Source organism: Sphingomonas sp. LR59 (assembly GCF_036855945.1).
Taxonomy (GTDB): Bacteria; Pseudomonadota; Alphaproteobacteria; order Sphingomonadales; family Sphingomonadaceae; genus Sphingomonas.
This window is the reverse complement of record NZ_JASPFL010000001.1, coordinates 3,271,385-3,328,323: the sequence shown is the minus strand read 5'-3', so window position 1 is coordinate 3,328,323 and position 56,939 is coordinate 3,271,385. Positions and strand designations below refer to the sequence as shown.

The window sequence follows — 56,939 nt, the reverse complement described above, 5'->3', positions numbered from 1 at the left end:
CCCGAGCAGCTTCGGCAGCACGCGCGTCGCCAGCCCCTGCGGGCTGGTCAGTTCCTGCGCGATCTGCGCCAATTGCTGGTTCTTGACGCGCGCGACCTCGGCATCGGCGAACGCCGGATTCTGCGCGATGTCCGCGAACAGGTCGACCGCGGGTGCGAGGTTCGCACTCGGCACCTGGAGCGACAGGAAGGTCCGGTCGTTCGATGCGCCCGAACCGATATCCGCCCCCAGACGCTCCTTGGCTTCCGCCAGCGCGAGCGAATCGCGCGTCGCGGTGCCCTCGTCCATCATCGACAGCGTCAGCTTCTGCGTGCCAAGCTTGGTGGGCACGTCGGCCGCGACGCCGGCATCAAAGCTCAGCACCGCCTGCGTCACCGGCACCGCGTCGCGCTGCGCGTAGACCAGCTCGATACCGTTGCTCAGACGGGTGCGCTCGACCTTCGGGAAGCTCAGCCCCGCCACCGTACCGACCGCCGGCAAGGCGCCACGCGTGCCCTTTGGCGGCGCTTCGGGCGCGGGCACCACATCGGCCTTGGGCGGCACGACCGCATTGGCATAGGCATCGCGCGCGCCGGGCACGACGGTCAGCGAATAGGCCGGACGCGACAGCCACTTCGCCGCCGCCGCACGGACGCTAGCGGGTGTTTCCGCTGCAAGCTGGAGCAGCTGTTTCTTGTAGAAGCCCGGATCGTTCGAATACAGCGCACCCTCGGCGAGCGTCACCGCCTTGCCGCCGAACCCGCCGACCGATTCAAGCCCCTCCATCTTGCGCGCCGCCGTCGTTGTCGCGACGCGGCTGACCTCGTCGGCGGTCGGGCCGTTCTTGAGGAAGTCCGCGAGGATCTCGTCGATCCGCTTGGTTACCAGCGCGGGGTCGACGCCCTCGCGGACGATCGCCTGGATCTCGAACATGCCGAGCTGGCTGAAGCTGCTGTTCTCGGCGGAAATCCGCGTGACCAGCTTCTCCTTCTTGACCAGCGCGGTATCGAACCGGCTGCTGGCGAGACCGCCGAGGACGCCCGCCGCGACGTCCAGCGCGGTGCCGTCCTTGTCGTTCAGGCCGGGTACCACCCAGTTGCGGCTGATCATCACCGCGGCGACGCGGTCCTTGATCGTCTCGCTGACCGGCGCGGGCAGGGTCGGGATCGGCGCGGGCGGGACGATGCTCTCGGGGCCCTTGGGGATGCCGCCGAAATACTTCTCCGCGAGCGTTTTGGCGGTTGCCGCATCGACGTCGCCGGCGAGCACTAGTACCGCGTTGTTCGGGCCGTAATGATCCTTGAACCAGTCCTTCACGGTCTGCAGCGACGCCGCATCGAGATCCGCCATCGAGCCGATCGTGGTGTGGCCGTAAGGGTGATCCACCGAGAACAGCCCTTCGGTGATCTTGTACTGGGTCAGGCCGTAGGGCTGGTTGTCGCCCTGGCGCTTTTCGTTCTGGACGACGCCGCGCTGCTCGTCGAGCACGCCCTGCGTGATCGCGCCGGTCAGATAACCCATCCGGTCGGATTCGAGGAACAGCGCGCGGTCGAGCGCCGCGGTCGGCACCGTCTCGAAATAATTGGTGCGATCGAAATAGGTGGTGCCGTTGAAGTCGGTGGCGCCGACCTGTTTCAACGGCTCGAAGAAATCGCCGGGTGCGTTCTCGGAGCCGTTGAACATCAGATGCTCGAACAGATGCGCGAAGCCGGTCTTGCCCTTCGGCTCGAACTTCGACCCGACGTTATACCAGACGCTGACCGCCACGACGGGCGCCTTGCGATCGGTATGGACGACAACGCGCAGGCCGTTCTTCAGCGTGAACTGCTGGTACGGAATATCAACCGACTTGACCAAATCGGCGACCGGAGCAGGGCGCGCTGCGGGCGTCTGCTGCTGCTGCGCCTGTGCGGCGGGAACCAGGAAGGCCGCGAGCGATACGCCGGCCAGAACGGTAAATTTCGACATCATGTGCAAGCGCCACCCCGGTTCGTCTGTTACAGGCAACATACGCACGCCGATCCCGACGGCAACAAGGATCGCGAAATCAATCGGTAACGGGCCGATCGGGTAGCTCCGCAGCAACCGCTCCGCTATCCAGCGGCATGAGCCAAGCGCCATCGAGCAGAACACAGCGCCTGAAGCGCGTCCTCACCCGGCGTAGCGGCCTCGCGGTGGGAACAGCCACCACTATCGTGTCGCACTACCCTGTTTCGACTGTCGCGATCGTACCACACAGGCGCGACAGATGATCCGCCCCGAGATTTCGGCGCGTCAGATCGGCATGCAGGATCAGCCGCTCGCGATCATCGATGGTTTTCATCCTGATCCCGATGCGCTGCGTACCCATGCCGCCACGCATGCGTTCGAGCAGGGTCGCAACCATTATCCCGGGCTGCGCGCGCCGCTGCCGGCGGGTTATCTGGCTGCGATCCGACCCGCGCTGACGGCGGTGTTGTCAGGAATATTCTATCACAATGCCGGGTTCGCGACGATCGACGCGAGCTATGCGATGGTGACCATACCGGCCGATCGACTCACGCTGGCGCAGCAGCTGCCGCATGTCGATGCGGTCGATCCTGGTCGCATCGCGCTGGTGCACTATCTCAGTCCCGAACGGCGCGACGGAACCGCATTCTATCGACACCGTGCGACGGGTACCGAAACGGTCGATGCCGCGCACGCACCGGACTATTATGCGCGCCTCAACGCCGAGCTGGCGCGCGACGGCCTGCCCAAGCCATCCTATATCGCCGGCTCGACCCCCTTGTTCGAGCAGATCGCGCAGGTCGAGGCTCGCTATAACCGGGCCGTGATCTATCGCAGCGCATCGCTGCACAGTGGCGTGATCGCACCGGACACCGTGCTGAGCGAGGATCCGCTGCAAGGACGCCTGACGATCACTGCGTTCCTGTTGCTCGACTAAAGCGGGGTCGCCGGACGCCACTCGGCGCCGGGCGGATCACCTGCGTGTTCGACGCGACGCGCCACCGCTTCATCGCGACGTGCCACCGGAATAGCGCCGTTTAAGTCGACTTTAGCATATTTTACGGCAGAGGACTGTCATCCGTGCACTGTGCGGCGATCCTGGTCGGCGATTCCTTGTCGGCGCCCCGGTTCGACGACCTCCTCGACTACCCCTTCAACCATCAAGGCAGCGCGCGTGTTTCTACGGGACGATCAGCGGTATGAACTGGCCGGCGTCGCGGTGACGCGGGGCCCTGTCTTGCGCATGCCGTCATCGGCAACACTGACGCCGCGCGAGTCGCCCGTCGACATTTTGCGCGGTGCGGCAACACGGATCGAATGGGTTCCGGACCTGGGCGCGCGGATCGGCAGCCTCGACTGGTGGCGCGGGTTGGCGACGTGCACGGCATTGTGCGCAGCAAGCTGGGGGTTGTCGCCGGGGATCAAACCGCTGGTCGGTGCGGTGCCGCCACCGCTTGCCGGCGCGGAATGGGACGAGGCCCGCGCACAGGGCATTACCGCGATCGGTCAGGGGGCAGCGACCGGCCGACGCATGGCCGCCAACGACCTTGTCGCACCGCTTGCCGAGGTCCCCGAACGGCCGACGGTCGAGCTCTCCGCGACACTCGGCCAGGGCGACCGGCTCGATCGCGTCCTGATGCGCGCGGGGGTCGGTCGTCCCGATGCCGATGCCGCCGCCGCCCTGGTCGCGCAGGCGGTACCCCTCGACGACATCGCCGCGGGAACACGAATCGCGCTGACGCTTGGTCGACGCCCTGATCGCACCGTTACCCGACCGCTCGAAGCGCTCGACTTCCGCGCCCGGTTCGATCTGGGGCTGGCTCTGGCGCGCACCGCGACCGGGTTGGCGATGCACCGCAAGCCGATTGCGATCGACGCGACGCCACTGCGGATCCAGGGGCTCGTCGGATCGAGCCTGTACCGATCGATGCGCGCCGCCGGGGTGCCGGCCAAGGCCGTCGAATCGTACATCAAGGCTATTGCTACGCGCGTGTCGATCGGTCGCGACGTCGGCTCGGCGGACAGTTTCGACCTGATAATCCAGCGCCAGCGCGCTGCGACCGGCGAGACGCGGATCGGCGACCTGCTGTTCGCCGGGATCGATCAGGGGCGGCACAAGGTGCAACTCGTCCGCTTCGGGCCGGGCGGCGCGGATGCCGATGGTGGTGGCGACGGCGATGCCGACGCCCCGCCGCGGACCGATGGCTGGTTCGACGCGAACGGCCAGACCGAGCGGCGCGCCGTGTCCGGCTTGCCCGTATCGGGGCGCATCACCTCGAACTTCGGCTTGCGAATGCATCCGCTGCTGGGCTTCACCCGCATGCACAAGGGCCTCGACATCGGCGCGCCCTATGGTGCGCCGATCCATGCCATGACCGACGGCATCGTCGCGTTCGCGGGACGGACCGGCGGCTATGGTAACTTCGTAAAGCTGATGCATGGCGGCGGCATGGCGAGCGGCTATGGTCATATGAGCCGGATCGCAGTGTCGTCAGGGACACGCGTGCGGCAGGGACAAGTTATCGGCTATGTCGGATCGACGGGCATGTCGACCGGCCCGCATCTCCACTGGGAGGTATGGAAAAACGGCGCCGCGATCAATCCGCGCAGCGTGTCGTTCGCCAGCGTCGCGCAACTGTCGGGCGCGAGCCTGCGCGCGTTCCGGGCGAAGGTGGCGGCGCTGCTAGCGGTGCGGACGGGGACCTGACGGCAACCCGTCAATCCTACCCCGCCAGAGGAGATGCCGCCGACAGTGGCGGAGGGGCGGATACGAAACACGGGGTCGTGCTTGCCACCCCTCCGTCTGCCACGCGCCAGCCATCTCCCCCTGGCGGGGGAGTATCCGCAAATCGCGCCTAAGCTTTGCCCGCCATCTTCGCCTTGAGATCCGCGAACGCGTTGGCGGGGCGAAACTCGTCCTCGCTGATCACCCCCGCTGCCGCCAGCGCCGCCGCCGCATTGGGTCCGCGCGGGAACGGATCGATCGCCAGTGCCAGCGTGTCGGCCGCCGCTTCGCCCAGATCGATCGCGCCCCCCTCGATCGCCACCGTGTCGAGCGCATCGTCGGACAGTTCGACCTCGTCGCCTTCCGCCACCAGCTGTTCCACGAACAGCAGCGCGACCGGTTCGTCGATCCTGGTATCAAGCGGCTCGTCGGTAACCGAGCACGCCTGCACCGCAGCCCCGGTGACGCGCCCCTTCACGACGATGCCGCTGTCGGTCCGCTTGATCCCGAACCGTGCCTCGAGTCGCGCGATCGATACCATCGCGAAGCGCTTCGCCAGCGCGGCACGCTCGTCCTCGTTGGCGACGATCTCGACGATCCGCTCACGCTCGCCGATCGTGTCGAGGCGTTCGGGGCGGCTGAATTCAGCCTTGTTCATACCAGGCGTCACGGTAGCTCTCCTGCGAGCAGCTTCATCATTGGCGTATTTTCTAGCGCGGCATGAAACGCCATCAGCGACGTCCGCACATGCGCCAGCGCGGCATCGGCCGGCGCCACCCCTCGATACAGGTTTCGCAGCAGCGCTGGCGTAATATCTCCAGCCGCCAGTCCATTACGGTATGCGCCGAGTCGACCGCCGAGCATGCTCATCATCTTGCCGATATGCTTGCCGACGATGATGTCGCCGATCCCGATTTCACGCAATTGGCCGTCCATGTCGTCGACAAAGCGTTCGGCAAGGCGCGCCGCGGGCTCGCCACCGGCGGGTTCCGCCTCGAGCCGTAGCATGACGACCGCAAGCAGAGTCGCGATCATGTCGAACCGGCCGTCGACGGTGTCCGGCACCGCACCGTCCCGATACCAATGCTCGGCACGCGCCCGCGTCACGACCGCGGTATACAGCGGCAGCGCTTCGTCCGGCTTCTCGCCGAGCAGTCTTCCCAACCAGCTCAATCCGTCGTCCTTCGCCCATCGACCGCGCACCGACTTGTTTGCCCGCGCATCCTCGCATATCGAGGCGATCGGCGGCCGATGCAATCGCATCGCAACCGTCACGTGTTTTCGCGTGCCCCGGTTGGGAGTTTATATGAGCGTGTTTTCCGCCCGTACGGGTCTCGCCGCCGCGCTTGCGGTCGTTACGCTTGCCAGCGCGGGCTGCACCCAGTTGCGCTCGCATCAGGGGTATGTCGTCGACACCGACCTGGTCAACTCGGTCCAGCCCGGCGTGGATAACCGTCAGTCGGTGCTCCAGACGCTCGGCAAGCCGACGCTCGCGGGTCAGTTCGACCAGGGAGATTGGTATTATCTCGCACGCGACAGCCGCAACCTGGCGTTCCGCAATCCGCGGCCCAACGCGCAGATCACGCTGCAGATCAGCTTCGACCAGAAGGGGACCGTCACCGCGATCCGTCGCGGCGGGCTCGATCAGGTTGCCTCGGTCAAGCCGTACGGCAAGACCACGCCGACGCTGGGTCGCGAACGCGGCTTCTTCCAGGATCTGTTCGGAAACATCGGTACGGTCGGCGCTGCGGGTGCCGGCGGCGGCGGTGGCAATGGCGGCAACACCGGCGGTGGTGGGCGCGATCGTCCGTAATCAAGGCTGAGTCCCACCGGTTTGGCCGTACCGCCTGCTACGCATCGGTACGGCCGGGCCGGGAGTGGATCGGCGCCGATCCCGAAAGGGGGTGGGATCGCGGACGTAACGCCTCGCGATGACGATGGTTCGCAGGCCCCGCCCAAACCTGCATATTTTGAGTGACTCAGCGCCATCACTTGCGCCGCGGAGACCGCCAAACATCCGTTTCGGATCGGACTGAATCCGAAACGGACATATGCTGCTGTACCTCGTCGTCGGGGGTACGCCATGCTCGAGTCGTTCTGGATCATCGACGGCTTGGCGCGGGAAAGTTTGCTGTTTGCCGGAGGCGGGCTTTTTCTTGGCGGCATCGACGACCTGCTGGTCGATCTCGTTTTCATCGTCCGTCGGATTCGGCATGGCGCGCGTCCCCGGCTGACGCTCGCGACTCTGCCGCCGCCACGATGCATCGGCGCGATCGCAGTGTTCGTGGCGGCATGGGACGAGGTGTCGGTGATCGGCGGCATGCTGTCGACCGCGCTGGATCGCTATCGCCATGACGATTACCGGATCTATGTCGGTGTCTATCCGAATGATCGGGGCACGATCGATGCCGTTGCCGCGATCGCCGAGCATGATGCCCGCGTCAGGATCGTGATCGGGCCGCGCGACGGTCCCACGACCAAGGCGGATTGCCTCAATACGGTGTGGCATGCGCTCGGCCGCGACGATGCCCGTGAGCACCGACATACCAAGGCGATCGTGCTGCACGATGCCGAGTATGTCGTGCATCCGCAGGAACTGCGTGTCTTCGATTGCCTGATCGATCGGTACGACGTGGTGCAATTGCCGGTCCTCCCGCTCGTCCATCACGGGGCTCGGCTGGTGTCGGGACACTATGCCGACGAGTTTGCCGAGTCGCACGCCAAGCAGATCGTCGTCAGGACGGCTTTGGGGGCGGGAATGCCGCTTGCCGGCACCGGCTGCGCGATCGCACCCGACATGCTTGCCAGGATCGCGTTCGCGCGCGGCGGCAATCCGTTCGACGCGACCAGTCTAACCGAAGATTATGAACTCGGCTTGCGGCTGGCGGAGCTTGGCGCGCGCTGTATCTTCGCGCGGGTAGCAGCGGACGATGTCGGTGCAGTCGTCGCCGTGCGCGCCTATTTCCCCGGCACGATCCGCGAGTCGGTCCGCCAGAAGACACGGTGGATGAACGGCATCGCGCTAGCCGGCTGGGATCGGACCGGCTGGGCGAGGCCCGCGCCTTTGCCGACCACTGGATGCGAATGCGTGATCGGCGGGCACCGCTCGCCGTCGTCATTCTCGCGGTCGCCTATGTCGGAATGCTCGCCTGGGCATTGTCGATGGCGGCGCATCACTTTGCGGGTCAGGCAACGCCAGCGCTTGACCGGTCCCATCCGATCGCGCTCTGGCTGTTCATCGCCAACGCCGTCCTGCTGGCGTGGCGGCTGGGATCACGGATGGTGTTTACGGGTCGCAGCTACGGCGTTGGCGAAGCCTTTTGGGCGCTTCCCCGCTTCATCGTCGGCAACTGCGTCTCGTTGCTCGTCGCGCCCTGCGCGGTGGCGCGCTACATCGCCATGCTGCGGGGCGCAGCGCCGGTATGGGACAAGACCCGTCATGAATTTCCCGACGCCCCCGCAGCGTCGATCAGCGCATGCCACGGGTTCGGACCGAGCGTTCCAGCACCGGGATGACCGGCGGGCGGCCGTTGCGATTCCTCGCGCTGACGCTGGGTGGCTGGGTGTTGGTCAGGATTGCGGTACTGTTGTCTGAGATCGAGCCCCGTCAACCCTTGCCCATCCGCCCAACCTTAACGAAGATACTGGTACCGCCCGCCGCCGCGACGGTATTTCCCGCCGCCGCCGTATTCCCCGGTCCGCGCCAGATCGCATTCGTCATCCCGCCGTTGAGCGATACCGTCGTGACGCCCGCCCCGCCCGCCATCGTTTTCCGGGCGAAACCGCGTACGGATGTCGCGCTGCCCCCTAGGGTATCCGGCTTGCCGGAAACCTGGTCGCTGGACCACATCGCCGCCCAGTCTTTCGGGCAGCAACCTCCCGGCCGAACCGACGCACCGCCTTTCCTGTTAGCGCCGTTCGTGGTTCGCGGCGCGAGTCGGCTGAACGGTAGTGCATGGCTGCTGGTACGCGGGGGCTCGGCCGGTACCGTCTCCGGCGGCCAGCTCGGCGCTTCGCAGGCGGGGCTGCGGATAACCTACGCGATCGACGCTGCCCGCCGGTTCGCACTGTCGGCTCGGGTCGCCGCCCCGCTTGAGGGCCGCGGACGCGAAGCCGCGGTTGGAATCGAGTGGCAACCGACGAGGATGCCGATCCGCCTGATCGTCGAGCACCGTTTCGTTCTCGATGGTGGCCGCAACGGACCGACGATCGGCGTGCTCGGCGGCTATGGTCCTGCCGATATCGTCCCCGGTGTCCGTCTTGAAACATACGGGCAGGCCGGTGCGATCGCCCGCGACGGGCTCCAGACGTTCGTCGATGCCTCGGCTCGGCTGACCCATCCGCTCGGCACCGTCGCGACGGCCCGTCTCGATATCGGCATCGGCACATGGGCGAGCGCGCAACGGGCTGCCGAACGTTTCGACATCGGACCATCGGTCGTCGCCACGCTGCCGATCGCGCATAAATCGCTCCGCCTGACGCTCGACTGGCGCGAGCGGATCGCGGGCGGCGCGCGTCCCGGCTCGGGACCGGCGCTGTCGATCGGCAGCGACTTCTGATCCCGTGTCCAAACACCGGGATCGGTGCCCAGTCCAGCCTAGCCCCGCGCGCGCAATCCGGTGTAACGCTGCTAACGTGGATCTGTATCTCCCCGTCGCCAACCTGTCGGTCAACGCGCTGGTCATCATCCTGCTCGGCGGGGGCGTCGGGCTGTTGTCGGGCATGTTCGGGGTGGGTGGCGGGTTCCTGACGACGCCGCTGCTGATCGTCTACGGCATCCCGCCGACCGTCGCCGCCGCCTCGTCCGCAAGCCAGGTGACCGGCGCGAGCGTGTCCGGCGTGTTCGCGCATTTTCGGCGCAAGGGCGTCGATACCAAGATGGGCGGGGTGCTGGTCGCAGGCGGTATCCTCGGTTCATTCTTCGGTGCGTGGCTGTTCCGGCTGCTCCAGCAAAGCGGGCAGATCGATACGGTGATCGCGATCGTCTACGTTCTCATGCTCGGCTCGATCGGCGGCCTGATGGCGAAGGAGTCGATCGGCACGATCGGTCGCGCGCGCACCGGGCGTCCGCCGAAGGCGCGCAAACGCCGCCATCACCCGCTCGTCGCCGCGCTTCCGCTCCGCACGCGGTTCTACGCCTCGGGGCTGTACATCTCGCCGCTCGCGCCGCTCCTGCTCGGCTTCTTTACCGGCATCCTGACCATCCTGCTTGGCATCGGCGGCGGCTTTATCCTGGTCCCCGCGATGATCTACCTGCTCGGCATGGCGACCTCCGTCGTGGTCGGCACCTCCTTGTTTCAGACGCTGTTCGTGACCGCGGTCGCGACGATGGTCCATGCAACGACCACCAAGGCGGTCGATATCGTCCTCGCCGGGCTGTTGCTGCTCGGCTCGGTCGTCGGCGCGCAGATCGGTGCGCGGTTCGCGACCAAGTTCCGCCCCGAATATCTCCGCCTCGCGCTTGCGGTGATGGTGTTGCTGGTCGGCGCGCGCATCCTGCTCGGGCTGGTCTGGCGGCCCGAGGAGATCTTCTCGGTCACGCTGTCTTGAGAAAGTGGCCAATTCTGGCGTTCGCGCCGCTGCTGATGGCGCAGGCGAAGCCCGTGCTCGTCCCGGACGTATCGCAGCGCAATATCGAGATCGCCTACAGCTTCACCGGTGCAGAACTCCTCCTGTTCGGGGCGATTCTCTATCCCGGTGGCCGCCTGCCAACCGGCGAGCAACCGACCGACGTCGTCGTCGTCGTGAAGGGGCCGACCCAGTCGATCCTGATGCGCGAGAAGGAGAAGGTCGCCGGAATCTGGGTCAACGCGTCAAGGCTGCGCTACCGGTCCGCACCGAGCTTCTACGCGATCGCCTCATCCAAGCCGATCGACCGCCTCGTCGACGATCGGACGCGCGCGATCTACGAACTTGGGCTCGACAGCCTACAATTGTCGCCCGCCTCCAGCGCCCCCGCCGACACGCAGGACCGCTTCCAGAAGGGCCTCGTCGACCTGAAACGACGTGCCGGCCTCTATTACGAGGCGCCACGGGCGGTCGAGATCACCGACGGCGTGCTATACCGGGCGCGCGTCTCGATCCCGGCGCGCGTACCGGTCGGCCGCTTCACCGCGGAGACGTTCCTGATCCGCGACGGACGCGTGCTGGCAGCCGCCGTGCGCGACATCGACATCCGCAAATCCGGCTTCGAACGCTTCGTCGCTCGCGCCGCGGATCGCTCGTCGGTCGTCTATGGTCTGGTCGCGGTTGCCCTCTCGGTCTTTCTTGGTTGGGCGGCGGGCTGGATCGCGCGAAGGGTTTAGCGTTCCTTCACCATCCTCACCGGATGTTTACGGTCTTGCGTGCAAGACATTGGGTAAATGACTGGGGATCTTGCCAGAATGAGTGAAATGCCGGGACCCGATGCCTTCCTGCGCGCGCCATCGCCGACCAGTGGTTCCGTCGGCATGGTACCGCCTGCCCCGATCGGCGTCGTCTTCGCGATCGCTGGATCGAGCAGCCGTGTGTTGCTCGACCGCGCGTCGATCGGTGCGCTGTGCGACGATCGCGACCCCGTTGTCGCGGCCGCAGGTCAGGTCGGCGGTCAGGTGAAGATGCGCGTTGGCACGACGTGGCTGGTCGCCAACATCCGGTCGCTCAAGCTCGAAGACAATGCCGGCACCTGCATCGCCGCCGACATCGACTTTCTCGGTGAGGGCGACGAGGAACGCCTGACCGGCAAGCTCTATCGGTTCCGTCGCGGTGTGACGCGGTATCCGATGCCCGGCGCCGAGGTGTACCCGATCACCACGTCGGACCTGCAACAGGTCTATGCCGCCGAGGATCGCGCCAACATCACCGTCGGCACGGTGTATCCGACCAGCGACATCCCCGCCGCGCTCTATGTCGACGCGATGCTCGGCAAGCATTTCGCGCTTGTCGGATCGACCGGTACCGGCAAGTCGACCAGTGCCGCCTTGATCCTCCACCGAATCTGCGAACTCGCGCCGCAGGGCCATATCGTGATGATCGATCCGCATGGCGAATATGCGGCTGCGTTCAAATCGAACGGTGCGCTGTACGACGTCTCGAATTTGCAAATGCCCTATTGGCTGATGAACTTCGAGGAGCATTGCGAGGTTTTCCTCACCAGCAGCGGGTCCGCGCGGCAGTTCGATGCGGACATCCTCGCCAAATGCCTGCTCGCCGCCAAAGCCAAGAGCCGTCTCGGTCAGGAGATCGCCAAGCTGACGGTCGATGCGCCCATTCCCTATCTGCTCAGCGACCTGACGACGATCATCAGCGCTGAAATGGGCAAGATGGACCGCGCCGGCGACACCGCGCCGTATCTACGCCTGAAAACCAAGATCGACGAGATCAAGGCGGACCCGCGCTATGGCTTCATGTTCTCGGGGATGCTCGTCGCGGACACGATGGCGAGTTTCCTAAGCCGGATCTTCCGCCTGCCCGGCGACGGCAAGCCGATCTCGATCATCGACGTCTCGGGTGTGCCGTCGGACATCACGTCCGTGGTGGTCGCGGTCCTTGCGCGGATGACGTTCGACTTTGCGATCTGGTCGCGCAACGAACCGCAGCGCCCGATCCTGCTCGTCTGCGAAGAGGCGCATCGCTACATCCCCGCCGGCCAGGAGACGAGCAGTGCGGTCGGTCGCATCCTCGGCCGGATCGCGAAGGAAGGCCGTAAGTACGGCGTGTCGCTCGGCCTCATCACGCAGCGCCCGTCGGATCTGGCGGAAGGCGTGCTGTCGCAGTGCGGCACGATCATCGCGATGCGCCTCAACAACGACCGCGATCAGGCGTTCGTCCGCGCGGCGATGCCCGAAGGCGCGCGCGGCTTCCTGGATTCGATTCCGGCGTTGCGCAATCGCGAGTGCATCATCTGCGGCGAAGGCGTGACGATCCCGATCCGCGTGAGCTTCGACGGGCTTGAGGAATCAAAACGTCCGGCGTCGGGCGACCCACTCTTTTCCGAACTCTGGCGCGACGTCGGCGGTGAAGACCAGATCATCGGCAGGACGATTCAGCGCTGGCGGGCACAAGGCAAATAGACCGCCGGTTTCAGCCCCGCGTGGTCAATCCGCGTCGGGGCCTAAAGTCGGATCGAGATCGCGGGGGCGAATGAAGCGGGTCAGGCGGGCGGTGGCCGTCGTGATATCCGCCCAATCCCCTTCAAACTGGAGCTCGGCGATGCTGGCGGTCGGATATTTGTCCTCGACCGCATCGCGCAGCGGGTCGGCCCCGTCCGCCACCAGCATCAGGACGAGATCTTCCAACCCCGGATTATGCCCGATCAATAGCGCGCTCTCGGCGTCGGCCGGAAAGCCGTGCACCACGTCGAGCAACGTCGCTGCCGACGCAAGATACACGCGACGGTCCAGCGTCGGCGCGATCGTCCGACCATAGCCCGATTCGATCTGCTCCAGCGTCTCCGACACGCGCACCGCGGGCGAGGCAATCGCATGATCGAACGCCAATCCCAGTGATCGCATATGCCGACCGACCATCGCCGCGGCGCGCTTACCCTTGGCGTTGAGCGGGCGGTCGAAATCGCGCGCAACCGGATCGTCCCAGCCGGACTTGGCGTGGCGCAACAGCGTCAACGTCTTCATGGCAATCCTCAAGCGGGTTGGCGGCTTTCATGCCCTACCGGGGCCCGTGAGGAAAGCCGGCTCGCGACTCGGGCCACCGCTTCTTCGAGCGTGACGCGGGCGATCGGCACGCCCGGCGGGAACGCACTGAGCAGCCGCGACGGCATTGCCGCGGACAGCATCACGAACACGCCCGAATCGTCGGCGCGGCGGATCAACCGGCCGAATGCTTGCGCGAGCCGCGCGCGGACGAGCCGGTCGTCATACGCCGAGCCTCCACCGGCCAGGCGCCGCGCCGCGTGCAGCACCGAGGGTTTCGCCCACGGGACGCCCTCCATCACCACGAGTCGCAGCGACTCACCGGGCACGTCGACGCCGTCTCGGAGTGCATCGGTGCCGAGCAGGCTCGCGCCCGGATCATCGCGAAAAATATCGACCAAGGTACCGGTATCGATAGGATCGACATGTTGCGCGTGGAGCGGCAGGCCTTCGCGCGCGAGTCGATCGGCGATGCGGCCATGCACGCCGCGCAACCGTCGGATAGCGGTGAACAGCCCGAGCGTCCCGCCGCGGCTGGCGACGATCAGTTGCGCATAGGCGTTGGCCAGCGCGCCGATGTCGCCGCGCTTCACGTCGGTGACGATCAGGACTTCGGCCTGACGCGTGTAATCGAACGGGCTCTTCGCCTCGAACCGGGCGGCGGGGCGGAGCAGATGCGGGGCGCCGGTGCGGGCTTCGGCCACCTCCCAATCGCCGCCGCCGGTCAGCGTTGCAGAGGTAACCAGTGCACCATGCGCCGGTTTCAACACGATCTCGGCGAAGGGTCGCGTCGGGTCGAGCCAGTGGCGATGCAGCCCGATATCGAATTCGCGGCCTTCGATGCGGTCGACCGCAAGCCAATCGACGAAATCGCCATCGACCGGTCCCCCGACGCGCGCGAGCACCGACAGCCACGACGCCACCGTCTCCGCCCGCCAGCCTATCGAGGCGATCGCGCCTTCGACTCGTGCGCGGGCGGGCGCGTCCATCCAGTCGGGCGCTTCGGCGAGCACGGCTTCAAGCCGGCGGCCGAGCGTTACGAGCGGGCGGACGAGTGCGTCGAGCGCGGCGGCGGCAGGCGCCGCGGCCTCGATCAGCGTCGCGTCGGGTTCGGCCAGTTCGGTCTCCAGGCCGTACCCCGCGTCGCCCGGTTGCTCGGCTCGCGCGTAGGTAAGCCCGCGGACGGCGGCGAGCAGCGTTTCGATCGGCCCGAACGGGGCGCCTTCGCCGAGGCGTTGCAGCCAGCCGTCGGACGCGAGCGCGCCCGCCGCGGTGACCGCATCGCTGATCGCCCGCGCGCCCTGTTCGTCATAGCTGGCGAGATCGGACAGGCGTGCGGCAAGCCCCGCCGCCGCCCGCGACCGCTCGATTCGGGGCCAAGGATCCAGCGGCGCAGTTCGATCGTCTCCGCACCGGTCAGCGCGGTCGCGAACATCGAATCGGCCGCGTCGAAGATGTGATGCCCCTCGTCGAACACGTAGCGCGTCGGCCGGGTCGCGAGTTCGCGCCCTCTGGCGGCGTTGACCATCACCAGCGCGTGGTTGGCGATGACGATGTCGGCGTCGGACGAGGCACGGGCGGCGCGCTCGATGAAGCATTTCCGGTAGTGCGGGCAGCCGGCATAGACGCACTCGCCGCGCCGGTCGGTCAGTGCAGTTGAACCATTGCGGCGAAACAGCGTCGGCAGCCAGCCGGGCAGGTCGCCGCCGACCATGTCGCCGTCCGCGCTGTACGCCGCCCAGCGCGCGACGAGGTGTGCGAGGATCGCCGCGCGGCCTGCGAACCCGCCTTGCAGCGCGTCCTCCAGGTTCAGCAGGCAGAGATAATTCTCGCGACCTTTCCGCGTAACGACCTTGGCTTTCCGGATCGCCGCGTCGGGATAAAGGCGTGCGGTTTCCTGCCCCAACTGGCGTTGCAGCGTCTTGGTATAGGTCGAGATCCACACCGCACCGCCGGCCTTTTCCGCCCAGAGCGAGGCGGGCGCGAGATAGCCGAGCGTCTTGCCGATTCCGGTCCCCGCCTCGGCAAGGACGAGGTTCGGCGTGTCGCGCATCGCGCGCGGCGCGAACGCAGCGGTGGCTGCGCCGGCATAGGCGCGCTGGCCGGGGCGTTCCTCGGCACCGTGGCCGGTAAGGTCGACGAGCCGCGCCTCCGCATCGCCCGGCTCGATCGTGACCGTGCGCGGGGCGGGTCGCGGCGCGTGCTCCTCCCATTCGGGGAGCGACGAGAACAGCCAGCGTTCGTTGACCGCGGGTTTCTTCAGCCGCTCGGCGACGACCGGCGCCCACGGCCAGCGCAGGCGAAACAGCGACTGCGCCGCGGTCCAGGCACCTTCGCGCTCGGGCCAGTCGCCATCGGTGAGCGCCAGCATCGCTTCGGCAGCGCGCAGCAGGAACGGCGCGACCGCCGCATCCTCGCTCGGCACATCGAGCCCGGTAACCCGCGCGATCCCCTTCGGCGTCGGCACCGCGAACTGCGCCGGGCGAAGGAACGCGTAGAGTTCGAGCAGATCGAGCCCCGACAGATCGGGATACCCGAGTCGCTGCCCGACCAGCGGCGCGTTGAGCATGATGACCGGCGTGTCGGCGGCGATCCGAATCGCCTCGCCCCGCCCGATCGGACGCGCACCCTCGGCGTTCGCGATCCAGATGCCGGCGTGGCTGGCGTGGAGGGCGGGATAGCGAAGCACTCCGCGACCTTGCTGCAACGAGAACGAAAGGGCAACCTTTTGTGGAAGGGGATATGGTCAGCGGTGCGCAGGACCCCGATCGGGGATGCCCCGTCCCCGCCCGTCATCCCAGCGAAAGCCGGGATATTCATGGGGCGAGTGCTGCGATACCCACGGGGGTATCCCAGCTTTTGCTGGGATGACGGGACGGGCATCGATACGCGAACTTATCCAAATTCGCCGTTACGCAACCGGTACGGTTCAAATGCGTTGCGCACTTATCGATACTGGCCTTTACCTACATCAACAGGGACGATCATCATGCGGAAGTTTCTTATGGCGCTGAGCGCGCTCTCGCTCGCAATCCCGGCCGCCGCCGTGATCCCTACGGGCAAGGCCGAAGCACGCTCGAAGCGTGAGTATCGCGGCCATGACCGTCGTTACCGCGCAAAGCGTTGCCGCCATTCGAGCGGCACGACCGGTCTTGTCGCAGGCGGCGTCGGCGGTGCGGTGCTTGGCAATGCGGTCGGCGGCGGCTTGCTCGGCACGCTCGCCGGCGGAGCAGCGGGTGCGCTCGGTGGCCGTGCGGTCGACCGGACGATCACCGCGAAGGATCGTTGCCGCTAAGACGCACGCGGCGGTGGGGTGACGGACACGGGCGCAGGCGCTAATCGCCGAACGCTATGACCGATGACATCCGCACCGCCGCCCTCGAGTCCAAAGCCTGGCCGTACGAGGAGGCGCGTAAGCTTCTTAAGCGGTATCCGAACGGCAAGTCGGGCGATCCGGTGCTGTTCGAGACGGGCTACGGACCGTCGGGCCTGCCGCATATCGGCACGTTCAACGAGGTGTTGCGCACGACAATGGTGCGCAACGCCTTCCACGCGCTGAGCGATACGCCGACTCGGCTGATCGCGTTCTCGGACGATATGGACGGTCTCCGGAAAGTCCCGGACAACGTCCCCAACGGCGACATGCTGCGCGAGCATCTCGGCAAGCCGCTGACGCAGATCCCCGATCCGTTCGGCACGCATTCCAGCTTTGCCGCACACAACAACGCGATCCTGCGCGACTTTCTCGACCGCTATGGCTTCGACTACGAGTTCGCGTCGTCGACCGAATATTACACCGGCGGGCGTTTCGACGAGGCGCTGAAGGGTGTGCTTCGCCACTTCCAGGGCATCCAAGACGTGATGCTCCCGACGCTGCGGGCCGAGCGTCGCGCGACCTATTCGCCGGTGCTGCCGATCTCGCCGACCAGCGGCATCGTGCTGCAAGTGCCGATCGAGGTGATCGATGCGGAGACGGGCCTGATCGCGTTCGAGGATGAGGGCCAGCGGATCGAGCAGAGCGTGCTCGGCGGCAAGGCCAAGCTGCAGTGGAAGGTCGACTGGGCGATGCGCTGGGTTGCGCTCGGCGTCGATTACGAGATGGCGGGCAAGGACCTGATCGATTCGGTGACGCAGTCGTCGAAGATCGCGCGCGTGCTCGGCGGGCGCCCGCCCGAAGGCTTCAACTACGAGATGTTCCTCGACGAGAATGGCGAGAAGATCTCGAAGTCGAAGGGCAACGGGCTCAGCCTCGAGCAGTGGCTGACCTATGGCCCCGAGGAATCACTGGCGTTCTACGCGTATCGCGAGCCGAAGAAGGCGAAGTCGCTCCACATGGGCGTGATTCCTCGCGCGGTGGACGAATATTGGCAATTCCGCGGCAATTATGCGGGCCAGGACCTGAAGCAGAAGCTCGGCAACCCGGTGCACCATATTCACGACGGCAAGCTGCCGACGGGCGAGCTGCCGGTGACGTTCGGGCTGCTGCTCAACCTCGTCGGCGTGATGGGCGATGCGAGCAAGGAGCAGGTCTGGGGCTATCTGGCCAATTACGTGCCCGATGCGTCGGCGGCGAAATACCCCGAGCTCGACCGACTGATCGGCTATGCGCTGGCGTATAGCCGCGATTTCGTCGCGCCGACGCTGAAGCGCCGCGCGCCCGAGGGTGTGGAGGTCGCGGCGCTGGAGCGGCTCGATGCGGAACTCGCCGCGTTGCCGGCGGAGGCGAGCGCGGAAGACATCCAGAACATCGTCTACGAAATCGGCAAGACCGGCGGGTTCGAAAACCTTCGCGACTGGTTCAAGGCGCTGTACGAGACGTTGCTTGGGTCCGAGCAGGGCCCGCGGATGGGCAGCTTCATCGCGTTGTACGGGGTGGAGAACTCGCGGAAGCTGATTGCGGAAGCGTTGGCTCGGTAAGGCTGCTCGGGCAGACAGATCCACCCCGGCGGAGGCCGGGGCCCAATTGGGATACGCGCTTAACGGAGCGCAACGTGTCGTTACTCTGACCTTTCCAATTGGGCCCCGGCCTTCGCCGGGGTGGTGTTTGAGGCATCCGATCTCGCGCGCCGGCTAGACGAAAGCAGTGGAACATATTAGCAACAAGCCCGCCTCCTCCGATTCGAAATCCGGCATGTTTCATCGACCGATCGCCCGTCATCGCCTGTTCTTCGCGATCCGCCCACCACTGCCGCTTGCGCGCCAGATTACTGCCGCAGCGGTGTGGTTCGAAACCGACGGAGACAAGCTGCGCCCCGAGCATCTTCATGTCACGATCGACATTCTCGACGACTGCGACCGCGTCTCGACCGCGTTGGAACGCGACCTGAAGGCGATCGGCGATGCGGTCGAGGCAGCACCGTTCGCCCTCCAGTTCGACACCGCGGTTGGTAGCGATCGCTCCATCGCACTGCGTCCGCGCCACAAGAACGCCTCGCTCGCCGCACTGCATCAACGGATTGCGGTGGCACGCGAGGCGGCAGGGCTACGCGCCCGCGCAGGCTATCAGTTCAGCCCGCACATGACGCTCGGCTACCGCGACGGCGCGCCGTTCACGCAAACCATCGCGCCGATCGGCTGGGCCGCGGACGCATTCGTACTGGTCCACAGTTATGTCGGCCGGACGCGCCACGATGTGATCGGCCGCTGGCTGCTGAACGGCGACGACGATCGGCAACTGGCGCTGTTCTAGGCGCTCGAATTTGCCGAACGCGCGCGACCCGGTAGGACCCATAGGGCGATCGGTCGGTTCTTCCCCCGTGACCGCTCACCAAGGAGCAACGATGCGACTGTTCTTCGACGAGTCCCAGCGGACCCACGCACCAGTCTGGGAACTGCACAACGGCGCATTCACGGCCTATGCGGAGGCTCCCGCGCGCGTCGATGCGATCCTGCGCGCGCTCGGTCCGGTCGAGGCGCCGGAAGATCGCGGCGAGGCGCCGATCCTAGCCGTCCACCCCGCGCCATACGTCGCGTTCCTAAAGGACGCGGCGCGACTGTGGCGCGAAGCCGGACGCGAGGGCGACGCGATCCCCTACACCTTCCCGATCCGTGGTCGCCGGCCGCTCGACCTCACCCGCATCGACGCGCTCATCGGCGCGCATAGCTTCGACGCGACCACGCCGATCACCCCGCAGACCTGGGCCGCCTCCTATGGCAGCGCCCAGTCCGCGCTCGCCGCGACGCACGCGGTCCTCGACGGCGACCGCACCGCGTTCGCGCTCTGCCGCCCGCCCGGCCATCACGCCGGCGCGGATTATTGCGGTGGATACTGCCACCTCAACACCGCCGCGATCGCCGCCCAAGCCGCGCTCGACGCCGGTGTCGCGCGCGTCGCGATTCTCGATATCGACTATCACCACGGCAACGGCACGCAGGATATCTTCTACACGAGAGGCGACGTGTTCTACGCCTCGGTCCATGCCGATCCGAAGACCGACTATCCCTTTTACTGGGGCCACGCAGAGGAAACCGGCGAAGCCAACGGACTTGGTACGACGCTGAACCTGCCCCTCCCGCAAGGCACGCAAATCGACGCGTTCCGGGCCGCGCAGACCACAGCGCTCGACGCGATCGCCGCGTTCGATCCCGGCCTGCTCGTCGTCAGCTTCGGCGCGGACACGTGGGAGGGCGATCCGATCTCGCATTTCAAGCTGACCACGCCCGACTATGCGGTGTTGGCCGCTGACATCGCGGCCCGCGGGTGGCCGACCGTCATCGTCATGGAAGGCGGATACGCAGTCGACGCGCTCGGCCACAACGTCGCGAGTTTCCTGCGTGGCTTCTGAAGCGCCGATTGCGCTGGGCACGCCCGCCTACCGTCGGCTGACGCTGGCGATGTTGTTCGCGGGGTTCTCGACCTTCTCGCTGCTGTATTCGGTGCAGCCATTGCTGCCGCTTTTCGCCGCGCAGTTTGGGCTGACCGCGGAGGGCGCGTCGCTCGCGGTGTCATTAGCGACCGGGCCCTTGGCGATCGGCATCCTGTTTGCCGGGTTCGTGTCCGACCGCGTCGGCCGGCGTCCGCTGATGATCGCGGCGATGTTCGCGGCGGGGGCGCTGACGCTGGCGGCGGCGGTCGTGCCGGGGTGGAGCGGGTTGCTCGTGTTGCGCTTCCTGACTGGTGTTGCGCTCGCAGGCGTGCCGGCGGTGGCGATGGCCTATGTCGCAGAGGAGGTTGATGCGGGCTCGGTCGGTGCGGCGATGGGGCTGTATATCGCGGGCAGCGCGCTCGGCGGGATGGCCGGGCGGCTGGTCGTGAGCATCGTCGCCGATCTCGAAGGCTGGCGCTGGGCGCTGGCCGCGGTCGGCATCGCCGGCCTCGCGATGGCTGAGGCGTTTCGCCGGCTCGCGCCACCCTCGCGCAATTTCACGCCGAGCGTGGGACGGCCGGGGGCGCTGCTGCGGAGTGCCGGATCGCTGTTCACCGATCGCGCAATGCCGCTGCTCTATCTCGAGGCGTTCCTGCTGATGGGCGTGTTCGTCACAATCTATAATTACGCAGGCTTCCGGTTGATGAGCCCGCCCTACGGCCTCAGCCAGGCGGCGGTCGGCGGCGTGTTCCTGCTCTACGTGCTGGGCTCGGTGAGTTCGGCGAAGTTCGGGACGCTCGCCGGACGACTCGGGCGACGGAAGGTCTTCTGGATCCCCGTCGTTCTGCTGATCGTCGGCGTCGCGCTGACCGCGATGACGCCGCTCGTGCTGGTGATCGCGGGGATCGCGGTCGTGACGGTCGGCTTCTTCGGCGCGCATTCGATCGCAAGCGCCTGGGTCGGCAGGCGCGCGCAGGGTTCGCGCGGGCAGGCGGCGGCGTTCTATCTTTTCTTCTATTACATGGGGTCGAGCGTACTGGGATCGGCCGGCGGGTTCGCGTGGACGCATGCCGGGTGGCCGGGGGTGACGGCGTTCTGCCTGTTGCTCGGCGTGGCGGCGTTGGTGATCGGGCTGGTGCTGCGCACGGTGCCGCCGCTCGTGGTGGAGCCTCCTGCGGCGCAGCGGATGCCGGATCCGTGACATCCCTCCATCCGTCATCCCGACCATTCCGTCATACCAGCGAAAGCTGGGATATCATCGTTTGACCCACGTCATCTGATACGGAGGAATACCCCAGCTTTCGCTGGGGTGACGGGATCTGGCGGGTTTGGTCGAAACTCGAGCAACGAGCACTCGCCCCTTCTACCGCGACGCCACGTCCGTCGCATCTACCGGCGGCATACCCACCATTCCCTTCGCGACCGCTTCGACCCGCTCCATGACGCGGAGGACGTTGCCGCCGGACAGTTTCGCCAGATCGCCATCGCTCCACCCCCGCCGCGCCAGTTCCGCGAACAGCAGCGGGTAGCCGTCGACGCCCTTCAAGCCGATCGGCCCCGTCCCCTGAATCCCGTCGAAATCGCCGCCGATCCCGACATGATCGTGACCGGCGATCTTCGCGATGTGCTCGACATGATCGGCGACGGTCGCGGCGGTGACCTGCGGCTCCGGATGCGAGGCGTCCCACGTCACGAGAGGCGCGGGCGATTTGGCGCCGTAGACGTTCGCCGGCACGCCGACCGACTTTGCATAGGCCGAGCGCGCGATGTCCCACGCCCGCCAGTCGGCCGACAGGAACGACGGGTAGAAGTTCACCATCACCACGCCCCCGTTCGCGCCGATCGCGCGGAGCAGGTCGTCGGGAATGTTGCGCGGCGCGTCGGCAATCGCGCGCGCGCTGGAATGGGAGGCGATCACCGGCGCCTTGGTCGCAGCGAGCGCAGCCGCCATCGTCGCGGCGGAGACATGCGACACATCGACGATCATGCCGATGCGGTTCATCTCGGCGACCACCTGCCGTCCAAATTCGCTGAGCCCGTTCGCGCGCGGTGCGTCGGTCGAGCTGTCCGCCCAGTTCAGGCTCTTGCCGTGAGTCAGCGTCATATAGGCGACGCCGAGCGCGCGATATTGGCGCAGCACCGACAGCCGCCCATCGATCTGGTGCCCGCCCTCGACGCCGATCAGCGACGCGATGCGCCCCGCCTTCTCGATCCGTCGGATATCCGCGGCAGTGGTGGCGAGTTCGAACGTCGCCGGGTTCGCGGCGACGAAACGGCGGACGATGTCGATCTCCTCCAGCGTCATCGTGACCGGGGCGGGCGCATCGGCGGGGATGTAGACCGACCAGAACTGACCGCCGACGTGACCTTTGCGCAGACGAGGAATATCGGTCTGGAGCGGGTTTGGCAGCCGCGCAGTGTCGACGGAAAGGTCGACAGACTCGACCTTCGCGTCCTGCAGATTGCGGATTTCCCAAGCGAGATCGTTATGCCCGTCGATCACTGGACTCCGCTCCAGCACCCGCTCGACTCGCCGTGATACGGCAGCGTCCGGGCTCGCCTGCGCGGCCAACAGCAGGAATGCGGCGATCATGTCTTGGTCCCCCGTGGCGTCCGCTCCATCCTGAAGGAGGTGTTCGCGTGCGACAAGCCGGCTAAGGCGCTCGCCGAACGTGAGAAGAGGGGCGGAAGTGGACACGGTAACGGCCGAACCGGCGCGCAAGGCGGATCCCCGCCTCTCCACCGCGATCGCGATCGCGCGGCTGATCGGGATCATGGGAATCGTCTATGTCCACGCCTGGACGGGGCGGACCGCGGAGGAACTGGCGGCGATCGCGTTCAGTTGGCAAGCGGTTCTTCGTACCGTGCTGAGCGAGATGTTCGGGCGTAGTGCGGTGCCGCTGCTCGGGATGATTTCCGGCTGGCTGGTGGTCTCGACCGCGACGCGACAGGGCTATGGCGCGTTCCTGCTCGGCAAGGCGCGGACGATCCTGCTCCCGATGGTCCTGTGGAATGCGATCGCGATTGTGCTGGTCGGGGCGGCGGCAACGTTCGGCGACCTGAAAGCGCCGACGCCGTCAAGCATCGGCTGGACGCTGAACGAACTCGTGCCGCTCGTCCACGCCAACGACATCAACGTGCAGATGCCGTTCTTACGCGATCTTTTCGTGTGCATGATGCTCGCGCCGTTGCTGGTGCGCGCGTCGAGTATCTGGCTGGCGCTGGTTGCTCTGATCGTGGTCGCGTGTAGCGTGTCCGGGGTGCACGTCCCGCTGCTGTTGCGGCCGCAGATCCTACTGTTCTTTACCGCCGGGATCGCGGCGCGGCGGTTTGGCGTGGCGGAACGGGTGGCGGGGTGGCCGGTCGCCCTTTGCGCACTGCCGTTCGTGGTGCTGATCGCGCCGCGACTCTGGACCGCGCTGCTGGGGAACGTTTTCTTCGACGCGCATCCGCATGCGATGGCAGCGTTCGACATATTGTTTCGATTGGCGTCGGCAGTGCTGTTCTGGCGGGTCGCCTGGGCGCTGGCGGGAAGTGGTGTCGCGGACCGGTTGAGGACAACCGAGCGCTACGGCTTTCTGGCGTTCTGCGATCATCTAGTGCTGTTGTGGCTGTTCGGGCCGGTGATCGGGCTGGCGACCGGCGCGTTGGGAGCAGGGCCGTATCCGGCGTATCTGCTGGTCCAGCCGTTGCTGGTGCTCGGCGCCACGGTCGCTCTGGGGCGGGGGTTGATGGCCGTTTCGCCAGCCGTGGCGCGGGTTCTCAGTGGGGGCGGCTGGGGCGGTAGGCATCAGTTACCGCGTGACGGCGGATCGAGCTGGTTCACCCATTCCTGGTTGTGGACGACGGTCGAGCGGACCGGTTTCCCCGCAGCATCGAGCCAGGGGCGGTAGCGAAAACGCAGTTCGATCAGGCGGCACGTGGTCGCATCGAGCACGCCGTTTCCGCTGGAGCGCGTGACCATGCAGTGCGTGACGCTGCCATCGGTCTCGACGGTGTAGCGCACACCGACGATCCCGCCCGCGCCGATCACCGCCTCCGCGTTGGGGAAATCCTTGTTCTTGAAGCGGCCTTTGAGAAGGCGGGGCGGGGTTTCGGCGCCACCGTCGCCGCCGCCATTCCCGAACCGGCCGCTGCCCGTGCCGTTGCCTTCTCCCCCTGCCCCGGTGCCTGGTCCGGGGACGGGCGCGGCGCCGGTGGTGGCGTCGCTGCCGGGGCCGGGCTTGAGCGCGGCGATGACCGGTGGTGGCGGCGCGATCGGCGGCACGATCGGTTTGGGGACGACGACTTCGGTCGCCTTGGAGCGCAGGTTCGCAGGGGACGCTGCGCCTTCGGGGCGATGGCTTTTCGCGGGGCGGGGGACGATCTTTTCGGGCGGCGGCGGTGGTGGCGTGGGACCGACGGCGAAGGTTTTCGGTGCGTCGGGGATTGCGCCGGGGATGCTCACGCCGAGACCCAGGACCAGTGCATAGCCGATGACGGCGCAGAGTAGCGCCGCGCTAGCCGCGGATATCAGGCGGTCGCGCGGGTTCGAGTGGGCGCCGTACATGCTGGGTAATTGGGGAGGCGTGTGGGAGGCGGCAACTGGCTGGCGGCGGGAACCATCGCGATCAGAAGGTCCGCCCTTCCGGGGTTCGTTGGTAGGCGGCAGGGTATAGACTTCGACTGGCGCGCTTGGTTTTCGACGCAGAGCCTGCCGATCTCACCAGCACCTCCCCGGCGAAGGCCGGGGTCCAGGTGGAAAGGTTGCTGTAACGAAGCGCTACGCTCCATGAGCGACGTCGCCCAACTGGGCCCCGGCCTCCGCCGGGGTAGTGCTTGCTTGGGTGCGAATAGACCTCATTTTGTCGCGTATCGGTTCGGCGTCGGCAGACCTGTACGTTCGGCAGACACTAGAACGGGCGGCGCGACCAAGTCACACCGCCCGTTCTTGGCACGCGCCGCGGGAGTAAATCCCGCGTCGTCGGTCGGCGCTGGAGCGCCGCCGGCCGGGCTTGCTGTTGCGCTTGGCTTCGCCTTGCGCAGCGGCGTTGCCTACAGCTTCGCCGTCAACTCCGGCACGATCTTGAACAGATCGCCGACCAAGCCGATGTCCGCGACCTGGAAGATCGGCGCATCCTCGTCCTTGTTGATCGCGATGATGACCTTCGAGTCCTTCATCCCTGCGAGATGCTGGATCGCGCCCGAGATGCCGACCGCGACATACACTTCCGGCGCGACGATCTTGCCGGTCTGGCCGACCTGATAGTCGTTCGGCGCGTAGCCTGCGTCGACCGCGGCGCGCGAGGCACCGACACCGGCGCCTAGCTTGTCCGCGAGCGGATCGATCGTCGCATGGAACTGCTCGCTCGAAGCCAGCGCACGGCCGCCCGAGACGATGATCTTCGCGCTGGTCAGTTCGGGACGCTCGTTCTTGGCGATCTCCGAGCCGGCGAAGGTCGACAGACCCTTGTCGCCGGTCGACGCGACCGCTTCGATCTCGCCCGAGCCACCCTCGGTCGCAGCCTTGGCGAACGCCGTGCCGCGGACCGTGATGACCTTCTTCGCGTCGCTCGACTGCACCGTCGCGATCGCGTTGCCCGCGTAGATCGGCCGCGTGAACGTGTCTTCGCTCTCGACCGACAGGATGTCGCTGATCTGCATGACATCGAGCAGGGCTGCCACGCGCGGGGCGATGTTCTTGCCGTGCGTGGTCGACGGCGCGACGAACGCATCGTGGCTGGCCATCAGCTCGACGATCAGCGGCGCGACGTTCTCGGCGAGCGCATGCGCGAACGCGGTGTCGTCGGCGACATGCACCTTGCCGACGCCGGCGATCTTTGCGGCCGCGGCAGCAACGCCGTCGACGCCCTGGCCGACGACCAGCAGATGGACTTCACCGAGCTGCGAGGCGGCCGTAACCGCCGACAGCGTGGCATCCTTGACGGCCTGACCGTCATGTTCGACCCAGACGAGCGTCTTCACTTGGCGACTCCCATTTCCTTGAGCTTGCCGACCAGCGCGTCGACATCGGCGACCTTGATCCCGGCCGAGCGCTTGGCGGGCTCGACCACCTTCAGCGTGGTCAGGCGCGGCGTCACGTCGACGCCGAAATCGGCCGGCGTCTTCTGCGCCATCGGCTTCGACTTCGCCTTCATGATGTTAGGCAGCGAGGCATAGCGCGGCTCGTTGAGGCGAAGATCTGTGGTGATGATCGCGGGCAGCTTCAGCGTGTCCGTCTCGGCACCGCCATCGACTTCGCGCGTCACGTTGACCGAGCCGTCGGCGATCTCGACCTTCGACGCGAACGTGCCCTGGCCCCAGTTGAGGAGGCCGGCGAGCATCTGTCCGGTCTGGTTGTTATCGTCGTCGATCGCCTGCTTGCCGAGGATCACGAGGTCGGGCTTTTCTTCCTCGACGATCTTGGCGAGGATCTTGGCGACGCCCAACGGCTCGACCTTGGTCTCGCTGACGACGAGGATCGCACGGTCGGCACCCATCGCGAGCGCGGTGCGGAGCGTTTCCTGCGATTTCTGCTCGCCGATCGAGACGACGACGATCTCGGTCACGCCCTTGTCCTTGAGGCGGATTGCTTCCTCGACCGCGATCTCGTCGAACGGGTTCATGCTCATCTTGACGTTCGCCAGATCGACGCCCGTTCCGTCCGCCTTCACGCGGGGCTTCACGTTGTAGTCAAGCACGCGCTTGACCGGCACCAGCACCTTCATCGGGGTTCCTTCCAAGGTGAATCTATTCGTTTCGCCCGCTGGTTACCCGGCGGCGTTGGCCGGACAGATGGCGGTTTCGCGTCATTTTCGCAAGTCCGGTATGGAAACATCGCTATGCCGTAGCGTCACGGCGAGATGCCGATCGGACCACCTGCCGAACAGTGTGCGACATCAACGAAAAAGGGCCCGGACGTTTCCGTCCGAGCCCCTCTTTTCGCAGAATCAGTATGCGTCGTCGACAGCGGTTAAGCCGCGACCTTCTGCACCTCTGCGACGATCTTCTTCGCGGCATCGCCAAGGTCGTTTGCCGGGACGATCGCGAGGCCGGAGTTCGCGAGGATCTCCTTGCCCTTCTCGACATTCGTGCCTTCGAGACGGACGACGAGCGGCACCGAGAGGTTCACTTCCTTCGCCGCGGCGACGATGCCGTCGGCGATGATGTCGCACTTCATGATGCCGCCGAAGATGTTGACGAGGATGCCCTTCACGTTCGGATCCGCGAGGATGATCTTGAACGCCGCCGTCACCTTCTCCTTGTTGGCGCCGCCGCCGACGTCGAGGAAGTTGGCCGGGAACATGCCGTTGAGCTTGATGATGTCCATCGTCGCCATCGCGAGGCCGGCGCCGTTGACCATGCAGCCGATGTCGCCATCGAGCTTGATGTAGGCGAGGTCGTACTTCGACGCCTCGAGCTCGGCGGGATCTTCCTCGGTCTCGTCGCGCAGTTCGAGCAGGTCCTTGTGGCGGAACAGCGCGTTGCCGTCGAACGCGACCTTCGCGTCGAGCACCATCAGCTTGCCGTCGTTGGTGACTGCGAGCGGGTTGATCTCGATCTGCTCGGCATCGGTGCCCATGAACGCATCATACAGCTTCGACGCGGTGTTCGCGGCCTGCTTGGCGAGATCGCCGGTCAGCTTCAGCGCGGCAGCGACGGCACGGCCGTGATGCGGCATGAAGCCGGTCGCCTGGTCGATGTCGATCGACTGGATCTTCTCGGGCGTGTCGTGCGCGACCGCCTCGATGTCCATGCCACCTTCGGTCGAGACGACCATCATCACCCGGCCGGTGGTGCGGTTGAGCGTCAGCGCGAGGTAGAATTCCTTGTCGATGTCGACGCCGTCGGTGACGTACAGGCGGTTGACCTGCTTGCCCGCGTCACCCGTCTGGATCGTGACGAGCGTGTTGCCGAGCATGTCGGTCGCGGCCGCGCGAACCTCGTCCTCGGTCTTGGCGAGGCGGACGCCGCCCTTGGCATCTGGGCCCAATTCGACGAACTTGCCCTTGCCGCGGCCGCCGGCGTGGATCTGCGCCTTGACGACATAGAGCGGTCCGGGAAGCTTCTTCGAGGCCTCGACGGCCTCCTCGACGGTCAGTGCCGCGAAACCGGCAGGCACGGGGACGCCGAACTTGGCCAGCAGTTCCTTGGCCTGGTATTCATGGATGTTCATCGGGAAGGCTCCACGCAATTTTTAGGAAACTCGGGAATTGGTTGGGCGTAAAGCACAGGGCGGCCAGCAAATCCACCCTTAAGGCATATGCACTTGCGTCTCGTTCTCAATAGACGCGTATCGGGCTGAGTTGATCTGGTTTTCTTGGGACAATTCGCCTTTCGCCGTCGCGCCTTACCGCCCCTATATGCAGGGCATGGCGATCTGGCTCGGCATCCTGCTGTTCCTCGGACCGTGATCGGCATGGAGGCGTTCGCCTATGCCGCGCACCGCTGGGTGATGCATGGCTTCGGCTGGTTCCTGCATGAAAGCCACCACCGTGCGCGCCATGGCAATTGGGAATTGAACGACCTCTACGCGGCGATCTTCGCGGTGCCGTCGTTCGTGCTGCTGCTCGGCGGCGTGCAGCTCGGCTGGTGGCCGGGGTTCGCGTGGATCGGCGCGGGAATCGCGGCCTATGGCGCGATCTATTTCGGGTTCCATGACGTGATCGTGCACCAGCGCATTCCGACCCGGTATCTGCCCAAGTCGAAATACATGAAGCGGATCGTCCAGGCGCACCGGCTCCACCACGTCGTCGAGACGAAGGAGGGCAATGTCAGCTTCGGCTTTCTGGTTGCACCCAAGCCCGAGGATCTGAAGGCCGAACTCAAGCGGCGATCGCGTGCGGGGATTCGCGCGCCGGCCCGGTCACGGGCGGCTGCATCCCAAGCTGCCGAATCGTAGGGCGTTTGGAGAATAGTAACCACTTGGGGAGCAGTGTCCCGGACATGACACAGCCCGTCCCCATCCCTCCCGCCGAACCGAAGGGCGAGGAACTCCGCCAGGCGCTACGCAAGGCCGTCAAGATGCGCGCGCACCTGCGCGATCGGGGCCAGACGCGATTCGAAATCGAGGTGACCGACCTGTCGCTTTCGGGATTTCGCGCGGAGACTAGCTTTACGTTGTGGCCGGGGACCGTGGTGTGGCTGACCCTGCCGGGTCTGGCGGCGCTGGAGGCGGTGGTCGCGTGGCGTGACAAGTTCAAATATGGCTGCGCATTCGCCAAGCCGCTGCACCCTGCGGTGTTCGATCACATCGTTGCGCTGAGCCAGCGATAGGACGCTAGCTTGTTCTCCTGCGAACGCAGGAGCCCAGGATTACTCCGCCCCGGCTTTGGTTACCCTGAATTCCGCGTCCGCAGGAAAACAGCTAGGGACGTCGGCAAAGCCGTCGTCGGTCGGTTCGGTGTTCCCGAACCGCCGGCCGATCCGGACGCTGCTCGCTATCGAGCACCGGCGCGGACATTGCCGCGCCTGCGTCCGTCTTCAGTCGAACAAACTCGACACGCTCGTCTCGTCCGCGATCCGCTTGATCGCCTCGCCGAGCAGCGGCGCGATCTGGAGATGGCGGATTTTGCCATGCGCGCCCTTGATGACGTCGTGGTTGCCGATCGAGTCGGTGATTACCAATTCGCGCAGCTCCGAGCCTTCGACTCGCGCCACCGCACCGCCCGACAGCACGCCGTGCGTGACATAAGCGACCACGTCCTCGGCACCCGCTTCCTTTAGCGCCGCCGCCGCGTTGCACAGCGTCCCCGCCGAATCGACGATATCGTCGATCAGGATGCAGAAGCGCCCCTCGACCTCGCCGATGATGTTCATCACCTCCGACTCGCCCGCGCGCTCGCGGCGCTTGTCGACGATCGCGAGCGGCGCGTTGTCGAGCCGCTTGGCGAGCACACGCGCACGCACCACGCCGCCGACGTCGGGCGACACGACCATCAGATTCTTGCCCTTGAACCGCGCGAGGATGTCCGCCGACATCACCGGCGCCGCGTAGAGATTGTCGGTCGGGATATCGAAGAACCCCTGGATCTGGCCGGCATGCAGGTCGACCGACAGGACGCGGTTGGCACCGGCGACGGTGATCAGGTTGGCAACCAGCTTGGCCGAGATCGGCGTGCGCGGACCCGGCTTCCGGTCCTGCCTCGCGTACCCCATGTACGGGATAACCGCGGTAATTCGCCGCGCCGACGCACGCTTGAGCGCGTCGATCATGATCAGCAATTCCATGAGGTTGTCGTTGGCGGGATAGCCGGTGGACTGGATCACGAACACGTCCTCGCCGCGGACATTCTCGTTGATCTCGACGAACACCTCCTCGTCCGCGAACCGCCGCACGCTGACGTCGGTCAGCGGAATCTCGAGATAGGCGGAGATTTCCTGCGCCAGCGGCAGGTTCGAATTGCCGGTCATCAGTTTCATGAAGCTATTTCCCGCTCGATATTCCGCACCCCTTAGGCGCAGCTTTCCGTTGGTGGAAGGGTTTGCCCGTCGCCGCGCCGCTCCGTACAGCGGCGGGATGACCGTGATCACTCGTTTCGCCCCCTCGCCCACCGGCCGCCTGCATGTCGGCAACATCCGCACCGCGCTCCACAACTGGATGTTCGCGCGGGCCAATGGCGGCAAGTTCGTGCTCAGGATCGACGATACCGATCCGGAACGCAGCGAAGAGCGTTTCGTCGATGCGATCCGCGCCGATCTCGACTGGCTCGGGATGACGCCCCATGCGGAGGAGCGGCAGTCTGCACGGTTCGCGTTGTACGAGGCGCGGTTCGCGGACCTGGTCGCGAGCGGGCATGTGTATCCGGCGTACGAGACGACGCAGGAGCTCGACCTGAAGCGGAAAATCCAGGCCGGGCGCGGGTTGCCGCCGATCTACGATCGCGCAGCGTTGGCGTTGACCGAGGAGGCCCGCGCTAAGCTGGAGGCGGACGGCGTGAAACCGCACTGGCGGTTCAAGCTCGATCACGACTCGGCGATCGCGTGGGACGATTTGATCCGCGGCGTGGCGCATTTCGAGGCGAAGACGATGAGCGATCCGGTCATCCGGCGCGCGGATGGGTCCTGGCTGTATATGCTGCCCTCGGCGATCGACGATGCCGAGATGGGCGTGACGCACGTCGTGCGCGGCGAGGATCACGTGTCGAACACCGCGCTCCAATTGCAGATGTTCGCCGCGCTCGGTGTCAGGCCCCCACGGTTTGCGCATGAGGCGTTGCTGACAGGTGCGGAGGGCAAGCTGTCGAAGCGGCTTGGCTCGCTCGGCGTCGATCATTTCCGCGAGGTCGGGATCGAACCGCAGGCGGTGCGCGCGCTGCTGGCGCGGATCGGGACGAGCGACCCGGTCGAGCCGATCGCCGACGCCGCGCCGCTGATCGCGGGCTTCGACTTTGCGCGGTTCGGGCGCGCGCCAGCGCGGTTCGACGAGGCGGAATTGTCGGCGCTGAACGCGCGGATTTTACACGCGCTGCCGTTCGAAGCGGTGGCTGAGCGGTTGCCCGAGGGGATGAATGTGGCGGCCTGGGAGGCGGTGCGGCCGAACCTCGTGACGCTGGCGGATGCGGCGGATTGGTGGAGGGTGATCGAGGGACCGATCGTGGTCGAGGGCGACGTGGAGGCCGAGTATCTCGATCAGGCGCTGACAGCGGCGGGGGAGATCGATTGGTCGAGCGACCCTTGGCACGCGCTGACTGCGCGGCTGAAGGCGGAGACCGAGCGGAAGGGCAAGGCGCTGTTCCTGCCGTTGCGCCGTGCGCTGACCGGGCGCGATCATGGGCCGGACATGGCGGCCTTGCTGCCGTTGATCGGGCGCGAGCGGGCTTTGGAGCGACTCGCAGCGCGGTGATCTCGCGGTCACCGACAAAGTTCGACCCGTAAAAGCATGTTCTCCCGCGAAGGCGGGAGTCCAGTCTGGGCTCCCGCCTTCGCGGGAGAACAAGAAGGGCGGGCCGGCGGTCGATCCGAGCGAATCGGATCATCCCTCGTCGCGATAGGGAAGCCCCACCCCTTCCCAAGCACCACCCCGGCGAAGGCCGGGGCCCAGTTGGAAAGGTCGCAGTAACGAAGCGCCGGCTTCAGTTAGCAACGTCCCCCAACTGGGCCCCGGCCTCCGCCGGGGTGGTGGATGTATCGACGATAGGTGCTGCCCAACTGGCCGAACCCGCACGTCAGACCTGTCCGTCGTGTCCGTCGTGTCCGTCGTGTCGCGGACGTCACTGGCGCCGATCAGACGCCGATTCGAAAGCACCCGCCTCGCCCCCCCAACCCCCTTGCCTCTGAAATGTAATGATGTACCATCCCAAACGGCGGTACCTATCTCGCCGCCATCCTCAAGGAGAAACAGGGGAGACGGACCATGTACGCGGATCGACCAAACCGGACGGGCGGATTCAATCCCGGGAGCCTCGGCGTCGCGCTGGCTATCAACTGCGCGGTGATCGGAGCCTTGTTCTTCGCGGCGCCTAACGTGCTGCCGTTCGTGCCCGACAAACCGCTCATAACCTATGTGCCGTACACTCCGCCGCCGCCACCCGAACCGGTGCCGCCCGCCGACCCGCTGATCCGCCAGCAACCGCGTCCCGCCCCACGTCCTGATGCGCCGATCACAATAGTGCAGATACCGCAAACCGACGGCTTCACGGTCGCCCCCGATCCGCTCCCCTACACGCTGCCGATCGGCATCGAAGGCACCGGAACAGGCACCGTCACGGTCGATCCGCCAAAGCCTGCCCCCGTGTTCGTCCAGCCGGGCATCGACCCACGCTACGCCGCCGATTTCCAGCCGAGCTATCCATCCGAGGAACGCCGCGCCGAACGCGAGGGTCGCGTCGTCGTCCGCGTGCTCGTCGGCACCGACGGCCGGGTGAAACAGGTCGAGCGGGTCAGCGCGACGACCGACACCTTCTACCGCGCGACGCTGGAGCGGGCGCTGGCGAAGTGGCGGTTCAAGCCGGCGACGCGCGACGGCGTCCCGGTAGAGGCGTGGCGATCGATGGCGCTGACCTTCGTGCTTCAGAACTAAAGCTTGAGAGGTGCGGGGCTGGCCTAGCCGGCTCCGTCCCCCTATCTTGGCGCGCATGGGCTTTTTCAGTCGCTTCACGCCGATCGTCGCCTATCGCGACCTGCGGCTTTTCCTCAGCCAGCGCCGGCCGTACGAACTCATCTTTCTCGTGGCCGCGCTCGGCGTCACCAGCTTCCTGATCTACGCGTTCATGAAGGATTCGTACGTCGAGAAGGAATATCGCCCGAAGATCATCTATGTCGAGCAATGGCCCGCGGATCGCACCGACGCGCAGATCGTCGCGCAGCAAAAGATCGACGCGCCGATCAAGGCCAAGGCGCTCGCCGAGCAGAAGGCCCGCGAGGATGCGCAGCGCGCCTCGTTCAAGCGACTCGACGACAAGCTGAAGGCGATGGGGATCTGACCGACTCGCGCTGGATAGGCGCCGCGTTGGCGCTCGCCGAGCGCGGTCGCGGCAGGACGGCGCCCAATCCCAATGTCGGCTGCGTGATCGTGCGCGACGGTCGCGTCGTCGGGCGCGGCTGGACGCAGGCGGGCGGGCGTCCGCATGCCGAGGCGATGGCGCTGGCTGAGGCTGGTGCGAAAGCGCGAGGCGCCACCGCCTACGTCACGCTCGAGCCCTGCGCGCATCGATCGTCACGCGGGCCGGCCTGCAGCGACTTGCTGATCGAGGCTGGCGTGGCGCGAGTCGTCGCAGCGCTTGAGGATCCCGACGCTCGAACGGCCGGCCGGGGGTTCGCGCGGCTTCGGGCAGCAGGCATCATCGTCACGCGCGGCATTCGCTCGGACGAGGCCCGCCGTTCGATGGCCGGCTTCCTGACGCGGCAGGCGCTTGGCCGCCCCCATGTCACCTTGAAGCTGGCCACCTCGCTCGACGGCTGTATCGCGATGGCGGACGGATCGAGTCGCTGGATCACCGGCCCGGAGGCGCGGGCGCACGCCCATATCGAACGGAGTCGGCACGAAGCGATTCTCGTCGGGCGCGGCACGTACGAGGCCGACGCACCGCGACTCGACGTGCGATTGCCGGGCTTGGAAGAGCGCGCGCCGAAGCGCGTACTCCTGTCGACCAAGCTTACCGTTTCCCCCTCCCCTTCCCCCGTCATTCCAGCGAAAGCTGGAATATCCCCGTTGCCGGCCACGACGGAGCCTCACGGGGAGACCCCAGCTTTCGCTGGGGTGACGGAATTGGGGCGGGTGACAAAATAACGATTGCAGACGGAATGATCGTGGAGCGAGGAGTTGGAGCAGATGGCCACGCAAATTGGACCGTCATCCCCTCCCCTTCCGACATCGCCACCCTCCCCAATACCGACCACATCCTCGTCGAAGGCGGCGCGGCCGTAGCGTCGGCGTTCCTGTCCACGGACTTGGTCGACCGTATCCTCCTCTACCGTGCACCGATCCTGATCGGCGGCGGCAAACACGCACTCCGCGACATCGGCCTCACCGACCTGACCGAAGCGCATGGTCGCTGGGCGGTCGTCGATGCGCGGCAACTTGGCATGGACAGGCTCGAGGTCTACGAGCGCGAACGAAACGAGGCATAATGTTCACCGGAATCGTCACCGATATAGGCACCGTTACGCGCGTGGAGTCACCAGGCGATACGCGCGTCGTCGTCGCGACCGCCTATGATACCGCCACCGTCGATCTCGGCGCGTCGATCTCCTGCTCGGGCGTCTGCCTGACTGTCGTCGATAAAGGCCCCAGCTGGTTCGCGGTCGACGTCTCCGGCGAGACGATCAGCCGCACCGCCGAGGACCAGTGGACCGAAGGCCGGAAGTTCAACCTCGAACGCGCGATGAAGCTCGGCGACGAACTCGGCGGTCACATCGTCACGGGGCATGTCGACGGCCTCGGCACCGTCGTCGCGGTCAGTGAGGAAGGCGGCTCGCACCGCGTCACGATCCGTGCCGGCGCCGACATCGCGCCGTTCATCGCGCCCAAGGGTTCGGTCACCGTCGACGGCGTCTCGCTCACCGTGAACACCGTTCAGGACATCGATGGAGAGGTCGAGTTCGGCCTCAACATCATCCCGCATACCTGGAGCGTCACCACGCTCGGGACGATCCACGTGGAACAGTCGGTCAACATCGAGATCGACGTCCTCGCCCGCTACCTCCAAAGAATGGAGCATTACCGTGCCTCTGCCCGCTGAGCTTGCCCGTCTGAAGCACGGCTATCTGTCGAGCCCCGAAGAGATCATCGACGAGGCGCGCAATGGCAGGATGTTCATCCTGGTCGACGACGAGGATCGCGAGAACGAGGGCGACCTCGTCATCCCCGCGCAGATGGCGACGCCGGAGAAGATCAACTTCATGGCCAAATATGGCCGTGGCCTGATCTGCCTCGCGCTGACCCGCGACCGCACCGAGGAACTCGGGCTCGAACTGATGAGCCGCAACAACGGCACCCGGCACGAGACCGCGTTCACCGTTTCGATCGAGGCGCTCGAAGGCGTTACCACCGGCATCTCGGCCGCCGATCGTGCGCGCACTATCGCGGTGGCGGTCGATGCGACCAAGGGCAAGCCGGACATCGTCACCCCCGGCCACGTCTTCCCGCTGGTGGCGCGCGACGGCGGCGTGCTGATCCGCGCCGGCCATACCGAGGCGGCGGTCGACGTCGCGCGGCTCGCCGGGCTCAACCCCTCGGGGTGATCTGCGAGATCATGAACGAGGACGGCACGATGGCGCGGATGGACGACCTCGTCACCTTCGCGCAGTTCCACAACGTCAAGATCGGCACGATCCGCGACCTGATCGCCTATCGCCGCCGCCACGATCACCTCGTCGAGAAGCGTGCCGAGGCCAAGTTCACCTCCGAATGGGGTGGCGACTGGAGCGCGCTGACGTTCTGGAACAAGGCGACCGGCACCGAGCAGGTCGCGCTGGTCAAGGGCAAGATCGACCCGGCCAAGCCGACGCTCGTCCGCATGCACGCGCTGTCGCCCTTCGCGGACATCTTCGGCGAATCGGGCGATCGTGGCCGTATCCTCGCGCGCTCAATGCAGATGATTGCCGACGAAGGCGCCGGCGTGATCGTCGTGATCAACCGTCCGCGCAGCAACACCTTCACCTCGGCGGTGATGAAGAAGGCCGGCGCGGAGATCACCCCGGACATGGAGGAGCTGCGCGACTACGGCGTCGGCGCGATGATCCTGACCGAACTCGGCGTCCACGACATGGTGCTGATCACCAACACGCACCACACGCTGGTCGGCCTCGACGGCTACGGCCTGTCGATCGTCGGCGAGCGCCCGATCGCGTCCCTGAACACCGAAAAGAGCAACTGATGGCGCATCTCCTCATCGTCGAAGCCCGGTTCTACGATCACCTCAACGACCTGCTGATCGAGGGCGCGAAGGCCGCGATCGAAGCCGCCGGCCACACGCACGAGACGATCACGGTGCCCGGCGCGCTCGAAGTCCCCGGCGCGATCGCGCTGGCGGCCGAGAGCGAGACGTTCGACGCGTATGTCGCGCTGGGCGTCGTGATCCGCGGCGAGACCTATCATTTCGAGATCGTCGCGGGCGAGAGCGCACGCGGGATCATGCAGCTTACGATGGACGGCCTGGCGATCGGCAACGGCATCCTGACCACCGAGAACGAGGCTCAAGCGCTAACGCGCGCACGTCCGACCGAGGGCGACAAGGGCGGCGGTGCCGCAAACGCGGCGCTGGCGATGCTGGCGCTGAAGGACCGCTTCCTCGCGTGAGACATGCGTGGGTGAGGTGATCAACCTGCGGCTTGCACGGAAGCAGCGGGCTCGGGCCGATGCCGCGGTGCGCGCGAACCAGAACCGGCGGGTGTTTGGACGGACGACCGCGGAGAAGGCAGCGGAAGCGGCTGTGAAGGCTCGGATGGACAGGACGCTGGATGATGCAAAGCTAGAAAGCCCCGCACCCGACAAACCTCCGGAATAACCTCAACGTCACCCTTCCCCTGACTAAGGATGAGCGTGGTACTCAGCGTTGTCCCTCGTAATTCTCTTCGCGAACGCCGCGTCTGCGATCCTCCCCCGCCAGGGGGAGGATCGTTTGAGTGGCGTCGTGCGGCACGATGCCCTTCCTTGTTCTCCCGCGAAGGCGGGAGCCCAATCTGGATCCCCGCCCTCGCGGGGAGACAAATCCTAGGATAGCGGCCGACGCCGCACTCTCCGCCGCCCCACCGCAGGAACGTCGCGACCCCCGCGCCGTTATGCCCCCGTAACAAAGGGGCGATCATGATTTCGGATGCGAATGCGACGCTGCTCGCCAAGCTCGGCTTTGCCGCGCGCGGGGTGGTCTATATCCTCGTCGGATGGTTCGCGATCGATGCGGCGCTGCACGGTGGCGAGATCGCCGACAACCAGGGTGCGATCGGATCGATGGCGGGCGGGCCGCTCGGCCCCGTACTGCTGGCGATCGTCGCGGCGGGGCTGCTCGGCTACGCGATCTGGCGGTTGACCGAAGCCGCAGCGAACCCGGAGCAGATCACCCGCGATGCCAAGGGAAGTCTCAGGCGGATCGGCCATGTTGTCAGCGGCATCGCGCACTTGATACTCGCCTGGACTGCGACCCGGCTCGCACTCGATCTGGGCAAGGGCAAGATTGCCGTCTCGCCTGGCGACGAGAGCGCACGCGACTGGACCGCGTTGCTGCTCGACCAGCCCGCCGGCCGTATCCTGGTCGGCGCGGTCGCGATCGGGATCCTCGTCGCCGCATTCCAGCAGGCGCAGAAGGCGTGGCGCGGCGACTTCATCCACGACTTGCGCGGCGATGCCCCCGCCCCCGGCTATGTCTGCACGATGGGAAGGATCGGCTACGGCGCGCGCGCGCTCGTGTTCCTGATCGTCGCAGGGCTGTTTGGCCTCGCCGCCTGGACCGCGCATGCCAGCGACGCAGGCGGCGTGGCGGAGGCTTTGGAACGACTACAATCGCAACCGGGCGGCAAGTGGCTGCTCATGCTGACCGGGATCGGTCTGGCGCTGTTCGGCGCGTACAGCCTGATCGAGGCACGCTTTCGCCGGCTCCACGTCGACCTGCCGGGCACCGATTGAACCGCACGACAGCATATCGTTAAGATGCGGCGCTTAACGAAGATCAGTATGTACACGATTACCTTCGACGTTCCGACCAAGACGCTCACCATTGTTACCGAAGGGTTCTGGTCGCTAGCGACGACTGCGGCATTCTCCGCCGAGCTGCTCGCGCGGGGCACCGCTGCTCGCCTGTATCACGGCCGGTTCGTCGTGCTCGCCGACCTGCGCAAGGCGGCGATCCAGCCGTTGAAGGTGGTCGATGCGCTGGAGGCGATGATGCCCAAGGCGCTCAAGGTGACGTCCGCGCCGATCGCGGCGGTGGTCGCCTCGCATCTCGCCAAGCTCCAGACCGAACGCTATCTCAAGGCCGAGAACTGCCGGACCTTCCTCGATATCGACGAGGCGAAGGCGTGGCTTGCGGGCGACGGCCACGCCGCCTGACGGGCTTTCAGTCCTGCGGTGCGGTCTCGAGCAACGCCGCCTCGACCTCTTCGACCGTGATGCCGAACGCGCCAGCGAGCCCCGACAAGGACGCGCCTCGATCGGCGAGCGTGCGGATTCTGGCAGTATCTACGATCGTCTTGTAGCTGCGCGTGTCGCGGTCGGTCTTTGACTCCGCGCCACTACGCGCGAGCGCGCCCGAACGGCGGCGTTTGGAGATCTTCAGCGCCTCGACGTCGTTGGTCGGCGGCGCATCGAGCCGCGCTTTGATCCGCTGATCCTCCTCGATCCGCCGGCTTTCGCGGGCGCGTTCGCGCTCCTGGGACTGGAGGTCACGCTGGGCGGCTCGCGATTCGGATCGCTGTTCGGACGCGGCCAGCCGCTCCTTCGCGCGCTGCTCGCGGCCGTTGGCGCGCTCCTCCGCCCGCTTTGCGACCCGGTCGGCGGTGCCGGGCATGAGCGGGCCCGTTCCCCTGCCGCCGCTCGGCCAGCCGTTGGTCATTGCATATCCTGTCGTCACCGGTGCGCCGTACGACGCGGAGGCGCGCTGCTAGGCGAGGGCAGCACCGGTGACTAGGGGCTCCACGTCGTCACCCGACCATCCGCCCCCTCGCCGTCACCCCCGTCATCCCAGCGAAAGCTGGGATCTCGCCGTGGGGCGAACGTCGCGAACCACGAGGGATACCCCAGCTTTCGCTGGGGTGACGGTTTTGGGAAGGCTGTCGGAGTAAGGTGCCTTAGTAAGTTGGCGGAGCAAGGCGGCCAAGCAAGGCCGCGACTTGGAGCGGACGGGTTACGCGTTCGCAGTTTCCAGCGCAGGGTAGTCGATATAGCCCTCGGGGCCCTGGCTGTACCACGTCTTCGCATCGTCCTTTGCGAGCGGCGCGCCGGTGCGCAAACGCTCGGGCAAGTCGGGGTTCGCGATGAACGGACGACCGAAGCTGATCGCATCGGCATCACCCGTGTCGAGCTCAGCCTGCGCCTTTTCCAGCGTATCGTAATCCGAGTTCACGATCAGCACGCCCTTGAACACTTTCCGGATCGCCGGGCTGAGCTTTGGCACATCGGTCTTGCCGAACGTGCCGTCGGGGCCGGGCTCGCGCAGTTCGAGGAACGCGATGCCGAGGTCGGATAGCGCCTTGGCGGCGGCGGTGAACAGCGGCTCGGGGTTGCTGTCGTCGACACCCTGCAGAATCACCGTTCGGCGACAGGCGGACGCTGGTGCGGTCAGCTCCTGCGACCGAGATCACGCGCTCGGCGACTTCGCGGAGCAGGCGGACGCGGTTCTCGATCGAGCCGCCGTACTCGTCGGTGCGGAAGTTGGCGTTGTCGCGCAGGAACTGGTCGATCAGATAGCCGTTCGCCGCGTGAATCTGCACGCCGTCAAAGCCGGCCGCGAGTGCGTTCCTGGTCGCCAGCTCGTAGTCGGCCAGCAGGCGCGGGATCTCGTTGGTCTCGAGCGGACGCGCGACCTCGAAGTCCTTCTTGCCCTCGAACGTATGCGCCTGGCCTTCGGTCGCGGTTGCCGACGACGACACGGGCTGCGTCTCGTACACCGACGAATGGCCCTGGCGACCCATGTGCCACAGCTGTGCGACGATCCGGCCACCAGCGGCATGGACCGAGTCGGTGACGGGCTTCCAGGCGGCGACCTGCGCATCGGTCCACAGACCCGGCGCGAACGGCCAGCCAAGACCTTCGCGACTGATGCCGGTGGCTTCCGAGATGATCAGGCCGGCGCTCGCACGCTGCGTGTAATACTCGACCATGATGTCGGTCGGCACCGCATCCCTGTCGGCACGCCCGCGGGTGAGCGGCGCCATGATGATGCGGTTCGGCGCTTCGACGGCACCAAGGGTAATCGGATCGAAAAGGCTAGGCATGGGGGCTCCTTATTGGCCTGACGGGCGGAAGATAGGAGGCTACAGGGCGGCATGCATCGCCCCGACCCGCAAAGATTATCTAGCGTGCCCGATACGCCGCACGGTTTGACGCCGGTTGCGCAAAGTGTTGCTGCGCCGGGACTTATCGCCTTTGCGGCGCTCCTGGTCGCGAACGTCGCGCTGGCGTTCGGGCCGTGGTTCGTGCGCGCGACCGAGGTCGGGCCGGTGGCCGCGGGGTTCTGGCGGCTGACGCTGGCGGTGCCGTTCCTGGTCGTGCTCGCGGTCCAGCAGGGCGCGCGACCGGTCCGGCTCGGGTGGAAATTGTGGGTGGGGCTGCTCGCGGGCGGGGTGTGCTTCGCGGCCGATCTCGGCACCTGGCATCTCGGGATCCTGCGCACCACGCTCGCCAACGCGACGCTGTTCGGCAACGTCGCGACGCTGATCTTTCCGATCTACGGCTTCCTGATCGTACGAAGCTGGCCGACGCGGACGCAAGGGTTCGCGCTGGCGCTGGCGGCGGCAGGCGGCGCATTGCTGCTCGGGCGGTCGTACCAGCTCGATGCGAAGAACCTCGCGGGCGATCTGTTCTGCCTGCTCGCGGGGCTGCTCTACACCGTCTATTTCATCCTGATGGCGCGCGCCCGGGCGACGCTCGCCCCGGTTTCCGCGCTGACCTTGTCGACGCTGGCGGGGATCGTGCCGCTGCTGGTGTTCGCGCTGGCGATGGGCGAACGCGTGCTGCCGACGCACTGGGGGCCGCTGATCGGGCTCGCTTTGTGCAGCCAGGTGCTCGGCCAGGGGCTGATGATCTATGCGCTCGGCCGTTTCACGCCGCTGGTGATCGGGATCGCGCTGCTGATCCAGCCGGTGGTGGCGGGGCTGGTCGGCTGGCTGGTGTATGGCGAGCGGCTCGGGACGGCGGATCTGGTCGGCGTCGTGATGGTCGCGGTCGCGCTGGTGCTCGTGCGTCAGGGCCCTCCCCGCATTACCTCTTGAAGACGCGCTTGATACGCCTGATTTTGGACGGCAGGAGACGGTATGACCCAGGACCTTACGCTCGACGAAATCCGCGCCCTGCTGGCGCCCGGCATCGCCGCCAACGCGGCGTTCGACGGCTGGAGCGACGCCGCGCGCGACATGGCTGCGCAGGCCGAGGGGATCGACACCGACATCGCCGCGCTCGCGTTCAAGGACGGCCCGGTCGACATGATCGACGCGTGGTTCGCGCATATCGACGCCGTCATGCTCGCCGCAGTGCCGCCCGAGCGGTTGGCGGTCATGAAGGTACGCGAGAAGATCACCGCGCTGGTCGAGGCGCGGCTCGACGCAACGTCGATCGATCGCGAATCGCTGCGGCGCGCGCTGGCGATCCTCGCGCTTCCGCAGAATCTTGCGAAGGCTACGCGGCTCGGCTGGCGGACGGTTGACACGATCTGGCGTGCAGCCGGCGATGTCGCGACGGACTATAATTATTACACCAAGCGGACGATCCTGCTCGGCGTGTATGCGTCGACGATCACGGTGTTTCTCGACGACGAGAGCGAGGGCCTCGCTGAAACGCGGGCGTTCCTCGGTCGCCGGATCAATGGGATCATGCAGTTCGAGAAGGCCAAGGCCGGGTTCCTCAAGCGTACCGAACACGGTTTCAGCCTGTCGCGATTCGTTGGCCGCCTGCGCTATCCGACTGCCTGAAGCCACCAATACTTGGCTAAGTGTCTCTGTATCCTAACTTTCATCCGGATGCCGAGACGTCGAGGCGGTCGTAACCCACGACGGTTAGGGCTTCCCTTCCCCGGACGTTACTGATAATCAGTCGCATCATGGACACTCGCCCCGATCGTTCCGTCAGCCTCGAAACGCTGCCTCGCAAGCAGCATGGCATCGTTGCCGCGATCGAATGGGCGCGACTTGCCGATCCCGAGGCGCGTCGCCTCCGCGAACTAGGCTTCGACGAGGGTGTCGATGTCGAGGTCCTCCACCGCGCGACTCTGGGCCAAGGTCCGATCGCCTGCCGCATCGGCCGGATGACGGTTGCGCTCCGCCGTGCGGTTGCCGGCGCGATCCACGTGTCGCCGACGCCTGCCGCGGCTGAATAATCCCATAAAATGAATGCAGCACCGCTGGTTGCGCTGGTCGGCAATCCCAATGCCGGCAAGAGCGCGCTGTTCAACGCGCTCACGGGTGCGCGCCAGAAGGTCGGCAATTATCCCGGCGTCACGGTCGAGCGGAAGGTCGGACGGCTGATGCTCGACGACGGCCGGCCCGTAGAGCTGGTCGACCTGCCCGGCGCGTACAGCCTCGAGCCATCCTCCCCGACGAGCGCGTCACGCGCGACGTCGTCACCGGCACGCAGGACGGCGAGCGCCTGCCCGACGCGCTGGTCGTCGTCGTCGATGCCGCCAATCTCGACAACCACCTCCGCTTCACGCTCCAGCTGATCGCGCTCGGCCTGCCGGTCGTGATCGCGCTCAACATGGTCGATCTGGCGGAGCGCGACGGGCTGAAGCTGGACCCGAAAGTGCTCGAACGCGAACTCGGCGTGCCGGTGATCCCGACCGTCGCGGTGCGCAAGCGTGGCCTCGACGAGTTGAAGGCGGCGCTCTCGGGCATCGTAATCAACGGCCCGATGCGCCTCCGTAAATCGGACGGCAGCGTCCAGGACGACATCGTCACGCTCCAGCGCCGCGCGCGCGCGATCGCCACGTCGGCGACCGTATCCGAGACGCAGGTCCGTCGCTGGACGCACATGCTCGACGCGGTCGCGCTGCATCCCGTCGCCGGGCCGATCCTGCTGCTCGCGATCATGTTCCTGATGTTCCAGGCGGTGTTCAGTTGGGCGCAGCCGTTCATGGACGCGATCGATGCGGGCTTCACCGCGTTGCAGGGCTTCCTGACCGCCGAAATGCCCGATTCGCTGCTCCGCTCGCTATTGGTCGACGGCGTGATCAAAGGCGTCGGCGCGGTGATCGTGTTCCTGCCGCAGATCCTGATCCTGTTCCTCTTCATCCTCGTCCTCGAAGCCAGCGGCTACATGGTCCGCGCGGCGTTCCTGATGGACCGAGTGATGGCGAGCGTCGGGCTCTCCGGCCGCGCGTTCATTCCGCTGCTGTCGAGTTTCGCCTGCGCGATTCCCGGCATCATGGCGACGCGGACGATCGACGACGAGAAGGACCGGCTGACGACGATCCTGATCGCGCCGCTGATGACGTGCTCCGCGCGCCTGCCGGTCTACACGCTGATCATCGGCGCGTTCATCCCCAACACGAAGATCCTGCCGTTCGTCGGGTTGCAGGGGCTGGTGATGCTCGGCCTGTACGTGATGGGCATCGTCGGTGCGTTCGTCGCTGCGCTGGTGCTGCGCCGGACGGTGACCAAGGGCGTGTCGTCGGGCTTCATGATGGAGATGCCGAAGTACCAGTGGCCGCAATGGCGCGACGTCGGCATCGGCCTGTGGAGCCGCGCACAGATCTTTCTAAAGCGCGCCGGCGGGATCATCCTGACCTCGACGATCATCCTGTGGGTGCTGCTGAGCTTCCCCAAGCCGCCCGAACAGCCCGCCGGCGCACCGAAAATCTCGGCAGTCGATTATTCGGTCGCCGGGCGGATCGCCAACGGCATCGCGCCGGTCTTCGCGCCGATCGGCTTCAACCGCGATATCGTCCTCGCGCTGATCCCGGCGATGGCCGCGCGCGAGGTTGCGGTCGCGGCGATCGGCACGGTCTATGCGATCGACGATCCCGCCAGCAACCAGGGCGGCAAGGCGATGATCGAGAACCTGCGCGGCCGCTGGAGCCTGCCGACCGCGCTCGCCTTCCTGATGTGGTTCGTGTTCGCGCCGCAGTGCATTTCGACCATCGCCGTCACCCGCCGCGAAACCAATGGGTGGAAATGGCCCGCCTTCATGGTTGGCTATTTGTTCGCCGCCGCCTACATCATGGCTGGCATTACATACTGGCTGGCGGTGTTCGCCGGCCTCTGAGGGGCATCATGGCAGGCAGCGTCAACAAGGTCATCATCGTCGGCAATCTGGGTCGCGACCCGGAGAGCAAGGCGTTCCAGAACGGCGGCAAGGTCGTCAACCTGCGCATCGCGACGTCGGAGTCCTGGAAGGACAAGATGTCGGGCGAGCGCAAGGAAAAGACCGAATGGCATTCGGTCGCGATCTTCAACGAGGGTCTCGCGAACGTCGCGGAGAAGTACCTCCGCAAGGGCTCGAAGGTTTATATCGAGGGCGCGCTCCAGACCCGGAAGTGGCAGGACGCGCAGGGCCAGGACAAGTATTCGACCGAGATCGTGCTGCAGGGCTTCAACAGCGTGCTGACGATGCTCGACGGCCCGAACGGTGGTGCAGGCGGTGGTGCAGGCGGCGGGGGTGGTAGCCGCGGCGGTGGCGACGACTGGGCCGGCGGCGGTGGCGGCAACGACTTCGGCGGTGGTTCGTCGGGTGGTGGCGGTGGTTACGGCGGCGGCGGCGGTCGTGGCGGCAGCGCGCCTTCGGGTGGCGGTAGCGGTGGCGGCGGGGCACGCGGTGGCAGCTTCGGCCAGACCGGCGGCTTTTCCGACGATCTCGACGACGACGTGCCGTTCTAAGCTCGATGACGACGCTGTATTCCGTTCCTACGACCGCCACGTTCGACGAGGCCGAGCGCTCCCGCGTGATCTCGGCCTACGACGTCGCCGGTGCCCGCGCGAAAGGCCAGCTGGACGATATCGTGTCGTTCGCGGCCGAATTGTGCGACGCGCCGGTCGCGTTGCTGAGCCTGGTCGAGGAGGAATATCAGCGGTTCCTCTCGCGCACCGGCACCGATCTCGAACAGACGCCGCGCAGCATGTCGTTTTGTGCACACGCGATGCACCATCATGAAGTCATGGAGGTGCCCGACGCGCGCACGGACCCGCGCTTTACCGACAATGCGCTGGTGACGGGCGAACCCTATGTGCGTTTCTATGCCGGTGCGCCGCTGGTCTCGAGCGAAGGCGTACCACTCGGTGCGCTGTGCGTACTGGCGCCCGATCCGCGCGAGGGGCTGACCCGGTTCCAGCGCGACGGCCTGACTCTGCTCGCCAAGGCGGCGATGGGGCGGCTCGACGACCGCCGTACCGCGCGCGAACAGGCGTTTGCCGAAGCCGAGGCGCGGCGGACGCTCGAGGCGAGCGACCTGCGGTTCCGGACACTCGCCGACACCATGCCGCAGATGGTGTGGTCGACGCTCCCCGACGGCTTCCACGATTATTTCAACGCGCGCTGGTACGAATTTACCGGCACGCCCGTCGGGACAACCGACGGCGAAGGCTGGAACGACATGTTCCACCCCGACGATCAGGACCGCGCCTGGGCCGTCTGGCGCCAGTCGCTCGACACCGGCGAGCCGTACAACATCGAATACCGGCTGCGGCATTTCGACGGCACGTATCGGTGGGTGCTCGGCCGTGCGCTGCCGGTTCGCAACGAAAGCGGCGCGATCCAGCGCTGGTTCGGGACGTGCACCGACATCCACGAACAGAAGCTCGCCTATGAAGAGCGCGAGATCATCAGCCAGGAGCTGAGCCACCGCATCAAGAACATCTTCGCGGTGATCGCCGGGCTGATCGCGTTCTCCGCGCGGGGAAAACCCGAGTTCGCGGGTATCGCGACCGACCTGCGCCACCGGATCAACGCTCTTGGCCGCGCGCACGACTTCGTCCGCCCGCACAGCGCGAACTCGCGTCCGGCCGCCGCGCAGAACAGTCTGCACGGCCTGTTGCAGGAATTGTTCGAACCGTATCAGCGGATCGACGGTGCACGCCTCAGCGTCACCGGCGACGACGTGACGATCGACGATCGCTCGGCCACGCCGCTCGCCTTGCTGTTCCACGAACTGGCCACCAACGCGACGAAGTACGGCGCGCTTGCGACCGAACTCGGCACGGTTCGGATCGCCGTCACGGCGAACGACGACACGGTGAGCTTGAACTGGTGCGAACAGGGTGGCCCGTCCGTCGCCAAGCCGACGACGCCGGCAGGTTTTGGTACGCAGTTGATAGAAATGAGCGCCGTGCGTCAGCTCGGCGGAAGCGTGAACCGGATTTGGAACGACGATGGCCTGATCGTCGACCTGACGATCCCGAAGGCTGCGTTCAGCCGCTGACTACGCGAATGACGTCGTCATGGGCGATCGGATCGTCGTTGCAGGCCAGCGCGGCCGCGGCCAGGATCGCCGCGTCGCTGAACGGCTTGCGGATGTACCCAAGGCACTCCGCATCGCCGATCTGCGCGGGGTTGGCGGTCACGAACACGACCTTGACGCCGTAATCCTGCGCCATACGCTTGGCGATCTCGGGCCCGGTCGGTCCGTCGCGTAGATTGATGTCGACGAACGCGAAGTTGCACCCCGGTGCCGCCGCGATCGCGCTGTCGCGATCCGCCGCGATCCCCGCGACGCCGTAGCCGGCATCCATGAGGATTCTCTCGAGGTCGAGCGCGACGAAGATTTCGTCTTCGACAATGAGGGCGGTCTTGGTCATCGGCGAAGTAACCAGTCGCCCGCTGATCGGTTCCGCCAAATCGGTGATTTAGATCAACCGCTTGTCCCGATATGGCCTGATTCCCACAAATTCCTGCAAACGATTACCGTCGCAGCAGAAACACCGCGTGCTCGGCGAACAGGTTGGCGCCCCCCGCGCCGGTGCGCTTTTCGCCCGAGAGGAACCAGGCGTCCTCGACGGTGATCCCGCGTGCTTTCACGAAAGCACGGAAATCGTCGATCGTGACGTGGTGGATGTTCGGCGTGTCGTACCAGCTCTCGGGCAATTGCCGCGTCACCGGCATCCGCCCGCCCCAAAGCAGCGACAACCGCACGCGCCAGTGCGCAAAATTCGGGAAGCTCACGAACGCGCGTCGGCCGATCCTCAGCAGATGATCGAGCACGAGATCAGGCGCGCGTGCGGTCTGCAGCGTCTGGCTGAGGATCGCGTAATCGAAGCTCGCGTCGGGATAGCCGGCAAGGTCGATGTCCGCATCGCCCTGGATTACCGACAGTCCGCGGGCAACCGCCGACGCCACGTTGCGCGCATCGATCTCCAACCCGCGTGCATCGACGTCGCGGGTATCGCGGAGTGCGGCCATGAGCGCGCCGTCGCCGCAGCCAATGTCGAGCACCCGACTACCCTGCTCGACGTTCTCGGCAATGACGGCAAGATCGGTCCGCAATGTCTCGGGGGACGTCATGGCGCGCTCCGCAATTGCTCGGCGAGGCCCGGCGCGAGCCTCTCCATGTAGCGATCGGCGCGGACGAGCGGATGAAAACCAAGGTCCGCGTACAAGCCGTGCGCGTCGGCGGTGACGAGGCCGAACCTGCGCAACCCGGCAAACGACGGATGCTCCAGGAACCAGCTCACCAGCCGCCGCCCAAGCCCCTGCCCGCGCACGGATTCGTCGACCCAAACGTCCGCCAGCCACGCGAAGGTGGCGTGATCGGTAATCATCCGCGCGAAGCCGACCTGCTGGTCGTTCTCGTACGCGCCGAGACAATGCGACCCGGCGATCGCGCGCGCGACCAGGTCGCGCTCGATCCCCGGCGACCAATAGCTGCTCGCGAGCCAGCCATGGATGCGGTCGACCTGCAGCTTGTCCACGTCGTCCGAAAGGAGGATCGTCATCGCCCCGCCCTCAAGAAGCCGTCGACGACCCGGTTGAGATCGGGGGCCTCCAGCAGGAACGCATCATGGCCGTAGGGACTCGACAGCTCGACGAAGCTCACCGGCGCGCCCGCAGCGTTCAAGGCTTGGACGATCGCGCGGGATTCGGCGGTCGGGTAGAGCCAGTCGGTGTCAAAACTGACGAGGCAGAACCGCGCCTTGGTCGCGCGGAACGCGTTGGCGAGCATCCCGCCATGCTCCTCAGCGAGATCGAAATAATCCATCGCCCGCGTGATGTAGAGATACGAGTTCGCGTCGAACCGGTCAGTGAAGGCGAGGCCCTGGTGCCGCAGATAGCTCTCGACCTGAAAATCCGCGTCGAACCCGAATGATTTCGCATCGCGTGCTTGCAGCCGACGCCCGAATTTCTCGGTCAGCCCGGCTTCGGACAGATAGGTGATGTGCGCTGCCATCCGCGCCACCGCGAGCCCGGCGGTCGGCGCGTCGTCGTCGTGATACTCGCCCCCGCGCCAGTTCGGATCGGCCATCACCGCCTGCCGGCCGACCTCGTGAAACGCGATGTTCTGCGCGGTATGCCGTGCGGTCGAGGCGATCACGACGCACGCCTTCACGCGCTCGGGGAAAGTCGCGGGCCAGCTCAGTGCCTGCATCCCGCCCATCGATCCGCCGACCACCGCGTGAAGCACGTCGATGCCGAGATGGTCGAGCAACATCGCCTGCGCGCGCACCATGTCGCGGATCGTGATGACCGGAAACCCCATCGCCCAGGGCCGTCCGGTGGCCGGATTGATCGTCGCCGGGCCGGACGTGCCCATGCAGCTGCCCAGCACGTTCGCGCAGACGACGAAGTGGCGCGCAGGGTCGATCGGCTTGCCCTTGCCGACCATGCGGGTCCACCAGCCCGGCTTGCCGGTGCGGGGATGGTTGGAGGCAACATGCTGGTCGCCGGTCAGCGCGTGGCAGATCAGGACGGCGTTCGAGGCATCGGCGTTGAGCGTACCGTAGGTCTCGTAGGCGATATCGACCGGCGACAGCAGCACGCCGCCATCGAGCCGCAGCGGCCCCGGCAACGTGACGCGCCGCGCAAGGCCGAAGCGCTGGTCGGTGTCGTGGCCGATGCTGGGGTCGATGGCAGGCGTGTCGAGCATGCCGCGCGCTACCATAAGCGCCCGCGAACATGCCAGCGCTGCGTCCTCAATCCTCCCCCGCAGGGGGAAGGTGGCTGGCCCTTGCCAGACGGAGGGGGAGGACAGGAACACAGCTGTTGCGTCGCCCTCCCCCTCCGTCGCTTCGCGCCACCTCCCCCTGGCGGGGGAGGATCGTGAAGTGCCGTGATCGACACGCCCCTCGCGCACAAAGATTTGCCACCGCGGCACCGCGCCCGCTATGTCCCGCGACCATGACAAACATCATGCCCGCACCCGCGCCGAAGCCCTGGATCATGGGGATCGCGCCGTACACGCCCGGCCGCTCGACGACCGATGATGGCCGCACGGTGATCAAGCTGTCGTCGAACGAAAACCCGCTCGGCACCAGCCCCGCCGCGAAGGCCGCGTTCGACGCCGCCGACCGGACGCTGGAACGCTATCCCGACGCCGGCGCGACCGCGCTGCGCGAGGCGCTGGCGGCGCATTACGACCTCGATCCGGCGCGTGTGATCTACGGCACGGGCTCCGACGAGATCCTCCATCTGGTCGCGGGCGCCTATGCAGGTCCCGGCGACGAGATCATCCACGTCCGCTACGGTTTCGCGGTGTACGAGATCGCGACGCGCCGGGTGGGGGCGGAACCCGTCATCGTCGACGATCGCGACTATGCGACCGACGTCGACGCGATCCTCGCCGCCGTCACCGAGCGTACCCGCGTGGTGTTCGTCGCCAATCCGAACAACCCGACCGGTACGTTCACGCCGCGGGCGGAAATCGCGCGGCTGCATGCAGGGCTGCCGAAGTCGGTGCTGCTCGTGCTCGACCAGGCCTATGCCGAATATCTGTCGCCGGAAGAAGACGATGCGGGCTTGGCACTCGCGATGACCGAGGCGAACGTGCTCGTCACGCGGACCTTCTCGAAGATCCACGGCCTCGCCGCCGAGCGGATCGGCTGGGGCTATGCCTGCGCGCCGATCATCGACGCGATGCACCGCATCCGCGCACCGTTCAACGTCACCACCGCGGGGCAAGCGGCCGCGGTCGCCGCGATCGGCGACACCGCGTTCGTCGACGCGACGCGCGCGCATAACGATACCTGGCGCGGGTGGTTCGTCGAGCAGGTCGGGCAGATGGGCAATGCGGGCCTGCGCTGCGTGCCATCGAAGGCGAACTTTGTGCTCGTGCTGTTCGAGGGCAAGCTGACCGCCGATGCCGCCTATCACGGGCTGATGAAGGCGGGCTACATCGTCCGCTGGCTGCCCGGCCAAGGCCTGCCCAACGCGCTGCGCATCACGATCGGCACCGAAGAGGAAACGCGCGGCGTCACCGCGGCGCTGCGCAACCTAGTCGAAGCCGCCTGATGCTGCCGTTCGCGCGTGTCACCATTATCGGGCTGGGACTGATCGGCTCGTCGGTGGCGCGCGCGGTACGGGAAACGATGCCGACGGTCCGAGTCACCGGCTACGACGCCGACGCGAACGTGCGCGAGGCGGCCGACCGGTTGCAGTTCTGCGACGACGTTGCGGACTCGGCGGGGGCGGCAGTGATCGACGCCGACCTCGTGATCCTGTGCGTCCCCGTCGGAATCATGGGCGATGTCGCCCGCGAGTTCGCGGCCGAACTTCCCGCCGACGCGGTCGTCAGCGACGTCGGCAGTTGCAAGGCCGAGATCGTTCGCGCGCTTACCGAGGCGCTGCCAAACGCGACCATCGTCCCCGCGCACCCGGTGGCCGGCACCGAGCGCTCAGGCCCCGAAGCCGGTTTCGCGACGCTGTTCCGCCACCGTTGGTGCATCCTCACGCCCCCGAAGGTGCCGACCCGGTCGCGGTCGAGCGCGTGTCCGAATTCTGGCGTAGGCTTGGTGCGCAGGTCGAGACGATGGCGCCCGAGCATCACGACCGCGTCCTCGCCGTCACTAGCCATCTGCCACATCTGATCGCCTATACGATCGTCGGCACGGCTGGCGATCTCGAGGAAGTGACCCAGTCGGAGGTCATCAAATATTCCGCCGGCGGGTTCCGCGATTTCACGCGGATCGCAGCGTCGGACCCGACGATGTGGCGCGACATCTTCCTCAACAACCGCGAGGCGGTGCTGGAGATGTTGCAACGCTTCTCGGAGGATCTGAGCCATCTCCAGCGCGCGATCCGCTGGGGTGATGGGGACGCGCTACATGACCTGTTCACGCGGACACGGGCGATCCGGCGGAGTATCGTGGAGCAGGGCCAAGACGACGACGTGCAGGATTTCGGCCGCACGCACGGCTGAAGAGGCGCTTGCTTCCCCGAACTTTACCACCCCGGCGGAAGCCGGGGCCCAATTGGTGAGGCCGGAGTAACGACGCACAACGCACGTCAAAGAGGTCCCCCAATTGGGCCCCGGCCTCCGCCGGGGTGGTGAACTGGTGGGGGTCGCATCACCGACCTAATCCAGCGCGTTCATCGCCGCATGGACTCGCTGCTCCGCCTCCTCACGCGGCAGGCCCGGCGGCACCACCTCGCCGAACCGGAACGTAATCACCCCCGGCAGCTTCGGCCCCTTTTTCGGCCACACCAGCCCGCTGTCGCAGGCGATCGGCACGGTCGGCATTTTCAGCGCACGGTACAGCCCGGCAAACCCTGGCTTGAGCGGCGGATGCTCGCCCGGCGACACCCGCGTCCCTTCCGGAAAAATCAGAATCGAGCGCCCCGTCGCCTTCGCCGCGGTCGCCTCGCGCATCATGCTGCGCATCGCCGTCGCCGACGCCTCGCGGTCGACCACGATCGCGCCGTAGCGCCGCGCCGCCCAACCCCAGGCCGGGATATCCGCCAGTTCGCGCTTCAGCACGATCGCAGGGCCGTCGAGCAGCGCCTGCAACTCGAGCGTCTCGAACATCGCCTGATGCTTGCACGCATAGAAAGCGGGCTCGGTCGGCCGAGTCCCTTCGATCCGGATATGCACGCCGAGAATCACCCGTGCGCACCAGCGATGGAAGCGCGTCCAGATCGTCGAATGCACGATCACGGCCCGCGATCCGAACAGAGCGGAAATCGGCACGGTCACCACGATCGGTACCGAGATCATGTAGAAAATGAGCATGAACGCCCAGTTGCGCAACCAAATCATCCGCCAAATCCAATCCACAACGCGATCCGGCGAAGGATCAACTTGTTGTATTCGTTGACCAAGGTCCCGAGCCGCGGCGTACCCGGCACGCCATCGCCGAGGATCACGACATTCTTGTCGAGCGCCGCCGAAAGCTCCATCCGCGCCCGCGCCACATGCCAGTCCGACGTCACCAACCGCACCGACCGGTATTTGTGCACGCGCACCCACTGCGCGGTCTCCTCGGCATTCGACCGCGTATCGACCGCGTCCGCGCCTAGATCGATGCAGCACGCGAACAGCGCGGGCGACGTCCGGTATTCGAGAGCGAGATCGATCGGCCGCACCCCCGGCGCGACGCCCGTCACCAGCATCCGCTTCGCTTGGTGATCGCGCAGCAACGCGATCCCGCGATCGATCCGGCCCGCTCCGCCGGTCGGCACGACGATTGCATCCGAGGTGAAGCCGTTCAGGGGCTTGGGCAGCATCAGCATGAACAGCGCAAAGCCGAACGCCCAGGCGAGCGCCATGATGCCGAACAACCGGACGATCACAGGATGTGCCTCAGCGCACGGACGATCGTGACGCGCGCGGCGAGCGTGGCGAGGACGACGAACGCGACGGGCAACAGCGCGAGCACCACCCAGTCGACCCCGCCAAGCGTCACCCCGCCGAGCAGGTCCGAGCCGAGCCCATGCAGCCGGATGCCGATGAACGCGACCACCAGCAACGCCACGACACCCCCACCGACGCCACCGATCGTCGCGTCGAGTGCGATCCGCCGCTGGAACAGCCGCGCGACCTGAAGATCGGTCGAGCCGAGCATGTGCATCACCGCGATCGTGGCGCGATGCGTCTGGAGCCCCGCACGGGCGGCGAGTACCACCACCGCGGCGGTCGCGCTCGCCATCAGCAGGACCAGCGCCAGCGCGAGGAACGTCAGCGTGCGCATCACGTCGTTGACCGGCGACATCCAGCTTTCGTGCCGGTCGACGCGGACACTTGAATTCAGACGCCGGACCGTGGCCGCAACGCGCGACGCGGCGGCCTCGTCATGGTCGGCAAGGTCGACGTCGATCATCGCCGGCACGGGCAATTGCGGATCGGCGCCGTCGGAGCCAAGCCAGGGTTGCAGCAACCGTGTCAGCTCCGCGCGATCGACCGGCGTCGCCGTCGCCACCGCCGGCATCGTCCGCAAGGCAGCAAGGACACGGGCGGCGGCGACGTCACGGCGGACCGGATCGCCATCGACGACCTGCACCGTCAACCGCCCCGCCAACTGCCGATCGAGCAGCCGCGCAGCCCCCGCGGTCGCAAGTCCCAGTGCCGCCGCGAGCATCGTCAGGAACAGCATGATCGCCATCACCCACGTCATCGCGCGTAGCCCGCCCGCTTCGTCGAGCACGCGGCGTTCGGCCGACGACCGGGCTTTGGTGGCGCGGCTCATCATTCGGGCCGTGTCGGCGGATAGCGGAGCGCGCCCGTCGGATCGAGCAGCCGCCCGCGATCGAGTCGCATCATCTGCGCGCCCGGAATCCGCCCCAGCAGATGGAAGTCGTGCGTCGCGACCACCACCGTGGTGCCGAGCTTGTTGAGCGATTCGAACAGATGCAGCAGCCGCTCCGCCATGTCGGGGTCGACATTGCCGGTCGGCTCGTCCGCCACCAGGATCTCGGGGCGAGCGATCACCGCGCGCGCGATCGCGACCCGCTGTTGCTCGCCACCCGACAAGGTCGCCGGTCGTGCATCCGCCCGGTCGCCGAGTCCTACCCAGGTGAGCATCTCGCGCACCGGTTGCTCGATATCGGCCTCGGGCATCCCCGCCACGCGCAAAGGCAGCGCGATATTGTCCCAGGTCGACAGGTGCGGGACCAGCCGAAAATCCTGGAACACCACGCCGATCCGCCGCCGGAACCCTGGCAGCCGGTCGCGCGACAACACCACCGCATCCTCGCCGAACAGCCGGATCACGCCGCGCGTTGGGCGTTGTGCGAGGTACAGCAGCTTCAGCAACGAGGTCTTGCCGGCACCGCTCGCGCCGGTGAGGAAATAGAATGCACCACTGCGCAGCGTGAAGCTGAGGTCCGACAACGTCTCGGGGCCTGCGTCCGGACCCAAGCCGTATCGCAGCCCGACATTTTCGAATTGGACGATATTCGCCATGACGTGGTTGCGCCCGCTCTCGCCCGCTTGATGCCCGTGCCAATGCCCGTATTGGCGCTTTCGCATGAAAGCGCGCGCCGCTTCAAGCTTGCCACATAGACGGGCAGCGTGCTTATTCGGAACATGAACGGTCGCGCTCCGGCGGCCGCTGGTGAAGCGTCTCCATGATCCTCCAATGTCCCGAGTGCAGCACGCGCTATCTGGTCCCCGACAGCGCGATCGGCGGCGAGGGACGCACCGTGCGCTGCGCCAATTGTCGACATAGCTGGTTCCAGGCGCCCGCACCGGTGATCGAGGATGCGCTAGAAATCCCGGCCGCGACGCCGCTCGCGCCCGTGCCGCCGCCGCTCGCGCCGCTGATGCGGACGCCGGACCCGGTCGAGAGGTTCACACCGTTTTCCGCTGCGCCCCCGGCCCCAACCCAGATCGCGCCGGAACCAGCCTTTGCGCCTCCCGAATTCATCGTCCCGGATTATACGTCGGTCGTCGAGCAGCCCCCGTATACGCCACCGCTGAAGCCTCGGCGCAATACGGCCCGGTGGTGGACCGTCGCCGCGGTCCTGGCCGGGCTGTTGATGCTGATCGCGGTCGGATCGATCGTTTATCTCGGCGCGCCGGGCGTGGTGGCCAAGCTGGGATTCGGGCTTGGCAGCGCAGAGACGCCGTTGCGGCTGCGTGACAATCCGATCGAGCGACGCGAGCTGGAGAACGGCTCGGAGCTGTTCGCGGTCAGCGGCCAGGTGACCAATCCGTCGGACCAGCGCCAGCGCGTCCCCGATATCCGCGCCGAACTCCGCGATGCGCAGGGACGGCTGGTGTATAGCTGGACGATCACGCCGCAGCAGCGGACGCTGGCACCGGGCGGTGCCGTTGATTTCAACTCGGCGACGCTGAACGTGCCGCCCAACTCGAAGCGGCTCGAACTGAGCTTCGCGGGTGAGGCGACGCGCTAGCTCTACGATCCTCCCCTGACGGGGAGGATCAAGTCAGCCCTCCCCGTCAGGGGAGGATCGAGTCAGCGCCGCAATCGTCGGCTTACGATCCAGAAGCGGCCGCCGTGCAGGATCGCGGCGGTCAGCATGCCAAGGCCAGAGGCGTAGACCAGCGCCATCGGGCCGACACCGGCGTACACCATCCACCAGCCCGCGCCGCCGGTGACGACGAAATACGCGACGATGCTGTTCACGCCCGCGACGACCTGATCGCCGAGCGAGCGGAGCGCGTAGACCAGCACCACTTGCGCGCCGTCGAACAGGATGAACGGCGCCCAGACCGGTAGCATCGCCAGCGCGACAGTATGCGTGGCGAGGTCGGCCGGAAACGCCGCGACGATCGGCCCGCGCGCAACGATCAGGACGATGCCGCACAGGCCGAGCGCGAGCATCGACAGCCCGGTCGCGATCAGCGCACGGGAGATGCCCGCTTTGGGATTACCCTCACCGACTGCATTGCCGACGCGGACACCACAAGCGGAGCCGAGGCCGAGTGCCAACCCGAACGTGACGTTGTGAACCGAGAACACGATCTGGAACGCATGCGCGACATTGTCGCCGAACTGCGTCGACAGCGCGATCAGGATCGAGAAGCCGGCAAGTTCGAGGCCGGACGCGACGGCGGGGACGATTCCGAACACCGCGAGTGCGGCGATGCCGGCCGGCACTCCGCGCCATGCCGCGAGGTCGATTCGCCGAACTCCGCGCTCCTTCGCGCGCGGCAGGGTCAACGCCGCCGCGATCATCCCGACCGCCCCCAGCCCCGACGCGATCGCGGTCGCCGTCGCTGCGCCAACCGCTCCCATTGGCGGCAGCCCGAGATGGCCGCCCGACATCGCCCAGGCCAGCACCGCATTGAGCGGCAGTATCGACAAGTTCACCACCGCGACACGCCGCGGTCGGCTGACGCCCTCCAGGAAGAAGCTGGCGGCGACGATCATCAGCTGCGGCGGATAGGTGAACGCCATCACCCGCACGACCCGCCCGGCCGGCTCGACCAGCGCAGGCGCGACACCGATCCCGGCGAGCATCGCGTCCGCGAAGACGAACATGACGACTCCTACGACGAGCCCGAGCAGTAACCCCAACACCAGCCCTTCGCGGAGCACCTGCCCGGTACGTGGCAGGTCCCCCGCCCCATCGGCACGTGCGGTATGCACGAGGACGCCCGACAGCCACGCAAGCCCGGTGACGATCGCGATGAACGTCAGCGAGCGGCTCGCGCCGAGCGCCGCCACCTCGTGCGCGCCGACCAGCCCGACGACGATCACGTCGGTGACGTGCAGGATCGTCCAATTGAGGCTGGTCAGCATCACCGGCCACGCCAACGCGAGCACGCGCCGCGTTTCGGCTCTGGTATCGGTTGAAAAAGGATGCGGGGCATCGTTTGCGGTACCGGACGAACGGTTTTTCGCAAAGGCCGTTGCGTAGCGTTC

The 56,939-nt window shown here is 66.5% G+C and carries 52 protein-coding genes and 7 pseudogenes (1 of these 59 cut by a window edge); 36 read left to right on the top strand and 23 right to left on the bottom strand.

The window, feature by feature from the left end:
- Positions 1-1,947: the 5' portion of a M16 family metallopeptidase gene (locus QP164_RS15570; protein WP_333924283.1), read on the bottom strand. 879 nt of this gene lie to the left of the window's left edge; the window shows 1,947 of its 2,826 coding nt (coding positions 1-1,947); the start codon lies at positions 1,945-1,947; its stop codon lies off the left edge, out of view.
- A 280-nt stretch (positions 1,948-2,227) separates the two neighbouring features.
- On the opposite strand from QP164_RS15570, the gene QP164_RS15565 reads away from it, so the two are divergent.
- Both QP164_RS15565 and QP164_RS15560 read left to right on the top strand, forming a co-directional pair.
- Positions 2,228-2,905: a DUF6445 family protein gene (locus QP164_RS15565; protein WP_132735066.1), complete on the top strand. Its 678-nt coding sequence runs from the start codon at positions 2,228-2,230 to the stop codon at positions 2,903-2,905.
- Positions 2,906-3,142: 237 nt separating this feature from the next.
- On the top strand, positions 3,143-4,675 hold the full coding sequence (locus QP164_RS15560; protein ID WP_333923722.1) for a M23 family metallopeptidase: 1,533 nt from the start codon (positions 3,143-3,145) through the stop codon (positions 4,673-4,675).
- 148 nt (positions 4,676-4,823) lie between these two features.
- Here QP164_RS15560 and QP164_RS15555 read toward each other — a convergent pair whose 3' ends face one another.
- Both QP164_RS15555 and QP164_RS15550 read right to left on the bottom strand, forming a co-directional pair.
- Positions 4,824-5,351, bottom strand: coding sequence for a DUF177 domain-containing protein (locus QP164_RS15555; RefSeq protein WP_132735376.1), 528 nt, complete (start codon positions 5,349-5,351; stop codon positions 4,824-4,826).
- An 8-nt stretch (positions 5,352-5,359) separates the two neighbouring features.
- Positions 5,360-5,866, bottom strand: a complete 507-nt coding sequence (locus QP164_RS15550; protein WP_333923721.1) for a ubiquinol-cytochrome C chaperone family protein — start codon at positions 5,864-5,866, stop codon at positions 5,360-5,362.
- A gap of 133 nt (positions 5,867-5,999) precedes the next feature.
- Between QP164_RS15550 and QP164_RS15545 the strand changes: the two genes are divergently transcribed.
- A complete protein-coding gene (locus QP164_RS15545) occupies positions 6,000-6,506 on the top strand; it encodes an outer membrane protein assembly factor BamE (protein ID WP_132735062.1) in 507 nt (168 codons plus the stop codon).
- A 270-nt stretch (positions 6,507-6,776) separates the two neighbouring features.
- Complete coding sequence (locus QP164_RS15540) at positions 6,777-8,288, top strand: glycosyltransferase (RefSeq protein ID WP_333923720.1); 1,512 nt, start codon at positions 6,777-6,779, stop codon at positions 8,286-8,288.
- A gap of 12 nt (positions 8,289-8,300) precedes the next feature.
- On the opposite strand, the gene QP164_RS15535 is transcribed toward QP164_RS15540, so the two are convergent.
- Positions 8,301-8,543, bottom strand: a complete 243-nt coding sequence (locus tag QP164_RS15535) for a hypothetical protein (protein WP_333923719.1) — start codon at positions 8,541-8,543, stop codon at positions 8,301-8,303.
- 70 nt (positions 8,544-8,613) lie between these two features.
- Here QP164_RS15535 and QP164_RS15530 point away from each other — a divergent pair, with 70 nt between their 5' ends.
- From QP164_RS15530 to QP164_RS15515, 4 genes are all read left to right on the top strand, one after another.
- Positions 8,614-9,252 carry a hypothetical protein gene (locus QP164_RS15530; RefSeq protein WP_333923718.1) on the top strand — a complete coding sequence of 213 codons (639 nt, stop codon included), beginning with the start codon at positions 8,614-8,616 and terminating at the stop codon, positions 9,250-9,252.
- A 76-nt stretch (positions 9,253-9,328) separates the two neighbouring features.
- Entirely contained in the window at positions 9,329-10,243 is a 915-nt protein-coding gene (locus QP164_RS15525; RefSeq protein ID WP_277984072.1) for a sulfite exporter TauE/SafE family protein, read from the top strand.
- A gap of 35 nt (positions 10,244-10,278) precedes the next feature.
- The gene (locus QP164_RS15520; RefSeq protein WP_207894105.1) at positions 10,279-10,998 is read left to right on the top strand and encodes a TIGR02186 family protein; all 720 of its coding nucleotides are present in this window, start codon (positions 10,279-10,281) and stop codon (positions 10,996-10,998) included.
- Positions 10,999-11,076: 78 nt separating this feature from the next.
- Entirely contained in the window at positions 11,077-12,744 is a 1,668-nt protein-coding gene (locus QP164_RS15515) for an ATP-binding protein (protein WP_132735054.1), read from the top strand.
- A gap of 24 nt (positions 12,745-12,768) precedes the next feature.
- Here QP164_RS15515 and QP164_RS15510 read toward each other — a convergent pair whose 3' ends face one another.
- Positions 12,769-13,305, bottom strand: coding sequence for a SixA phosphatase family protein (locus QP164_RS15510; protein ID WP_333923717.1), 537 nt, complete (start codon positions 13,303-13,305; stop codon positions 12,769-12,771).
- Positions 13,306-13,313: 8 nt separating this feature from the next.
- Positions 13,314-16,012 (bottom strand): annotated as a pseudogene (locus QP164_RS15505) (ATP-dependent DNA helicase).
- Between the two features lie 300 nt (positions 16,013-16,312).
- Between QP164_RS15505 and QP164_RS15500 the strand changes: the two are divergent.
- The 5 genes from QP164_RS15500 to QP164_RS15480 all read left to right on the top strand — a co-directional run bounded on the left by QP164_RS15500 (position 16,313) and on the right by QP164_RS15480 (position 21,330).
- Entirely contained in the window at positions 16,313-16,618 is a 306-nt protein-coding gene (locus QP164_RS15500) for a hypothetical protein (RefSeq protein ID WP_056053958.1), read from the top strand.
- 56 nt (positions 16,619-16,674) lie between these two features.
- Entirely contained in the window at positions 16,675-18,240 is a 1,566-nt protein-coding gene (locus QP164_RS15495; protein WP_333923716.1) for a lysine--tRNA ligase, read from the top strand.
- Positions 18,241-18,454: 214 nt separating this feature from the next.
- The gene (locus QP164_RS15490) at positions 18,455-19,012 is read left to right on the top strand and encodes a 2'-5' RNA ligase family protein (RefSeq protein WP_333923715.1); all 558 of its coding nucleotides are present in this window, start codon (positions 18,455-18,457) and stop codon (positions 19,010-19,012) included.
- A 91-nt stretch (positions 19,013-19,103) separates the two neighbouring features.
- Positions 19,104-20,108 (top strand): histone deacetylase family protein, encoded by a 1,005-nt coding sequence (locus QP164_RS15485; protein WP_333923714.1) that lies wholly within the window; start codon positions 19,104-19,106, stop codon positions 20,106-20,108.
- Complete coding sequence (locus QP164_RS15480; protein ID WP_333923713.1) at positions 20,098-21,330, top strand: MFS transporter; 1,233 nt, start codon at positions 20,098-20,100, stop codon at positions 21,328-21,330. Before QP164_RS15485 ends, QP164_RS15480 begins: the two co-directional genes overlap by 11 nt.
- A gap of 162 nt (positions 21,331-21,492) precedes the next feature.
- On the opposite strand, the gene QP164_RS15475 is transcribed toward QP164_RS15480, so the two are convergent.
- Positions 21,493-22,722 (bottom strand): dipeptidase, encoded by a 1,230-nt coding sequence (locus QP164_RS15475; protein WP_333923712.1) that lies wholly within the window; start codon positions 22,720-22,722, stop codon positions 21,493-21,495.
- A gap of 97 nt (positions 22,723-22,819) precedes the next feature.
- Between QP164_RS15475 and QP164_RS15470 the strand changes: the two genes are divergently transcribed.
- On the top strand, positions 22,820-24,022 hold the full coding sequence (locus QP164_RS15470; protein WP_333923711.1) for an acyltransferase family protein: 1,203 nt from the start codon (positions 22,820-22,822) through the stop codon (positions 24,020-24,022).
- Here QP164_RS15470 and QP164_RS15465 read toward each other — a convergent pair.
- The 4 genes from QP164_RS15465 to sucC form a co-directional block, all read right to left on the bottom strand.
- Positions 23,920-24,678, bottom strand: coding sequence for an energy transducer TonB (locus QP164_RS15465; protein ID WP_333923710.1), 759 nt, complete (start codon positions 24,676-24,678; stop codon positions 23,920-23,922). The genes QP164_RS15470 and QP164_RS15465 overlap by 103 nt on opposite strands.
- A gap of 485 nt (positions 24,679-25,163) precedes the next feature.
- The gene (locus tag QP164_RS15460) at positions 25,164-26,093 is read right to left on the bottom strand and encodes an electron transfer flavoprotein subunit alpha/FixB family protein (RefSeq protein WP_333923709.1); all 930 of its coding nucleotides are present in this window, start codon (positions 26,091-26,093) and stop codon (positions 25,164-25,166) included.
- The gene (locus QP164_RS15455; protein ID WP_056064107.1) at positions 26,090-26,836 is read right to left on the bottom strand and encodes an electron transfer flavoprotein subunit beta/FixA family protein; all 747 of its coding nucleotides are present in this window, start codon (positions 26,834-26,836) and stop codon (positions 26,090-26,092) included. Before QP164_RS15455 ends, QP164_RS15460 begins: the two co-directional genes overlap by 4 nt.
- A 245-nt stretch (positions 26,837-27,081) precedes the next feature.
- Complete coding sequence (sucC, locus tag QP164_RS15450) at positions 27,082-28,284, bottom strand: ADP-forming succinate--CoA ligase subunit beta (RefSeq protein ID WP_056053980.1); 1,203 nt, start codon at positions 28,282-28,284, stop codon at positions 27,082-27,084.
- Between the two features lie 196 nt (positions 28,285-28,480).
- On the opposite strand from sucC, the pseudogene QP164_RS15445 reads away from it, so the two are divergent.
- Positions 28,481-29,010, top strand: a pseudogene (locus tag QP164_RS15445) (sterol desaturase family protein).
- Between the two features lie 44 nt (positions 29,011-29,054).
- Entirely contained in the window at positions 29,055-29,384 is a 330-nt protein-coding gene (locus tag QP164_RS15440; RefSeq protein WP_055874768.1) for a PilZ domain-containing protein, read from the top strand.
- Positions 29,385-29,591: 207 nt separating this feature from the next.
- Here QP164_RS15440 and QP164_RS15435 read toward each other — a convergent pair whose 3' ends face one another.
- Entirely contained in the window at positions 29,592-30,530 is a 939-nt protein-coding gene (locus QP164_RS15435; RefSeq protein WP_132735034.1) for a ribose-phosphate pyrophosphokinase, read from the bottom strand.
- Positions 30,531-30,627: 97 nt separating this feature from the next.
- Between QP164_RS15435 and gltX the strand changes: the two genes are divergently transcribed.
- From gltX to QP164_RS15380, 11 genes and pseudogenes are all read left to right on the top strand, one after another.
- Positions 30,628-31,953, top strand: coding sequence for a glutamate--tRNA ligase (gene gltX / locus QP164_RS15430; RefSeq protein ID WP_333923707.1), 1,326 nt, complete (start codon positions 30,628-30,630; stop codon positions 31,951-31,953).
- Positions 31,954-32,463: 510 nt separating this feature from the next.
- Positions 32,464-33,129: an energy transducer TonB family protein gene (locus tag QP164_RS15425; protein WP_132897385.1), complete on the top strand. Its 666-nt coding sequence runs from the start codon at positions 32,464-32,466 to the stop codon at positions 33,127-33,129.
- A 55-nt stretch (positions 33,130-33,184) separates the two neighbouring features.
- Positions 33,185-33,532, top strand: coding sequence for a hypothetical protein (locus QP164_RS15420; protein ID WP_132735029.1), 348 nt, complete (start codon positions 33,185-33,187; stop codon positions 33,530-33,532).
- Positions 33,533-33,558: 26 nt separating this feature from the next.
- Complete coding sequence (ribD, locus tag QP164_RS15415) at positions 33,559-34,338, top strand: bifunctional diaminohydroxyphosphoribosylaminopyrimidine deaminase/5-amino-6-(5-phosphoribosylamino)uracil reductase RibD (RefSeq protein ID WP_443027451.1); 780 nt, start codon at positions 33,559-33,561, stop codon at positions 34,336-34,338.
- A 59-nt stretch (positions 34,339-34,397) separates the two neighbouring features.
- Positions 34,398-34,679: pseudogene (locus tag QP164_RS15410) on the top strand (dihydrofolate reductase family protein); the annotation flags it as partial.
- On the top strand, positions 34,679-35,290 hold the full coding sequence (locus tag QP164_RS15405; protein ID WP_277984307.1) for a riboflavin synthase: 612 nt from the start codon (positions 34,679-34,681) through the stop codon (positions 35,288-35,290). The pseudogene QP164_RS15410 and the gene QP164_RS15405, both read left to right, overlap by 1 nt.
- Positions 35,274-36,427: pseudogene (gene ribB, locus QP164_RS15400) on the top strand (3,4-dihydroxy-2-butanone-4-phosphate synthase). Before QP164_RS15405 ends, ribB begins: the two are co-directional and overlap by 17 nt.
- Positions 36,427-36,849: a 6,7-dimethyl-8-ribityllumazine synthase gene (gene ribH, locus QP164_RS15395; RefSeq protein WP_333923706.1), complete on the top strand. Its 423-nt coding sequence runs from the start codon at positions 36,427-36,429 to the stop codon at positions 36,847-36,849. The pseudogene ribB and the gene ribH overlap by 1 nt, the downstream one beginning before the upstream one ends.
- A gap of 7 nt (positions 36,850-36,856) precedes the next feature.
- The gene (locus QP164_RS15390; protein WP_333923705.1) at positions 36,857-37,057 is read left to right on the top strand and encodes a DUF4169 family protein; all 201 of its coding nucleotides are present in this window, start codon (positions 36,857-36,859) and stop codon (positions 37,055-37,057) included.
- Positions 37,058-37,356: 299 nt separating this feature from the next.
- Positions 37,357-38,172 carry a DUF1206 domain-containing protein gene (locus QP164_RS15385; protein WP_333923704.1) on the top strand — a complete coding sequence of 272 codons (816 nt, stop codon included), beginning with the start codon at positions 37,357-37,359 and terminating at the stop codon, positions 38,170-38,172.
- A gap of 48 nt (positions 38,173-38,220) precedes the next feature.
- Positions 38,221-38,595 carry a hypothetical protein gene (locus QP164_RS15380; RefSeq protein WP_333923703.1) on the top strand — a complete coding sequence of 125 codons (375 nt, stop codon included), beginning with the start codon at positions 38,221-38,223 and terminating at the stop codon, positions 38,593-38,595.
- 7 nt (positions 38,596-38,602) lie between these two features.
- Here QP164_RS15380 and QP164_RS15375 read toward each other — a convergent pair whose 3' ends face one another.
- Both QP164_RS15375 and QP164_RS15370 read right to left on the bottom strand, forming a co-directional pair.
- Positions 38,603-39,097 (bottom strand): hypothetical protein, encoded by a 495-nt coding sequence (locus QP164_RS15375; protein ID WP_333923702.1) that lies wholly within the window; start codon positions 39,095-39,097, stop codon positions 38,603-38,605.
- 291 nt (positions 39,098-39,388) lie between these two features.
- Positions 39,389-40,478 (bottom strand): annotated as a pseudogene (locus tag QP164_RS15370) (alkene reductase).
- A 51-nt stretch (positions 40,479-40,529) separates the two neighbouring features.
- Between QP164_RS15370 and QP164_RS15365 the strand changes: the two are divergent.
- The 6 genes and pseudogenes from QP164_RS15365 (at position 40,530) to QP164_RS15340 (ending at position 46,606) form a co-directional block, all read left to right on the top strand.
- Positions 40,530-41,474 (top strand): DMT family transporter, encoded by a 945-nt coding sequence (locus QP164_RS15365; protein WP_443027450.1) that lies wholly within the window; start codon positions 40,530-40,532, stop codon positions 41,472-41,474.
- A 42-nt stretch (positions 41,475-41,516) separates the two neighbouring features.
- Entirely contained in the window at positions 41,517-42,170 is a 654-nt protein-coding gene (locus QP164_RS15360) for a COQ9 family protein (protein WP_333923700.1), read from the top strand.
- Positions 42,171-42,298: 128 nt separating this feature from the next.
- The gene (locus QP164_RS15355; protein ID WP_332755947.1) at positions 42,299-42,574 is read left to right on the top strand and encodes a FeoA family protein; all 276 of its coding nucleotides are present in this window, start codon (positions 42,299-42,301) and stop codon (positions 42,572-42,574) included.
- Positions 42,575-42,583: 9 nt separating this feature from the next.
- Positions 42,584-44,457 (top strand): annotated as a pseudogene (feoB, locus tag QP164_RS15350) (ferrous iron transporter B).
- An 8-nt stretch (positions 44,458-44,465) separates the two neighbouring features.
- Entirely contained in the window at positions 44,466-45,068 is a 603-nt protein-coding gene (ssb, locus tag QP164_RS15345) for a single-stranded DNA-binding protein (RefSeq protein WP_332755949.1), read from the top strand.
- 5 nt (positions 45,069-45,073) lie between these two features.
- The gene (locus tag QP164_RS15340) at positions 45,074-46,606 is read left to right on the top strand and encodes a sensor histidine kinase (protein WP_333923699.1); all 1,533 of its coding nucleotides are present in this window, start codon (positions 45,074-45,076) and stop codon (positions 46,604-46,606) included.
- Here QP164_RS15340 and QP164_RS15335 read toward each other — a convergent pair.
- The 4 genes from QP164_RS15335 to metX all read right to left on the bottom strand — a co-directional run bounded on the left by QP164_RS15335 (position 46,596) and on the right by metX (position 49,264).
- On the bottom strand, positions 46,596-46,982 hold the full coding sequence (locus tag QP164_RS15335; protein ID WP_333923698.1) for a response regulator: 387 nt from the start codon (positions 46,980-46,982) through the stop codon (positions 46,596-46,598). The genes QP164_RS15340 and QP164_RS15335 overlap by 11 nt on opposite strands.
- 103 nt (positions 46,983-47,085) lie before the next feature.
- Positions 47,086-47,685 carry a methionine biosynthesis protein MetW gene (gene metW / locus QP164_RS15330; protein ID WP_333923697.1) on the bottom strand — a complete coding sequence of 200 codons (600 nt, stop codon included), beginning with the start codon at positions 47,683-47,685 and terminating at the stop codon, positions 47,086-47,088.
- Positions 47,682-48,116 carry a GNAT family N-acetyltransferase gene (locus QP164_RS15325; protein ID WP_333923696.1) on the bottom strand — a complete coding sequence of 145 codons (435 nt, stop codon included), beginning with the start codon at positions 48,114-48,116 and terminating at the stop codon, positions 47,682-47,684. Before QP164_RS15325 ends, metW begins: the two co-directional genes overlap by 4 nt.
- Positions 48,113-49,264: a homoserine O-acetyltransferase MetX gene (gene metX, locus QP164_RS15320; RefSeq protein WP_333923695.1), complete on the bottom strand. Its 1,152-nt coding sequence runs from the start codon at positions 49,262-49,264 to the stop codon at positions 48,113-48,115. Before metX ends, QP164_RS15325 begins: the two co-directional genes overlap by 4 nt.
- A 263-nt stretch (positions 49,265-49,527) precedes the next feature.
- On the opposite strand from metX, the gene hisC reads away from it, so the two are divergent.
- Together hisC and QP164_RS15310 are read left to right on the top strand one after the other, a co-directional pair.
- Entirely contained in the window at positions 49,528-50,625 is a 1,098-nt protein-coding gene (gene hisC, locus QP164_RS15315; protein WP_333923694.1) for a histidinol-phosphate transaminase, read from the top strand.
- Positions 50,625-51,532 (top strand): annotated as a pseudogene (locus tag QP164_RS15310) (prephenate/arogenate dehydrogenase family protein). The gene hisC and the pseudogene QP164_RS15310 overlap by 1 nt, the downstream one beginning before the upstream one ends.
- Positions 51,533-51,688: 156 nt before the next feature.
- On the opposite strand, the gene QP164_RS15305 reads toward QP164_RS15310, so the two are convergent.
- Genes QP164_RS15305 through ftsE form a run of 4 tightly spaced genes read right to left on the bottom strand, consistent with a single transcriptional unit; the run spans position 51,689 to position 54,511 of the window.
- Positions 51,689-52,369, bottom strand: coding sequence for a lysophospholipid acyltransferase family protein (locus QP164_RS15305; RefSeq protein WP_333923693.1), 681 nt, complete (start codon positions 52,367-52,369; stop codon positions 51,689-51,691).
- On the bottom strand, positions 52,366-52,902 hold the full coding sequence (locus QP164_RS15300) for a YdcF family protein (RefSeq protein WP_132734987.1): 537 nt from the start codon (positions 52,900-52,902) through the stop codon (positions 52,366-52,368). Before QP164_RS15300 ends, QP164_RS15305 begins: the two co-directional genes overlap by 4 nt.
- A complete protein-coding gene (locus QP164_RS15295; protein WP_333923692.1) occupies positions 52,899-53,795 on the bottom strand; it encodes a cell division protein FtsX in 897 nt (298 codons plus the stop codon). Before QP164_RS15295 ends, QP164_RS15300 begins: the two co-directional genes overlap by 4 nt.
- Positions 53,795-54,511: a cell division ATP-binding protein FtsE gene (gene ftsE, locus QP164_RS15290; RefSeq protein ID WP_333924281.1), complete on the bottom strand. Its 717-nt coding sequence runs from the start codon at positions 54,509-54,511 to the stop codon at positions 53,795-53,797. Before ftsE ends, QP164_RS15295 begins: the two co-directional genes overlap by 1 nt.
- 164 nt (positions 54,512-54,675) lie before the next feature.
- Here ftsE and QP164_RS15285 point away from each other — a divergent pair, with 164 nt between their 5' ends.
- Positions 54,676-55,464 carry an MJ0042-type zinc finger domain-containing protein gene (locus QP164_RS15285; protein WP_333923691.1) on the top strand — a complete coding sequence of 263 codons (789 nt, stop codon included), beginning with the start codon at positions 54,676-54,678 and terminating at the stop codon, positions 55,462-55,464.
- Between the two features lie 62 nt (positions 55,465-55,526).
- Here QP164_RS15285 and QP164_RS15280 read toward each other — a convergent pair whose 3' ends face one another.
- Positions 55,527-56,816: an MATE family efflux transporter gene (locus tag QP164_RS15280; RefSeq protein ID WP_333924280.1), complete on the bottom strand. Its 1,290-nt coding sequence runs from the start codon at positions 56,814-56,816 to the stop codon at positions 55,527-55,529.
- Positions 56,817-56,939 lie beyond the last annotated feature (123 nt).

Bases quoted from the DNA above. Each gene is read 5' to 3' on its own strand.
- QP164_RS15565 (WP_132735066.1), top strand. From the start codon at position 2,228: ATGATCCGCCCCGAGATTTCGGCGCGTCAGATCGGCATGCAGGATCAG.
- QP164_RS15555 (WP_132735376.1), bottom strand. From the start codon at position 5,351: ATGAACAAGGCTGAATTCAGCCGCCCCGAACGCCTCGACACGATCGGC.
- QP164_RS15545 (WP_132735062.1), top strand. From the start codon at position 6,000: ATGAGCGTGTTTTCCGCCCGTACGGGTCTCGCCGCCGCGCTTGCGGTC.
- QP164_RS15540 (WP_333923720.1), top strand. From the start codon at position 6,777: ATGCTCGAGTCGTTCTGGATCATCGACGGCTTGGCGCGGGAAAGTTTG.
- QP164_RS15535 (WP_333923719.1), bottom strand. From the start codon at position 8,543: ATGTGGTCCAGCGACCAGGTTTCCGGCAAGCCGGATACCCTAGGGGGC.
- QP164_RS15520 (WP_207894105.1), top strand. From the start codon at position 10,279: ATGGCGCAGGCGAAGCCCGTGCTCGTCCCGGACGTATCGCAGCGCAAT.
- QP164_RS15515 (WP_132735054.1), top strand. From the start codon at position 11,077: ATGAGTGAAATGCCGGGACCCGATGCCTTCCTGCGCGCGCCATCGCCG.
- QP164_RS15510 (WP_333923717.1), bottom strand. From the start codon at position 13,305: ATGAAGACGTTGACGCTGTTGCGCCACGCCAAGTCCGGCTGGGACGAT.
- QP164_RS15500 (WP_056053958.1), top strand. From the start codon at position 16,313: ATGCGGAAGTTTCTTATGGCGCTGAGCGCGCTCTCGCTCGCAATCCCG.
- QP164_RS15495 (WP_333923716.1), top strand. From the start codon at position 16,675: ATGACCGATGACATCCGCACCGCCGCCCTCGAGTCCAAAGCCTGGCCG.
- QP164_RS15490 (WP_333923715.1), top strand. From the start codon at position 18,455: ATGTTTCATCGACCGATCGCCCGTCATCGCCTGTTCTTCGCGATCCGC.
- QP164_RS15485 (WP_333923714.1), top strand. From the start codon at position 19,104: ATGCGACTGTTCTTCGACGAGTCCCAGCGGACCCACGCACCAGTCTGG.
- QP164_RS15475 (WP_333923712.1), bottom strand. From the start codon at position 22,722: ATGATCGCCGCATTCCTGCTGTTGGCCGCGCAGGCGAGCCCGGACGCT.
- QP164_RS15465 (WP_333923710.1), bottom strand. From the start codon at position 24,678: ATGTACGGCGCCCACTCGAACCCGCGCGACCGCCTGATATCCGCGGCT.
- QP164_RS15455 (WP_056064107.1), bottom strand. From the start codon at position 26,836: ATGAAGGTGCTGGTGCCGGTCAAGCGCGTGCTTGACTACAACGTGAAG.
- sucC (WP_056053980.1), bottom strand. From the start codon at position 28,284: ATGAACATCCATGAATACCAGGCCAAGGAACTGCTGGCCAAGTTCGGC.
- QP164_RS15440 (WP_055874768.1), top strand. From the start codon at position 29,055: ATGACACAGCCCGTCCCCATCCCTCCCGCCGAACCGAAGGGCGAGGAA.
- QP164_RS15435 (WP_132735034.1), bottom strand. From the start codon at position 30,530: ATGAAACTGATGACCGGCAATTCGAACCTGCCGCTGGCGCAGGAAATC.
- gltX (WP_333923707.1), top strand. From the start codon at position 30,628: ATGACCGTGATCACTCGTTTCGCCCCCTCGCCCACCGGCCGCCTGCAT.
- QP164_RS15425 (WP_132897385.1), top strand. From the start codon at position 32,464: ATGTACGCGGATCGACCAAACCGGACGGGCGGATTCAATCCCGGGAGC.
- QP164_RS15420 (WP_132735029.1), top strand. From the start codon at position 33,185: ATGGGCTTTTTCAGTCGCTTCACGCCGATCGTCGCCTATCGCGACCTG.
- QP164_RS15405 (WP_277984307.1), top strand. From the start codon at position 34,679: ATGTTCACCGGAATCGTCACCGATATAGGCACCGTTACGCGCGTGGAG.
- ribH (WP_333923706.1), top strand. From the start codon at position 36,427: ATGGCGCATCTCCTCATCGTCGAAGCCCGGTTCTACGATCACCTCAAC.
- QP164_RS15385 (WP_333923704.1), top strand. From the start codon at position 37,357: ATGATTTCGGATGCGAATGCGACGCTGCTCGCCAAGCTCGGCTTTGCC.
- QP164_RS15380 (WP_333923703.1), top strand. From the start codon at position 38,221: ATGTACACGATTACCTTCGACGTTCCGACCAAGACGCTCACCATTGTT.
- QP164_RS15375 (WP_333923702.1), bottom strand. From the start codon at position 39,097: ATGACCAACGGCTGGCCGAGCGGCGGCAGGGGAACGGGCCCGCTCATG.
- QP164_RS15365 (WP_443027450.1), top strand. From the start codon at position 40,530: ATGCATCGCCCCGACCCGCAAAGATTATCTAGCGTGCCCGATACGCCG.
- QP164_RS15360 (WP_333923700.1), top strand. From the start codon at position 41,517: ATGACCCAGGACCTTACGCTCGACGAAATCCGCGCCCTGCTGGCGCCC.
- QP164_RS15355 (WP_332755947.1), top strand. From the start codon at position 42,299: ATGGACACTCGCCCCGATCGTTCCGTCAGCCTCGAAACGCTGCCTCGC.
- ssb (WP_332755949.1), top strand. From the start codon at position 44,466: ATGGCAGGCAGCGTCAACAAGGTCATCATCGTCGGCAATCTGGGTCGC.
- QP164_RS15340 (WP_333923699.1), top strand. From the start codon at position 45,074: ATGACGACGCTGTATTCCGTTCCTACGACCGCCACGTTCGACGAGGCC.
- QP164_RS15335 (WP_333923698.1), bottom strand. From the start codon at position 46,982: ATGACCAAGACCGCCCTCATTGTCGAAGACGAAATCTTCGTCGCGCTC.
- metW (WP_333923697.1), bottom strand. From the start codon at position 47,685: ATGACGTCCCCCGAGACATTGCGGACCGATCTTGCCGTCATTGCCGAG.
- QP164_RS15325 (WP_333923696.1), bottom strand. From the start codon at position 48,116: ATGACGATCCTCCTTTCGGACGACGTGGACAAGCTGCAGGTCGACCGC.
- metX (WP_333923695.1), bottom strand. From the start codon at position 49,264: ATGCTCGACACGCCTGCCATCGACCCCAGCATCGGCCACGACACCGAC.
- hisC (WP_333923694.1), top strand. From the start codon at position 49,528: ATGCCCGCACCCGCGCCGAAGCCCTGGATCATGGGGATCGCGCCGTAC.
- QP164_RS15305 (WP_333923693.1), bottom strand. From the start codon at position 52,369: ATGATTTGGTTGCGCAACTGGGCGTTCATGCTCATTTTCTACATGATC.
- QP164_RS15295 (WP_333923692.1), bottom strand. From the start codon at position 53,795: ATGAGCCGCGCCACCAAAGCCCGGTCGTCGGCCGAACGCCGCGTGCTC.
- ftsE (WP_333924281.1), bottom strand. From the start codon at position 54,511: ATGGCGAATATCGTCCAATTCGAAAATGTCGGGCTGCGATACGGCTTG.
- QP164_RS15285 (WP_333923691.1), top strand. From the start codon at position 54,676: ATGATCCTCCAATGTCCCGAGTGCAGCACGCGCTATCTGGTCCCCGAC.
- QP164_RS15280 (WP_333924280.1), bottom strand. From the start codon at position 56,816: ATGCTGACCAGCCTCAATTGGACGATCCTGCACGTCACCGACGTGATC.